The sequence below is a fragment of the Paenibacillus rhizoplanae genome (genome assembly GCF_042684125.1).
Lineage (GTDB): Bacteria > Bacillota > Bacilli > Paenibacillales > Paenibacillaceae > Paenibacillus_AQ > Paenibacillus_AQ rhizoplanae.
Genome location: NZ_JBHUKY010000033.1, coordinates 383,562 through 441,232 on the forward strand (window position 1 = coordinate 383,562; position 57,671 = coordinate 441,232).

47 protein-coding genes (2 of these 47 cut by a window edge) are annotated in these 57,671 nt (G+C 53.2%); 9 read left to right on the forward strand and 38 right to left on the reverse strand.

Features of this window, described 5'->3' with window-relative positions; genetic code table 11:
- The 5 genes from ACFSX3_RS20520 to ACFSX3_RS20540 all read right to left on the reverse strand — a co-directional run.
- A protein-coding gene (locus ACFSX3_RS20520) for a carbohydrate binding domain-containing protein (protein ID WP_209987619.1) crosses the window boundary here: on the reverse strand, positions 1 to 1,988 show its beginning. The gene continues 2,566 nt to the left of window position 1, outside the view; only the first 1,988 of its 4,554 coding nucleotides appear in the window; its start codon is at positions 1,986 to 1,988; its stop codon lies off the left edge, out of view.
- Between the two features lie 232 nt (positions 1,989 to 2,220).
- Positions 2,221 to 2,430: a hypothetical protein gene (locus ACFSX3_RS20525; RefSeq protein ID WP_036690502.1), complete on the reverse strand. Its 210-nt coding sequence runs from the start codon at positions 2,428 to 2,430 to the stop codon at positions 2,221 to 2,223.
- 14 nt (positions 2,431 to 2,444) lie between these two features.
- Positions 2,445 to 2,966, reverse strand: coding sequence for a PRC-barrel domain-containing protein (locus ACFSX3_RS20530; protein ID WP_209987616.1), 522 nt, complete (start codon positions 2,964 to 2,966; stop codon positions 2,445 to 2,447).
- 88 nt (positions 2,967 to 3,054) lie between these two features.
- Positions 3,055 to 4,206, reverse strand: coding sequence for a cysteine desulfurase family protein (locus ACFSX3_RS20535; protein WP_209987613.1), 1,152 nt, complete (start codon positions 4,204 to 4,206; stop codon positions 3,055 to 3,057).
- A 138-nt stretch (positions 4,207 to 4,344) separates the two neighbouring features.
- The gene (locus ACFSX3_RS20540) at positions 4,345 to 4,809 is read right to left on the reverse strand and encodes a DUF523 domain-containing protein (protein WP_209987610.1); all 465 of its coding nucleotides are present in this window, start codon (positions 4,807 to 4,809) and stop codon (positions 4,345 to 4,347) included.
- 101 nt (positions 4,810 to 4,910) lie between these two features.
- Between ACFSX3_RS20540 and ACFSX3_RS20545 the strand changes: the two genes are divergently transcribed.
- From ACFSX3_RS20545 to ACFSX3_RS20555, 3 genes are all read left to right on the forward strand, one after another.
- Complete coding sequence (locus ACFSX3_RS20545) at positions 4,911 to 5,609, forward strand: SOS response-associated peptidase (RefSeq protein ID WP_209987608.1); 699 nt, start codon at positions 4,911 to 4,913, stop codon at positions 5,607 to 5,609.
- A gap of 161 nt (positions 5,610 to 5,770) precedes the next feature.
- Positions 5,771 to 7,537 (forward strand): alpha-glycosidase, encoded by a 1,767-nt coding sequence (locus tag ACFSX3_RS20550; RefSeq protein ID WP_209988475.1) that lies wholly within the window; start codon positions 5,771 to 5,773, stop codon positions 7,535 to 7,537.
- A gap of 191 nt (positions 7,538 to 7,728) precedes the next feature.
- Complete coding sequence (locus tag ACFSX3_RS20555; protein ID WP_209987606.1) at positions 7,729 to 8,133, forward strand: GNAT family N-acetyltransferase; 405 nt, start codon at positions 7,729 to 7,731, stop codon at positions 8,131 to 8,133.
- Between the two features lie 8 nt (positions 8,134 to 8,141).
- Here ACFSX3_RS20555 and ACFSX3_RS20560 read toward each other — a convergent pair whose 3' ends face one another.
- From ACFSX3_RS20560 to ACFSX3_RS20570, 3 genes are read right to left on the reverse strand one after another with little or no spacing between them, the layout of a single operon-like run.
- Positions 8,142 to 8,621 carry a hypothetical protein gene (locus ACFSX3_RS20560; protein WP_209987604.1) on the reverse strand — a complete coding sequence of 160 codons (480 nt, stop codon included), beginning with the start codon at positions 8,619 to 8,621 and terminating at the stop codon, positions 8,142 to 8,144.
- Positions 8,618 to 9,877: a DNA polymerase IV gene (locus ACFSX3_RS20565; RefSeq protein WP_209987601.1), complete on the reverse strand. Its 1,260-nt coding sequence runs from the start codon at positions 9,875 to 9,877 to the stop codon at positions 8,618 to 8,620. Before ACFSX3_RS20565 ends, ACFSX3_RS20560 begins: the two co-directional genes overlap by 4 nt.
- Positions 9,870 to 10,067 (reverse strand): hypothetical protein, encoded by a 198-nt coding sequence (locus tag ACFSX3_RS20570; protein ID WP_209987598.1) that lies wholly within the window; start codon positions 10,065 to 10,067, stop codon positions 9,870 to 9,872. The genes ACFSX3_RS20565 and ACFSX3_RS20570 overlap by 8 nt, the downstream gene beginning before the upstream one ends.
- A gap of 260 nt (positions 10,068 to 10,327) precedes the next feature.
- Here ACFSX3_RS20570 and ACFSX3_RS20575 point away from each other — a divergent pair, with 260 nt between their 5' ends.
- Positions 10,328 to 10,672 (forward strand): DUF3221 domain-containing protein, encoded by a 345-nt coding sequence (locus tag ACFSX3_RS20575; protein WP_209987595.1) that lies wholly within the window; start codon positions 10,328 to 10,330, stop codon positions 10,670 to 10,672.
- Between the two features lie 103 nt (positions 10,673 to 10,775).
- Here ACFSX3_RS20575 and ACFSX3_RS20580 read toward each other — a convergent pair whose 3' ends face one another.
- Positions 10,776 to 11,066: a hypothetical protein gene (locus ACFSX3_RS20580; protein ID WP_209987592.1), complete on the reverse strand. Its 291-nt coding sequence runs from the start codon at positions 11,064 to 11,066 to the stop codon at positions 10,776 to 10,778.
- Positions 11,067 to 11,240: 174 nt separating this feature from the next.
- On the opposite strand from ACFSX3_RS20580, the gene ACFSX3_RS20585 reads away from it, so the two are divergent.
- Positions 11,241 to 12,242, forward strand: a complete 1,002-nt coding sequence (locus ACFSX3_RS20585; RefSeq protein ID WP_209987589.1) for a VanZ family protein — start codon at positions 11,241 to 11,243, stop codon at positions 12,240 to 12,242.
- 147 nt (positions 12,243 to 12,389) lie between these two features.
- Here ACFSX3_RS20585 and ACFSX3_RS20590 read toward each other — a convergent pair whose 3' ends face one another.
- From ACFSX3_RS20590 to cymR, 8 genes are all read right to left on the reverse strand, one after another.
- Positions 12,390 to 12,878, reverse strand: coding sequence for a DUF4358 domain-containing protein (locus ACFSX3_RS20590; protein WP_379313205.1), 489 nt, complete (start codon positions 12,876 to 12,878; stop codon positions 12,390 to 12,392).
- Between the two features lie 22 nt (positions 12,879 to 12,900).
- Entirely contained in the window at positions 12,901 to 14,049 is a 1,149-nt protein-coding gene (locus ACFSX3_RS20595) for a DHHW family protein (protein ID WP_379255483.1), read from the reverse strand.
- Positions 14,050 to 14,064: 15 nt separating this feature from the next.
- Positions 14,065 to 15,471, reverse strand: coding sequence for an MBOAT family O-acyltransferase (locus ACFSX3_RS20600; protein WP_209987586.1), 1,407 nt, complete (start codon positions 15,469 to 15,471; stop codon positions 14,065 to 14,067).
- Positions 15,472 to 15,506: 35 nt separating this feature from the next.
- Complete coding sequence (locus tag ACFSX3_RS20605) at positions 15,507 to 16,193, reverse strand: GDSL-type esterase/lipase family protein (RefSeq protein ID WP_209987584.1); 687 nt, start codon at positions 16,191 to 16,193, stop codon at positions 15,507 to 15,509.
- A gap of 141 nt (positions 16,194 to 16,334) precedes the next feature.
- Complete coding sequence (locus ACFSX3_RS20610; RefSeq protein WP_209987581.1) at positions 16,335 to 18,152, reverse strand: sensor histidine kinase; 1,818 nt, start codon at positions 18,150 to 18,152, stop codon at positions 16,335 to 16,337.
- The gene (locus ACFSX3_RS20615; RefSeq protein WP_209987578.1) at positions 18,149 to 18,826 is read right to left on the reverse strand and encodes a response regulator transcription factor; all 678 of its coding nucleotides are present in this window, start codon (positions 18,824 to 18,826) and stop codon (positions 18,149 to 18,151) included. Before ACFSX3_RS20615 ends, ACFSX3_RS20610 begins: the two co-directional genes overlap by 4 nt.
- A 375-nt stretch (positions 18,827 to 19,201) precedes the next feature.
- Complete coding sequence (locus tag ACFSX3_RS20620; RefSeq protein ID WP_209988467.1) at positions 19,202 to 19,318, reverse strand: helix-turn-helix domain-containing protein; 117 nt, start codon at positions 19,316 to 19,318, stop codon at positions 19,202 to 19,204.
- Positions 19,319 to 19,853: 535 nt separating this feature from the next.
- Complete coding sequence (cymR, locus tag ACFSX3_RS20625; RefSeq protein WP_036690517.1) at positions 19,854 to 20,273, reverse strand: cysteine metabolism transcriptional regulator CymR; 420 nt, start codon at positions 20,271 to 20,273, stop codon at positions 19,854 to 19,856.
- A 276-nt stretch (positions 20,274 to 20,549) separates the two neighbouring features.
- On the opposite strand from cymR, the gene mnmA reads away from it, so the two are divergent.
- Positions 20,550 to 21,671 carry a tRNA 2-thiouridine(34) synthase MnmA gene (mnmA, locus tag ACFSX3_RS20630; protein WP_209987575.1) on the forward strand — a complete coding sequence of 374 codons (1,122 nt, stop codon included), beginning with the start codon at positions 20,550 to 20,552 and terminating at the stop codon, positions 21,669 to 21,671.
- Positions 21,672 to 22,256: 585 nt separating this feature from the next.
- Here the strand turns inward: mnmA and ACFSX3_RS20635 are convergent.
- The 4 genes from ACFSX3_RS20635 to ACFSX3_RS20650 all read right to left on the reverse strand — a co-directional run bounded on the left by ACFSX3_RS20635 (position 22,257) and on the right by ACFSX3_RS20650 (position 30,090).
- On the reverse strand, positions 22,257 to 25,151 hold the full coding sequence (locus tag ACFSX3_RS20635; RefSeq protein WP_379258628.1) for a glycoside hydrolase family 48 protein: 2,895 nt from the start codon (positions 25,149 to 25,151) through the stop codon (positions 22,257 to 22,259).
- A 36-nt stretch (positions 25,152 to 25,187) separates the two neighbouring features.
- Positions 25,188 to 27,926 (reverse strand): glycoside hydrolase family 9 protein, encoded by a 2,739-nt coding sequence (locus ACFSX3_RS20640; RefSeq protein WP_209987570.1) that lies wholly within the window; start codon positions 27,924 to 27,926, stop codon positions 25,188 to 25,190.
- 359 nt (positions 27,927 to 28,285) lie between these two features.
- Positions 28,286 to 29,590, reverse strand: coding sequence for a replication-associated recombination protein A (locus ACFSX3_RS20645; RefSeq protein ID WP_209987567.1), 1,305 nt, complete (start codon positions 29,588 to 29,590; stop codon positions 28,286 to 28,288).
- A 209-nt stretch (positions 29,591 to 29,799) separates the two neighbouring features.
- The gene (locus tag ACFSX3_RS20650; protein ID WP_209987564.1) at positions 29,800 to 30,090 is read right to left on the reverse strand and encodes a CD3324 family protein; all 291 of its coding nucleotides are present in this window, start codon (positions 30,088 to 30,090) and stop codon (positions 29,800 to 29,802) included.
- Between the two features lie 612 nt (positions 30,091 to 30,702).
- Between ACFSX3_RS20650 and ACFSX3_RS20655 the strand changes: the two genes are divergently transcribed.
- On the forward strand, positions 30,703 to 32,718 hold the full coding sequence (locus tag ACFSX3_RS20655; protein ID WP_209987561.1) for a methyl-accepting chemotaxis protein: 2,016 nt from the start codon (positions 30,703 to 30,705) through the stop codon (positions 32,716 to 32,718).
- Between the two features lie 1,209 nt (positions 32,719 to 33,927).
- Here ACFSX3_RS20655 and ACFSX3_RS20660 read toward each other — a convergent pair.
- The 10 genes from ACFSX3_RS20660 to ACFSX3_RS20705 form a co-directional block, all read right to left on the reverse strand.
- Positions 33,928 to 36,138 (reverse strand): HelD family protein, encoded by a 2,211-nt coding sequence (locus ACFSX3_RS20660; RefSeq protein WP_209994236.1) that lies wholly within the window; start codon positions 36,136 to 36,138, stop codon positions 33,928 to 33,930.
- A 203-nt stretch (positions 36,139 to 36,341) separates the two neighbouring features.
- Entirely contained in the window at positions 36,342 to 37,643 is a 1,302-nt protein-coding gene (locus ACFSX3_RS20665; protein WP_209994235.1) for an NCS2 family permease, read from the reverse strand.
- 188 nt (positions 37,644 to 37,831) lie between these two features.
- Positions 37,832 to 38,590, reverse strand: a complete 759-nt coding sequence (locus ACFSX3_RS20670; RefSeq protein WP_209994234.1) for a tRNA threonylcarbamoyladenosine dehydratase — start codon at positions 38,588 to 38,590, stop codon at positions 37,832 to 37,834.
- A 19-nt stretch (positions 38,591 to 38,609) separates the two neighbouring features.
- Positions 38,610 to 40,388 (reverse strand): aspartate--tRNA ligase, encoded by a 1,779-nt coding sequence (gene aspS, locus ACFSX3_RS20675; protein WP_209994233.1) that lies wholly within the window; start codon positions 40,386 to 40,388, stop codon positions 38,610 to 38,612.
- Between the two features lie 50 nt (positions 40,389 to 40,438).
- Positions 40,439 to 41,698, reverse strand: coding sequence for a histidine--tRNA ligase (hisS, locus tag ACFSX3_RS20680; RefSeq protein WP_209994232.1), 1,260 nt, complete (start codon positions 41,696 to 41,698; stop codon positions 40,439 to 40,441).
- 934 nt (positions 41,699 to 42,632) lie between these two features.
- Positions 42,633 to 43,094 carry a hypothetical protein gene (locus ACFSX3_RS20685; protein WP_209994231.1) on the reverse strand — a complete coding sequence of 154 codons (462 nt, stop codon included), beginning with the start codon at positions 43,092 to 43,094 and terminating at the stop codon, positions 42,633 to 42,635.
- 50 nt (positions 43,095 to 43,144) lie between these two features.
- Complete coding sequence (locus tag ACFSX3_RS20690; RefSeq protein ID WP_209994230.1) at positions 43,145 to 43,651, reverse strand: type 1 glutamine amidotransferase domain-containing protein; 507 nt, start codon at positions 43,649 to 43,651, stop codon at positions 43,145 to 43,147.
- A gap of 193 nt (positions 43,652 to 43,844) precedes the next feature.
- On the reverse strand, positions 43,845 to 44,000 hold the full coding sequence (locus ACFSX3_RS20695; protein ID WP_209994229.1) for a hypothetical protein: 156 nt from the start codon (positions 43,998 to 44,000) through the stop codon (positions 43,845 to 43,847).
- A 162-nt stretch (positions 44,001 to 44,162) separates the two neighbouring features.
- Positions 44,163 to 44,606 (reverse strand): D-aminoacyl-tRNA deacylase, encoded by a 444-nt coding sequence (gene dtd / locus ACFSX3_RS20700; RefSeq protein WP_036690534.1) that lies wholly within the window; start codon positions 44,604 to 44,606, stop codon positions 44,163 to 44,165.
- Positions 44,607 to 44,634: 28 nt separating this feature from the next.
- Positions 44,635 to 46,815, reverse strand: a complete 2,181-nt coding sequence (locus ACFSX3_RS20705; RefSeq protein ID WP_209994228.1) for a RelA/SpoT family protein — start codon at positions 46,813 to 46,815, stop codon at positions 44,635 to 44,637.
- A gap of 317 nt (positions 46,816 to 47,132) precedes the next feature.
- On the opposite strand from ACFSX3_RS20705, the gene uraA reads away from it, so the two are divergent.
- The gene (gene uraA, locus ACFSX3_RS20710) at positions 47,133 to 48,443 is read left to right on the forward strand and encodes a uracil permease (protein ID WP_209994227.1); all 1,311 of its coding nucleotides are present in this window, start codon (positions 47,133 to 47,135) and stop codon (positions 48,441 to 48,443) included.
- Between the two features lie 96 nt (positions 48,444 to 48,539).
- On the opposite strand, the gene ACFSX3_RS20715 is transcribed toward uraA, so the two are convergent.
- From ACFSX3_RS20715 to ACFSX3_RS20740, 6 genes are all read right to left on the reverse strand, one after another.
- Complete coding sequence (locus ACFSX3_RS20715) at positions 48,540 to 49,058, reverse strand: adenine phosphoribosyltransferase (RefSeq protein WP_209994239.1); 519 nt, start codon at positions 49,056 to 49,058, stop codon at positions 48,540 to 48,542.
- Between the two features lie 82 nt (positions 49,059 to 49,140).
- Positions 49,141 to 51,543 carry a single-stranded-DNA-specific exonuclease RecJ gene (recJ, locus tag ACFSX3_RS20720; RefSeq protein ID WP_209994226.1) on the reverse strand — a complete coding sequence of 801 codons (2,403 nt, stop codon included), beginning with the start codon at positions 51,541 to 51,543 and terminating at the stop codon, positions 49,141 to 49,143.
- A 29-nt stretch (positions 51,544 to 51,572) separates the two neighbouring features.
- On the reverse strand, positions 51,573 to 52,538 hold the full coding sequence (locus tag ACFSX3_RS20725; protein ID WP_209994225.1) for a cation diffusion facilitator family transporter: 966 nt from the start codon (positions 52,536 to 52,538) through the stop codon (positions 51,573 to 51,575).
- Between the two features lie 129 nt (positions 52,539 to 52,667).
- The gene (secF, locus tag ACFSX3_RS20730) at positions 52,668 to 53,567 is read right to left on the reverse strand and encodes a protein translocase subunit SecF (RefSeq protein WP_209994224.1); all 900 of its coding nucleotides are present in this window, start codon (positions 53,565 to 53,567) and stop codon (positions 52,668 to 52,670) included.
- Positions 53,557 to 54,810, reverse strand: a complete 1,254-nt coding sequence (gene secD, locus ACFSX3_RS20735) for a protein translocase subunit SecD (protein WP_209994223.1) — start codon at positions 54,808 to 54,810, stop codon at positions 53,557 to 53,559. Before secD ends, secF begins: the two co-directional genes overlap by 11 nt.
- A gap of 232 nt (positions 54,811 to 55,042) precedes the next feature.
- Complete coding sequence (locus ACFSX3_RS20740) at positions 55,043 to 55,294, reverse strand: post-transcriptional regulator (RefSeq protein ID WP_036690543.1); 252 nt, start codon at positions 55,292 to 55,294, stop codon at positions 55,043 to 55,045.
- A 214-nt stretch (positions 55,295 to 55,508) separates the two neighbouring features.
- Here ACFSX3_RS20740 and spoVB point away from each other — a divergent pair, with 214 nt between their 5' ends.
- Positions 55,509 to 57,110, forward strand: a complete 1,602-nt coding sequence (gene spoVB, locus ACFSX3_RS20745; protein WP_209994222.1) for a stage V sporulation protein B — start codon at positions 55,509 to 55,511, stop codon at positions 57,108 to 57,110.
- On the opposite strand, the gene ACFSX3_RS20750 is transcribed toward spoVB, so the two are convergent.
- Positions 57,107 to 57,671, reverse strand: the 3' portion of a protein-coding gene (locus ACFSX3_RS20750; protein ID WP_209994238.1) for a YetF domain-containing protein. It continues 245 nt past the right edge of the window; only the last 565 of its 810 coding nucleotides appear in the window; the start codon falls outside the window, past its right edge — the gene reads right to left on this strand; its stop codon occupies positions 57,107 to 57,109. The genes spoVB and ACFSX3_RS20750 overlap by 4 nt on opposite strands.

The following is a 57,671-nucleotide window of genomic DNA, read 5'->3' on the forward strand; positions in this document are numbered from 1 at the left end:
GGGTACGTATAGTAATCCGGCTGGCCTTTGGCCATCGTTCCCCAGTCACTCGTCTCAAAATACATTTTATCGTCCACATAATACCGGATCAGGCCCGGAAGCCATTCCAGTGTGAAGTCGTGATAATCATCAGCGAAGGTCTGACCTTCGGGCAATACATAGGTTTTGGTCTGGCTAGTTTGCGGAATGTCATAGTGAATCGAGCCATGGACCGTTCTTGGATACAGATCTGCCCCAGGCTTGCCGGCAACTGGTCCCGTCAATTCCATAATGTCCATCTCGCCGCTTCCCGGCCAAGGTCCATACTGCGTCTCATCATCGGTTGGCATCATCCAGATGGCTGGCCACATGCCCTGTTGAACCGGCAGCTTGGCCCGTACGGTGAATTTGCCGTAGGTCCAGTCGCCCTTCATCTTGGAGGTCAGCTTGCCTGAAGTATAATTCTTCCCCCCGTAAGTCTGCTTCCGGGCTTCCAGCTCCAGTACGCTCTGCCCGCTCTCTGTGGCAAGCGAAGCATTGTCCGGGTGATAATATTCCAGCTCGTTATTGTACACCGTGCCGGTATCCTGCACATTCCATTTCGCCGCATCAATGGTCTGGCCGTCGAATTCGTCATTCCAGACCAGCTCCCACGGATTGTTCTGGGTTGGCGGAGTCGGGGTCGGCGTTGGGGTTGGTGTGGCAGCAGGCGTTGCGGTTGGCACCGGTGTCGCAGGTGAAGGTGTTGGCGAGGGTGTGTCACCACCGCCTGCATTCCCGCCGCCGCCCGCTTGGGCTGGGGCAGTAGTAGCCTTGGCACTTGCCTGCGCTGTAGCTCCTGTGCCGGACAAGTCCCGGAGCGTCTCGCCGGTCTTGAGCGCCTGGCCGTTCAGCAGCACACGGTCCGCCTGGTTCTCAAGCCGGCCGATCTGCCCCCGGCTCACGATCTCTGATCCGGCAGCGCCTGCGCCGATGACCACAGCCTCTGCACGGGAGCCCGCTCCGATCTCCACCTTCGCCGGCTTAAGCAATTCGATCCGGGCTGCGGTGCTGCCATCCTCCAGTACCATTCGTACCAGGGTGGTAAGCTTGTTCAGCTTGATCTGCCCCAGGGTGGATTGGCGGAACACCACCGAGTGGCCGCCTCCTCCTGAGATATGGGTCGTTCCCTGTACCTTGATGCCCGAGAAGGCAACTTCCCCTTCCCCTGCTCCGGCCGTCACGTAGAGATTGCCGCTGACGGTTCCGCCTTCGAGCTGCACATTCGCCCGGTTGACAATCACATTGCCGGACACCGCTCCAAGCTTCTGGCTTCCCTCGCCGGAGCTGATCCACCCGACCATCCGGCTCAGCAGCTCGGCCAGCTCGGCCCGGGTCATCTGCGCCTGCGGATTCAGCTTGCCGTCTGCATCGCCGCGCAGGTAACCGGCGCCAAGCATCGCACTTACGGCTTCCCGGGCGTAGCCGCTGACCGCCGCCGCATCAGACTGTGCAGCCAGCGCACCCTGAGAGCCCGCCTCCAGCGTGAACGCCCGGCTCAGCATAGTCACGGCTTCCTGGCGGGTAACAGCCTCTCCCGGCTGGAACCGGCCGTCCGCGTAGCCTTGAACAACACCTGCGGCATTCACGCGGCTGACATCCTTGCCATACCAGGAAGAAGCGCTTACATCACTGAATACAGCACTGCCTGAATCCGTGTAACGGAACACGCGGCTGATGATGGCGGCCATCTCTGCCCGTGAGACCGCTTGTCCCGGTCTGAATTGTCCTGCCTCGTCCCCCTGCAGAATTCCTGCGGCTGACAGCCTGTTCACTGCGGCCGAAGCCCAGTGCTGCTTCATATCGGCGAACCCTGCCGCCCGGGCAGCCTCTGCCCGGCCTGTACTTGCAGACAGCCTGTCTGCGTCTTTTCCGCTATCTGCCTGTGCTATTCCTGTAGTTCCCGGAAGCTGAATCCCTGACAGCAGCAATCCGGCAATCAGAAGCTTGGATATTCCTTTGCGGTACATCTGAACACTCCCCCTCGTGTAGAACCTTGTTGAATTCTGGACTCGCGCCAGTCGATTTCAGTATAGGGTCCGCATCCCGGAGACGACATACCAATTCCTTAGCCCGTATAACAAAGATGCAACTTTCGTAGTGACGGCAAAAAACCCAAATACCGGGCGGCTTCAAAAGCCACCCGGTATTTGGGCACGGCGAATCTATGTAACTGTTAGCCGGTTATGAATCAGGCAATGCTCAAGAGGAGGCGTGGATTTGCGGGAAATCCTGTGCAACCTCTTCACCCGAGAACAGATCGTCAAGCGAGCTGAGCGTGCCATCCTCTTCAACCTGATAAACCGACATTTTCTCGCCGTTGACCGTAAGTTCGATGAAACAGCCCCAGCAATAGAACTGGTGGGAGCCGATCTTGCCGATATCCTTGGAGTTGCAGTTTGGACACTTCATATAATACATTCCACCTATCCGTTAACAATATTAATGGCTTTTTGGAGCCGTTCTTCACTCATCGCGGGAACCAGTACCGATTCCTCTCCGATAGACATTCCTTCAGAACAAGGCAGCCATTTGCGGCCTTCGATCAAATCAGTTACAAGCCCGTCACTGATTTCCAGCGCTACTATTGTATTTCCCAACTTATGGTCAAAATAAACATCCGATATTCGCCCAAGCACCGTTCCCGATGCTGTAAGCACCTGCCTGTCCTTCAAATTGTTCTTTCCCAAGAGGAAAGTGTAGGATATATGGTCAGCATCGACCTTAATAATCGACTCTTTATTGCGGATCATGACAGCATCCTCGCCATAAGCGACAATATTATCCCATGCCACAACTTTCACAAGCCTTCCAAAAAAAGATTTGCTTTCCAGTTCAATACCCGTAATATTCCAGTTTGAATCCAGTCCGATATCGATTATTTCACCGACTTCAGTACCTTCTTCAACTTCGTATACAGTGAGGCCAATCATATCTTGAAGTTTCATGGTATCCAAAGTCCCCTCACCTTAAGTATTGCTTACGGATTCCCATGGGCAAGGGACCTCTTAAACGGCTGTCAGGTTACAAGGACGCCTAGTCTCTATTACGCAGCCGGTTCAGAACGGTTCCAACTTTCTGGGCGACAACCTGCATTTCTTCAATAGTATTACCCAAACCTGTACTAAAGCGAATCGCTGAGTTCAAAAGTTCTTCCGGAAGCTTCATTGCCCGGAGGACATGCGAGATTTCCAGAGATCCTGATGTACAGGCTGAGCCGCTGGCCGCCGCAATCCGTTCCATGTCCAGGTTCATCAGCAGCACATCTGTCCTGGCTCCGGGAAAGCTGATATTCAGAATTCCAGGCACCGTATGCTGTTCATTTCCGTTGACGACATATCTCTCTGCTCCGACCTGCTTGTCCAGCTCCTCCAGCAGCGTGCTGCGGAGCTCCAGAGCCCGCTCGTGATGACCCGGCAGCCCTTGCACAACCAGTTCAACGGCTCTGGCGAACCCTGCGGTATGAGCCAGACTCTCCGTGCCCGCCCGCCGGCCGCGCTCCTGAAGTCCGCCATGCTGTCTTGGCGTAAGCGGCGCCCCCCGCCGGACGTACAAGCCTCCAATCCCCTGCGGACCTCCGATCTTGTGGGCTGAGAAGCTCATATAGTCGACCGGCAGGTCGCGGAGCACCAGGGGCAATGTTCCCAGAGCTTGTACAGCATCTACATGCACAAGCACACCCCGTTCGGCCGCTAATCTGCCAATCTCTTCTATAGGCTGTACAGTTCCCACTTCATTATTCACATACATTATGCTAATCAGTACTGTATCCTCGCGCAGAGCCGATTCCACATCCTCCAGAGAGACACGTCCGGTAGAATCAACAGGAAGATAGGTGACCTCGAAGCCCTGCCCCGCAAGCTCCGCGCAGGTATGCAGCACTGCATGATGCTCGACCGCTGTAGTAATGATATGTCTACCCTTGGAAGCAGAAGCATAGGCTGCGCCGAACAGAGCGAGATTATCGCTCTCCGTGCCTCCGCTTGTGAAGACCCACTCCTCAGGGGAACAGCCCAAAAAGCCCGCGATTCTATCGCGCGCCCCATTTATAATTCTCTTGGCAGACCGTCCGAACTGGTGCACACTGGACGCATTGCCGTACTCGTTCAACAGCATATGATACATAACCGCTGCCACCTCCGGATGAACCGGTGTTGAAGCGGCGTGGTCCAAATAGATGGGTTTCATAACGAAATTCTCCGCTTCTTGGAATTCAGGATTTGCTTGCAGAACTACTTAGATTATACTGCTGAACAGCTTGTTTTACCACCTGTTAATAAACACAATATTGTAACATTTGTCCATGCTCAGCGCCCCGGATCAGCCCTATAATTCCGGCAAACGCGCAGCAAGCTCCTCCTCGGAGATCACTTCAATACCATGCAGCCGTAAAAGAGCTGTGGTCACCCCTTCTCCGGGGATTTTCCCGCCTGCAAATTCTCCGTTATAGATCCAGGAGCTGCCGCAGGAAGGGCTGTTCTCCTTAAGGACAACAAGCGTGGCAGCTAAGCTGTGTGCCTGCTCCAGCGCGGCATACGCGCCCTCTATATACATTGCTGTTACATCATTCCCTGCTCTGTCAACCACCCGGGCCCGCCCCTCCAGCACATCCCTGCCGTTGCCGCCTATAATCTCTGCCGGTTCTCTCGGGGTAGAGAAGCCGCCCAGCAGCTCGGGACATACAGCAACCGCCTGCCGGCTGTCCAGCAATTGCCTGATGCCCTGCTCCAGACAATCGGTTCCGTTATATCTGACCTTCATTCCTGCCAGGCAAGAGCTTACGATAATCAATGCCGCCGTCTCCCTTCGCAATCTTCCGTCTCATCTTATATAATGCTAAGGCAAGCTGTTCGGTCTGTAAACCATTAACTATCCAGGGAGGGATGAACCAAATGTGCGGAAGATATACGATCACCGTAACGCTGGAGGAGCTGATCGCCAAGTATTTCATCCGGGAGCACCCGCTCATCCAATATGCACCGAAGTATAACGCGGCTCCGATGCAGCATATTACCGCGGTCATTCATGACGGCACACAGAATAAGCTCGGCGAACTCCGCTGGGGACTGCTCCCTTCCTGGTCCAAGGAAGACAAGAACGCTGCCAAGCTAATCAATGCCCGCAGTGAGACCCTGCTGGAGAAGGCTTCGTTCAAAGGACTGGTGGCCTCCCGCCGCTGTGTGATTCCCGCAGACGGCTTCTATGACTGGAAAATCCAGGAAGGCGGCAAGCAGCCGATGCGGATTACGATGCGGGACGGGAAGTTGTTCTCTATGGCTGCTCTGTACGATATCTGGACCGCTCCGGACGGAGGAAGAATCTCCACCTGCACGATCATTACCACCGCCCCGAACCGTCTCATGAAAGACATCCATGACCGGATGCCGGTCATTCTGGATGCGGACGGGGAAGCGCAGTGGCTGGAGCGCAGCAACCGGAATATTCCCGCCCTGCTGAAGCTGCTGCGGCCTTACGATGCGGAGCAAATGCTGGCCTATCCCGTCTCCGCAGCCGTGGGCGATGTCAGGAGTGACTACCCTGAGCTGATCCGCAGAGCCGGGCCGGAGCCGGTGCAGGGCACCCTATTTTGACTACGGCCCTGAAAGTAATATCTGCTGTTTGAAACCTCCGGTCCAAGGGTATTAACTAAGGCTCATACCTCATAATATCCATCTACAATACGTATCACAGGAGGAATTTAAATATGGCTCTCAGCAGACAAGCAGCGTCCCAACCCTCATCCGGCTCCTCCATCGCGCTTGAATGTCTCTATCATTCTTCGCAGGGGAGATGGGCATATGCCTATAACAAGGACACCTTCCACTTAAGAATCCGCAGCAAAAAAAATAATGTAGACCGGGTATTCGCGCTGACCGGCGATAAATACGACTGGGAGCAGCATCATCAGGAGCTGAGTATGCGCAAGGTGGCTACTGACAGCTTCTTCGATTACTGGGAAGCAGAGATCTTCCCCGAGTTCAAACGTTTCTCCTATGGCTTCCGGCTGGAAACCGATCAGGAAACGGTATGGATGCTCGAATCCGGCTTCTTTACAGACGGGCTGCCTGCGCCTGCCGGAGGCTACTACGAAATGCCTTACCTCCATGAGGTTGACCTGCTCCAGGTTCCCGAATGGGCGAAATCTGCGGTCTTCTATCAGATCATGCCCGACCGGTTCGCTAACGGAGATCCGGCGAATGACCCCGAAGGGACGCTCGAATGGGGGGCACCGCCCACCTACGACAGCTATTTTGGCGGTGACCTGCAAGGGATGATTGATCATCTGGATTATATTGTGGAGCTTGGCGTAACGGCGCTGTATCTGACCCCGATCTTCCAGGCTCCCAGCAACCATAAATATGACACTGTTGACTACGGAACGGTCGATGCAAACTTCGGGGATCTCGATAAACTCAAGCAACTGGTGGACCTGGCTCATTCCAAAGGGCTTAAGGTGGTCCTCGATGCCGTCTTCAATCATACAAGCTCCGAGTTCGCACCGTTCAAGGATGTGCTGGAGCATGGAGCGGACTCCAAATATGCAGGCTGGTTCCATATCCATGATTATCCCGTTCAGGTGGTGGACGGCAGGGCCAACTATGATACCTTCGGCTTCTTCAGCGGAATGCCCAAGCTCAACACTGCCAACCCGGAAGCCAGGGATTATCTGCTGGATATCACCAAGTTCTGGCTCAAGGAGGTACACATCGACGGCTGGCGGCTGGATGTCGCTAATGAGGTGGACCATGTGTTCTGGCGGGATTTCCGCAAAGCGGTCAAGGAGATTAACCCGGAAGCGTTCATCATCGGTGAGGTGTGGAGCGACTCCCTCAGCTGGCTGCAGGGCGATCAGTTCGATTCGGTGATGAACTACCCCTTCTCTGACCGGCTGCTGAAGTTCTTCGGAGCGGACAACGACATGGATACGCACACCTTCGCCGCGCAGATCTACGGGTTGCTGATGCGGTACCCCCGGCAGGCGAATGAAGTGCTGTTCAATCTCCTGGCGAGCCATGATACCCCGAGAGTGCTCACCCGGCTGGGCGGGGACAAGCGGCGGCTGAAGCTGGCCATCACCTTCCTCTTCACGTTCACTGGTACGCCGTGTATTTTCTATGGAGATGAGATCGGAATGACCGGCGGAGATGACCCGGACTGCCGCAAATGCATGATCTGGGAAGAGGACCGGCAGGACCGGGAGCTGCTGCGCTTTTATCAGAGCCTCATTGCCCTGCGCAAGGAGCACGAGGTGCTGCGCACCGGCCAGTTCCGCTTCCTGCTGAGTGATCCGGGCAGCGGGGGCCTGGTGTATGAACGCTGGAATGAGCACACCCGCTTCACGGTCTGGATGAATAATTCCGCTGAACCGCTGACGCTGACGCAATCACTGAGCGGCGGAGCTTGGCAGGATGCCTTGAGCGGCGAGCCTGTGGAGCAGGATGGGCAGAAAATCCGCATGACGCTGGAGCCGCTGGAATACCGGATTCTGTATAGCGGACAAGCTGGCGGCGAAGCCTGATTACCTGCGCACCCGCACAATGTATGCTGTTTTTGGCATACATTCGGGCCAATCAAAGACAAAGACAAGCCCCGGGAAGGGGCTTGTTTGTTTATAGCTGTTTGTTACACCGAACCGGGTTACCAGTAGTGATATACTTTTGTAAAAACAATCGTTCTTCACACACTATTCAATGACAGGAGAGCCGCCGCATGAACATTAGAACCGCAACCGAAGCCGATTATGATTACCTCGCAAGCCGTGACCGCCATATCCTGAACTCACTTCTTCTCTCGAAAATAAACCAGCAGGAGATTTACATTCTGAGCGAGGACGGGCTGGACATTGGCTGGCTGCGTTACGGCTATTTCTGGGACCAGATCCCTTTTATGAATCTGCTGTGGATTGATGAGCCTTATCGCGGATCAGGATTCGGCAGACAGGCGGTGCAGCATTGGGAACAGGCGATGCAGGCCATGGGCCATAAGCAGGTCATGACCTCCTCAATGGCCAATGAAGAGGCCCAGCATTTCTACCGGAAACTGGGCTACCGCGACTCGGGCTGCCTGCTGCCGGACAATGAGCCGCTGGAGATTTTCTTCACCAAAGCGCTGTAGCTGATACACTAACTGCTCAAATGCTGGTTCTTCAGACCGGCTCCCAGCTCCGCTGTATACCTGGTCAGCCGCAGGCTGATCTCGGTGCGCATCACATCCCGGGTAAGTCCGAAGCGTTCCTGATAGCCCCGGCAAAAGATTTTGTAATACACCAGGAACTCCTCCTGCTCATCGGCCAGCACCCGGATATTATGCTGCTTCAGCTCCTTCTGCAGCTGGTAGGTATCCTGCATAATACGCTGCTGAATCGCCTGGCCGGCGATCATGAAAGCCCGCTTAAGGATGCTGCTCGACAGCTCAAGCTCCTTGAGGCTTTTGCTCACCATCGTATCCAGGTAAGGAAGCAGAATGAGGTCACGCACCATCGTCCGCTCCTCTACCGTAATCATTTTCCTGCCCTCTGTCCCCTGCTTCTGTTCATACTGCTGGACATGCTCTGTCATTAACATTTTGGATTTCCACCGCTCATTTCCGTCTAGCTTGCTCATTTATAGTGCCCCCCAATCTGCTGCGCCCGTTCCAGAGCAACCCCAGACTCCAGCAAAGAAGACGCGCGGATCAGCGCCCCGCTTCCGTACCGGTTCTTGATCTGATCAATAGCCCGTTCTCTGTTACTGCTCCGCATCCGGTCGTCGAACAAGGTCAGCTGCATCACGCTGTCATCCGTCAGCTGGGATATAGAGATAGTCAACCGGCTTATCGGCAGGCCGCTCCAATGATCCACGAATAGCCGGTAGGCTGCCGCTGCCACCTCATGGGTTAACGACGAAGGCTCCGGCAGTGTCGTCTGCCGGCTGTAGGCATTCGAGCTGTTGCCGTCTGTCTCTACTACCGCAACGGACACCACCGCTCCCATGTACCGGTACTTCCGCGCCCGCCGGCAGACCTCGATCACCAGCTCCAGCAGCACCACCTCTATCTCCGGCAGGCGGGTATACAGATTCCAGCGCAGCGCCTTCCCGTGGCCGACAGACTTCATCTCCTGGCGTATCCCGGTCACCACCGGGCTGGGATCGATACCGCGTGCGGTCTGCCAATAATATTCCGCTTGAATATCGCTCTGCTTGCCCAGAGTGGTGCGCATTCTCCGCTTCAGCTCGCCCAGCTCCATCCGGGCAATATCTCCAATAGTCGTAATGCCCATACGGTAGAAATTCTTGGTCATCCGGCCCGCCACCATGAACATTTCATGCACCGGACGCGGCCATAGCTCGGTCTCCAGATTATCGTAATCCAGCCGGAAGATTCCGCCCGCCTTCTTCTTGGCGAAGTTATTGGCCATTTTGGCGAGGATTTTGGACGGGCCGATGCCCACCCGGGTCCACACTCCGGTAGATAACAGAACATGCTGCTGGATCGAGTGAATCATCTCCGGCAAATCTCCTCCGAACACGCGCAGAGAGCCGGTCACATCCAGGAACTGCTCGTCGATGCTGAACGCCTCCACCAGATCGGTATACCCCTGGTAGATCTCTGAGATCAGCAGCGAGACCTGAATATACGTCCCCATCCGCGGCCGGATAACCACGAGATCCCGGCATTTCGTCAGGGCTTCCCCCACGCGTGATGCGGTAGTTACGCCATAGGATTTCGCAAGCGGGCAAGCGGCCAGGACAATCCCGTTCATCCGCGACGGATCACCCACAGCAACAGGCTGATCCGCATACTCGGGATGGGCGGCCTTCTCCACGCTGGCATAGAAAGACTGGCAGTCAGAGAGCAGAATGATCCGGTCCTTAGGCATACCTCCGCCCCCGTACCGGATGCCACGACAGGATGTTCGCGGTCAGGAATACGCGGGGCTGGCCGGTGCTCAGACAGGTAGCGCGAATCCGGCCGTCCCGAATCCCGCGCACCTCAATTTTCCGCTGAGTAATCCGGCCTGCCTTGTCCAGGTATATCATTTCTATAGTTTGGCCGATGCTCATCTTCATGATTGATCGCCTCCGGGCTCAAGTAGGAACATTTGTTTGTATTATAACCAGGATTAAGATTTTTAAGCAATGGTAAAATAGAACAGGTGTTCTCTTCAAGATAGGGTATGCTGATGCGGGGATAGTTAGAACCGGGAAGGAACATTTAGAGATAAAGAAAAGCTGGAACAAACAGGAATTTCACCGCATTCCCTAGCTGGAACTGAAACCCAAAAGGAGGTAATATTGAATAATGTCATCCCCTTCAAAGGAGAACGTCCATGCTTCTAAAAGCGAGTCTCCAATGGACTCTCATTTTCGTTTTTTTGTTAGGCCTGGCCGCCTGTAGCAAGGGGGATAATGTTTTTAAAGGGAAGGTACACACAGTAGATGTAGAGAATACAAGGATCTTGGTAATCGCTCAGTTGAAAGAAGAAGACTTGAGTAAGAGTTACAAGGAAGTTCTAGAAACTAATATGTATTCTCAAGCCATTTGGGTAAATAAAGTTTCACCTTCTAAATATAAAAAAGGTGAAGAGATTGAAGTGTTCTATCAAACAAGTGATGATTCCTTTCCGGCACAAGTTACCGCCAACAAAATTGTAAATTCAAAAATTGAGCAGTGAAGCCCCCAAGTAAGGGGCCCCAGCCGGCTTATTTGATTCCTTTGGTCACGCCGAAAGAAAGAGACATTCATTGTTAGAATGTCTCTTTTGGTTTTTTTCTTTTTTACCCAGTCGAAACGCCGGAGAAAGTCACTGGTCCTGTAATGCTGGCAGTATTGAGCAGAATATTGGTGCTGTTATTGGCTACGCCCAAAGAATAGGCATGATAACCTGCCGGAACATTTAAATCCAAATATGAAATCGTAACCGGCTGTATTGCGAGTATGGCGAGTCCGCTTGCTCCTGCGTTAAAAATCGGCTGGTTATCCCGGTATAACGTAAAAACTACATTCGGGATGCCAAGTGTAGTCTGAAAACCAATGGTTGCATTGAGCAATACATCCCCATTTGCCACGGTAGCTATTCCAAACTCGGCTAATATCAAATTTTGGGCCGGTGAGAGAATTGGAATGGACAGGGAAAGCTGAACGCAAAGCCACGCCTTGCTTGGACCGGTGAGGAGAGCTTATACTTCCTATGTCCCCCTGCAAGGGACACTACAATAACCGATAAAGAGAGGTCACACATCATGTTTCAAGGCAAAAAGAGCACCGCCGTCTGGATCGGCCTCTGGCTGTACATAGTCCTCACCTTATTTTTCTTGTTTGTCGGCTTCAACCGTTCATCGGCTCTGCCGGAGACGGGCCCCCGGTATCGCCTGGCCTTTGACGGAATTCCGTTGCAGTTTCCGGGCGACGGTTATTCGAATATTTGGGTCTTTAACCTAGGCAACTATCTGGCCTTCGTACCGTTCGGCCTCGTAATCCCGCTGTTGGTCCGCTGCCGCTTCCTGCCGTTCCTCTTGGTCTTCTTAGCAGCCATTACAGGAATTGAGCTGATTCAGATGGTAACGGGTTTGGGTTCGTTTGATATTAACGATATCGTCATTAATACGCTCGGCGTGACTGTCGGCTACGGCGCCCAGCGGCTGATCCGCCGCGACCGGACAACGCCAAGAGGGCTACTCAAGCTCCTGTCGTCAGGCGCTATCTTGACGTTAATCGTCTACTCCGCCGTGAGCGGTATCAATTATTATCTGGATCATGGCCGCGGGGAGATCCGAGCGCTGGACCAGCTCCCTATTGAGCAGGGTGAAATACGGTGGGAAGAAACGCTCAGCAGCTTCACTGTAGCGCAGGAGCAGATCAAACCGGCGATCAATCTCTATAGCCCTGATCATCCGGGACTCCACGAGTTCTCACTGCGCCTGGATGGACAGTATAAGGAGTTATCCGGGAATTTTGGCGTCCCTAACGATGCTATACCTGCTAAGGGCAGCGGCACCAGCAGCGTCATGATCAGCGCCGACGGAGAAGAGCTTTACTCCCTGGATGTGAATATCGCACCGGGCGAGAATCAGCCCCTGTCTTTTCAGGTGCCGCTTGAAGGCAAGCAAGAGCTGACCCTTACAGTCAAAACCGATGCTGCCGACCCTCGAACCCATGCGGTATTGTGGGACCTTACGCTCGTAGAGGCCAATGCCGGACAAAAGCTGGCAGCGCAGCTTCACCGGCTGCTGGGCGGGGAATAAAATAAATAGGCCCGCTAGCCGAATTGTTCCTGCAGATAGTTATCGGGTATACAAAGGGGCTCGTGAAACGTCTGGTTTGGAAACTTATGCGTGACCCTTCCAAGCCGTGGATGGCCCGAGGGGGTCTTTTTCGCCTTGGGTATGGGATTATTTAAGAGCTTCGCTAAACGCACTTTCGATTTGTTCGGCATCCTTGGAGACCGTAAACAAAATATATCGGCCCTTGACCTTTAATACATGCTTTTCGACGAGGTAAAATTGCTCGGGACGGTAGTCCTTCAGCTTGACCTCTTGAGCCCCGATTCTTTTCATGATTTTTTCCTTAACGCTTTCCGCTTGATGCTCTTGTTTCACTTGGATCACAGCCAGTTCCTCCGCTTCCACGTTCGATTCTGCCGTATACAGCACAAAATCCTGAACCTCATCTGCATCGAGATGGTATAGCTTCTTAAGCCTGTTCATATCCCATTTTTCCATATTTTCCATAGAAGCCGCTTGCTTGATGTGCTCCTCAATGGTATGGACGGGAACGTCTTTGGCGCCTTCCTTCTTACTGGAGCATCCGATCAGAATGCCACATAAGATCATGACGGCAGACAGGACAACCAGGTACTTCATTTTCTGTCCAGCAAGCATCGTTACTGACCTCCTATTTGCATTATTCTACAGAATCTGCTAATGATTTAATGGATGGATCTTCAAAAAATGTCGTCATATTATACAAAATCAACAGGTCGCGGATTTGCCGGTCTTCCGTAAGTTTCAGTACATCCCCCTCATAATATCTGAGGTCTATCACATCAATTTCGCTAAAATGCGTGGTTAAAAAAGGGATCAGGCTGTTTGCATACGAATCCTTAACAATAAGCAGCCTTCTTCCATCTGGATTGCCGGTTGTTATGCGGATCAAGCCATGATTCCCATTAAAAAATACAGTGTATTTATCCTTCTTGGTTAGATTTTCCATGACGTACATCGAATCCGCACGTTGCTGTTCGTCGACATAATCCACGGAAATGTTCCCCGGTGTTTTTGGATCATATAGCTCAATGGAATCCGGCTGTACGTGCCGAAACCCGCTTTTCGAATACAAAGATCCATAGAACTGACTGGTGACTTGATGAATGTTGAAATCAGCTTCGTGCTTGGGTGTAAACCCCATTGGCGCGCCCAGCTCCCGGTAGGCAAGGAAAGCGCCTTGGGTCGTCCAGTGATGGTCTGTTTTGTAATAGACCGGTTGCTCCTTGTTCGCCTCCAGCACAGGGGAAACATCGATCCATCGAATGTCTCCGAGAGGAGAATCCTTTATCTTGTCCCAATAGACCTTCTCATCCCCACCGGAAGCATAAGGCGGCAATTTATCTTCAAGCACGGCAGCGGCCGTCGGCACGAGCAACATATATTTGCGTAGCCCAGGCGTTGCCTGATCAAATGCTTGAACGGCTTTCATCTTGTCTGCCAAATCTCCTTTTTCGGGAGGAGAAAATTTTTGAATCAGGTACCCGTCCTTGCCGATGTACACCCCGTTGCTCTCTTTTTTCCCCAATCCCTGGTCCGCATCGGATTTCAGTCCAATCCAAAAGTCCCTCTCCATAAACTGATCCGCTATATACGCTTCAAATTCTGAAGTAAACTTGCCTGATCCTAAGGTTTGAAGCGAGAATGCCGGGAGCTGCTGCAGCATCCGGTTCTCTGATTCGGACAATACTTTACCCGGGGTCAGAGAGTTGATAACCAATACCGCTCCGGTAAACATCAACAGTAGAATGGCGAGTGCGCGATAATAGACCTGATCGTACTGCTTCAAATAAAATCACCTCTATTAAAAACGAAAGTATAAGAATGGATTGTACGTTGCATTGACCAGATAGGCTGTTGAGGCCACTATGAAGATGAAGTAGACGGCGAAAGCGGCAAGCGTGCCGGATCGGGCAAACCTGGTTCTGATGTATGTCAGTGCTTGACGGGGATACGGCGTGGCACAAACCGCCAAGAGCAGCAGCAGCAGGGCGTTCGTCGACAGATCATAGAGCGACCGGTTGTCCACGAACCCATGTGCTCCAGCGCCAAACATCGTTCCGATAAATGTCATGGCTGCGGGCAAATGTTCAAATTCGAAAAATACCCAGCCGATGATCACGACAATCAGGGTGTAGACATGGCTTACAAAGGCTGGAAAGCGCTGAAGCTGTTTCAAGAGAAACCACTTTTCGATAGTGACAAAAAGACCGAAATATAAGCCCCAAATGATAAAATTCCAGCTCGCTCCATGCCACAATCCGGTTATAAACCATACAACTGCCAAGTTTCTCAGCTGCTTCAGCTTCCCTACCCGGTTCCCGCCGAGCGGGATGTAGATATACTCACGGAACCAGGCACCGAGCGAAATATGCCATCTCCGCCAAAATTCCGTAACGCTTCTGGAAATATAAGGATAGTCAAAGTTCTTCATAAATTCGAACCCGAACATTCTGCCCAGACCACGTGCCATATCCGAATACCCGCTAAAATCGAAATAGATTTGAAACGTGAAGGCGATTATGCCGAGCCATGCAGAAAGTACCGATAGTTCTCCCGCAGGCACCCCTTTGACACTTGTCCACAGCAAACCGATATTGTTGGCAAGCAATACTTTTTTCGCAAGTCCTCTGATAAACAGTTCCGCCCCTTCGCCAAAACGGTCCAACGTTACTTGGCGGTTAACCAGCTGCCCCGCAATATCTTCGTATTTCACGATCGGCCCCGCTACAAGCTGCGGGAACATCGTCACGTAGGCGCCGAAGGAGATCAGGTTCTTCTGAACACTCACTTTCCCCCGATAAACGTCGATTACGTAAGACATCGTCTGAAACGTGTAGAAGGATATTCCCACCGGAAGTGGAAGATCTGCTGCCTGCAAGTGCAGGTTGAACAACGAATTGATAGTGTCGTAGACGAAACCCGCGTATTTAAAGAAGCCAAGAATCCCCAGGCTCCCAATCATGGACAGGATCAATACTCCCTGTGCAATCACCTTACGATGCCTGTAATTATCGATCAGGATCCCGTTCACATAGTCGAATACCGTCGAGAAGATCATGAGGACAATGTAGACGGGCTCGCCCCATGCATAGAAGATCAGGCTTGCGGCGAGCAGAATAGCATTTCTAATCCTCATGGGCGAGATATAGTAGATCAGCAGGGTGACCGGCAGAAAGAGGAATAAAAATATAAGGCTGCTAAAGACCAATCCCCGTCACCTCCCGATCTTCACCTGGCCGCATGTTATTTCACCCGGTCTTTCAGCAACTCGAGCATACGTGTGTAAAATTCTGGTTTAAAATGAATGCCGTCCGAACTATACAAATGGGGGCTATCCGCAAATATGGAGGATAAATCGGCAAATCCGACCTGCTTCTTGTCCGCCAGCTCTTTTAATCCTTGGTTGTAATCGTTGATATTTTTGTAGCGTGGTTCCACTTGTTCAGCTTCCGGCGTAACCGGAGTAACCGGTAAAACCGTTACGGATGCCTTCGGAAGCTTCTCCTTGATGCTGTCGATCAATTGGGCGTAGAAATCCAGTGAATACTGCTTGGGGTTATCGGTAATTTGCGGCGGCAATAGAATATCGTCGGAGCCCAGCATGATCAATACATGCTGCGGATTCCGCTCTGCCAGCTTATCGACATCTCCACTCATCAGAGATAGCTCGGTAGTCTTTCCGGCACCTGCCACTACATTGAACTCGTCCAAAATATCATGGTAAGATAGTGCCTCTGTAATCGAATCTCCCAGAAATACGCTGTTCTTAAATATCGTTTTATAGGAAGTTTGGTTTGACTTCTCTAAGGGAGCTGCTTCATTAGCTTGTGGCTGAGACGTCGCGTTTTGCGGATGTTGCCCATTCCCGCATGCTGCCAAGGTGAGTGTGGTGCTGCCTATAACTAGCGTTGATATGATTTTTTTAAACATGAACATCGTCCTCTCTTCATCTAAAATTAAGTAAAGAATAACAGGGAGAGATGCAGAACAAGTGCAGAGGAAATCAACGTCATATCAAAAAATGACAAAAGAAAAAGCGCAGAACCAAGGTCTGCACTTTCTTCCGTATTCCTACGCTTTTTTATTCAATTGAAAATAAAACATCACTCCATCGGAGGTATTGTTAACGCCGTAAGCCGCGCCGTGCATCTCCAAAATTTTTTGGGAGATGGCAAGACCCAGCCCCGTCCCGCCGGTCGACCGGTGGCGGGAGGTTTCCCCGCGGTAGAAACGGTCCCATATTTTCCCGAGCTGCTCGTCCGGGATATGGGCACCTTTATTTTCGATACAAATTTGAACGGTGTCCCTCTCTTCCGAAGTGGTTACGAGTATAGATTCATGCTCCGGCGTATACGAAATCGCGTTGGTAAGGAAATTGACGATGACCTGCTCTATACGACGCTCGTTCCCCTCGACTAGGGCAGGTATAAGCGAAGTGCTGAGAAGCAGCCGCTTGGCTTCAAAGTCCGGCGTTAATTTAGTGCATACCCGCTCGATAAGCGTATCAATATAGAATGAACCGACGTCCATTTTATACGTACCGGATTCATATTTTGCCAATTCCAGCATATCCCCGATCAGCACATTCATCCGGCTGACTTCGTCTTCCATCGCCGCAAAATAATGATCCCGCTTATGGCTTGCCACCCCGTCCTTCAAAATGGCAAGGCAGCTCTGAATGACGCTTAACGGAGTCTTCAGCTCATGGGATACGCCGGATATAAATTCTTTTCGCGTATGCTCCAGCTGCTTTTCCTTCTCAATGTCCTGTTCAAGCTGCAGGATATGGGAATGCAGGCGCTCGGAGAGCTCGTTAATATTGCTCGACAAGTCTCCGATTTCATCCTTCGTTGTGATGGGGATTTTCTCCGAGAAATCGAGGTTTGCCATTTGCCGGGTGGTACGGTTGATACGCAGCAACGGCCGGGCGATTTGACGGGAGTAATAAAACGATGCTAGTAGCGCGAGCAGCAAGGTCGCAATAATGATGTACACGTAGTAGTCTTTAATGATTCCTACGGCTTCATTAACAGGCTGCAGCGACGTCATCGCGAACAGGTAGGTGGGATTTCCATCTCGATCTTGGGTCCGGTCCACGAAAATTTTGTAGTTCACGTGATTTTCTTCAACATCTACGATCTGTTGTGCGTTCGTGACATCCTTAAAGTCGCCGTACAATAGATCCGCTTGGAAAGCCTTGATGCGGTCCAGAAACAAGTGATTGGTGTAACGCGAGACCCCCGCCCCTTCCGGTACCCGAACTTTTGTAATGGTTCCTTTGACCAGAAAGGTGGAATATTGCTCACGATATTGGACCGCGCTCAATCGGCCCAGTACCTCGTACTCCTTGCTCACCATCTGGTGATTCTCCAGCCGGCTTTCGTCTCTCAGATTGGAACTGTTCCTTCCCATCCGCTGAATCACTGGCTGGTTGTTCATGATCAAACCTTCCATTGCGATCATTCCCCCTTCTTCAATCCAGGGAGTGAGGAACGTTTGATTGCTGCTGAAGTCCTCTACGTTGATGAAACTGTATAGGGGTACGGTTATCGTTGTGTCAGAAAGTGCAGATTCTTCCGAACGGTCCAGCTTAATTTCCATGAAGAAATCGCCTGCATACTTTAAACTTCCGCGGGTGTCCAACGCCGTGATCCAGGTGTTATGCTTTTGGAAAAAGTCTTGCTCCAGCTTGGCCATCTCCTGCGTGTTCGAGGCATGATTCAGGTAGTCTTGTTCATAAGCCTGAAGCGCCGCGTTAACGTCCTCCACTTTTTGATGAACATAAAACTGTTTGAAAAATACGGTTTGCAAGGTGAAAATAACGGCGATCAGGAACAGGCACAACCCCGCTGTCAACAGGAACAGTTTTAGAACAATTCCCTTTTTCATAGCTCGTCCTCAAATTTATAGCCTGAACGCACAACCGTAACAATCTGTTTGGCATGCTTCCCCAGCTTGGAACGCAAATTGCGGATATGGCTGTTGACCGTACGATCATCGCCCGCGAAATCATATCCCCAAATTTTCGTAATCAGTTGCTCTCTGCTGATGATGATCCCTTTGTTTTTCAATAGATAGGCCAATATTTCGAATTCCGTATGCGTTAGACCGGAGCTTGTACCGTCAATAGAAACGGTTCGGGATGGAAAATGGATCGAAATGCCTCCGCTGGACAAGGTGTCGCCTTCATTCTCGCGGATATGCCTGCTCTCCAGCAGCCGCTTTGCCCGTGCCAACAGGATTGAAGGGCTATAAGGCTTGGTTACGTAGTCGTCAGCGCCAAGCTCGAACCCAAGCAACGTATCGTCCTCATCAGAACGGGCCGTCAATAGGATGATCGGCACATTCGACGTCTTGCGGATGCGCCTGCACACGGACCATCCATCTAATTCAGGCAACATGATGTCCAGTAAAATCAAGTCCACCTCATGTTCTTGAAATAACGAGACCGCTTGTTTCCCATCGACAGCTTCAATCACGCGATAACCCTCTTCAAGCAGATAATCTTTCATGATTTCACGTAAAATAGTTTCATCTTCTACAATCAGTATTGTTCTTGACATGTAATAACCTCACCTTTTTTTGTAGAACCAGGAACGCACAGCTCATAGAATTGCCAAGGTACACCGTTAAGTTTACCCTATGCAGATAAAGATCATATGCAGATGAACAGCAGATTGAGTGAATAACCTGACTACATAATACTTAGGTAGACTATATAATAATTCAGCCCTGCCAACTAGGATAGTTAGCGTGTAGGGTTGTCTGAGATCCGGAACAGCATCATTGTCTATATCTACAGGAAGCTAAGAGAAATGAGTTGAAACCTTACAGGGATTGGGTTTATCTCATTTTAGATCGAGTTACAGCTAAAAGGGAAAACATACATCTACAAAGCATTTTACGGTAACAAAACACAGCAAAAGAGCCGTCCGGGATTACTCCTGTGGCGGCTCTTTTTCATAAATCAGTATTCCCTCTATCCCGCATTCAAAATAATCACAGAGTTTGGCCAGTAAATCGCTTGGATAGTGCCTCAGCTCATCATTGTACATTTTTCGAATTGTTTCAAATCGATTAAGCGTGTTGATTTCCAAAAAAAAGGGACAAAAAAGGCCGCCATTTCGGGTAATGGTAAGTACGACCAAACCAAACCGAATCACCCTCTGGGTGAAGGTTGCTGGTGCCTTCTCTCACCGGTCGCTTGTGAGGAGCAGTATTGTTGCACTTTTTGAAGGATTCCTCTAAAAATGTTACGGACTACGCTATATTGTTGCATTATTTGCACAAATTTCAGTGTTTAGAGCAAGTTAGCGCTGGATTTGTTGCATTTCGTGCAGAATTTCAGCATAGACCGCTTCTACGGGGCAGTATTGTTGCAATTCTTGCAGGATTTCTCTACAATGTTACAGGCTGCGGAGCCTGAGGTCCATCCCTCTTCGAAGCAGCACCGATTGTATTCGGTTTTCATATACATTCCATCTGCTCCTCAACCTTATCCACAACAAAAGAAAATCATAATTTCCTCGAAAACAATAAAAAACAAGTCTCTCTAAATTTCTAGAGCAGACTTGTCAAAAGCTACATCAATTATATATAGAACATGTAATTGTCCGCCTGGCTCTCTTCCTTGAAGTTGATCAGGTCGGACAAGGTGGTGGAGTCCAGGACGTCGGCGATGCTGTCGCGGATGCGCAGCCAGAGGTCGCGCTTGGCCGGGTCGTCTTCTTCAGTGAAGTCTACCGGAGAGATCGGGCCTTCCAGGACGCGGATGATGTCTCCGGCGGTAATGGTGCTGGTCTCGCGGGCCAGTATATAACCGCCGTAGGCTCCGCGGATGCTCTTCACCAGGCCTGCATTGCGCAGCGGGGCGATGAGCTGCTCGAGGTAATGCTCGGACAGTCCGTTTTTCTCGGCGATGCTCTTAAGTGAGGTAGGCCCTTCGCCGAATTTCAGGGCAAGCTCCATCATAATGGTTAATCCGTAACGTCCTTTGGTTGATATTTTCAAAGGGGCACCTCTTTCGGTTTAGTTGCATATCAATGTATTCCGATGTTTGCTCTCAGCTTATGTTATCATATCTATGGACACATTTGGAACAGCAAACGGCAATAATTCGCGATTTTGTTCGCCACTGGTGGACAAATTGTCAATTTCGGGCCGTTTTTCGCTATATTTTGTAGCCTACGTGTCCTCGTTTGGGGTAGACAGGTATGTTATAATACACAATGAGCCGGGTGTTCAGTGAGAACGCCGGTATTTTGTGTACAGAAAATGGTGATCACGATGACAAAAGCTAATCAGGATATCCGGGTCGTCGTCGGGATGTCGGGCGGAGTGGATTCCTCCGTTACAGCGCTGCTGCTGAAGCAGCAAGGATATGACGTCATCGGCATCTTCATGAAGAATTGGGATGATACCGACGAGTTCGGCGTATGTACGGCCGAGACCGACGCCGAGGATGTGCGCCGCGTCTGCGAGCAGATCGATATTCCTTACTATACCGTTAATTTCGAGAAGGAATACTTTGATAAAGTCTTTTCCTATTTCCTCGAAGAATATAAGGCCGGCCGGACACCGAACCCGGATGTGATGTGTAACCGCGAGATCAAGTTCGGCGAATTCCTCAATAAGGCGCTGCAGCTTGGCGCAGATTATGTCGCTACGGGGCACTACGCCCGGGTCGTAGAAGAAGACGGCCTGTTCAAGCTGCTGCGCGGCGTGGACAATAACAAGGACCAGACATATTTCCTCAATGCGCTGAACCAGTACCAGCTCTCGAAGGCCATGTTCCCGATCGGGCATCTGCCGAAGCCGGAGGTACGCCGAATTGCCGAGGAAGCCGGACTCTATACCGCGAAGAAAAAAGACAGCACCGGCGTCTGCTTCATCGGAGAACGCAATTTCCGCGAATTCCTCAGCCAATACCTGCCTGCCCAGTCAGGCAATATGGTCGATGTCGCTACGGGCGAAGTGAAGGGCCGCCATGACGGCCTCATGTACTACACGCTGGGCCAGCGCCAGGGGCTTGGTATCGGCGGCTCGGGTACAGGTGAACCCTGGTTCGTGGCGGAGAAGGATCTGGCAAGCAATACCCTGTATGTGGTGCAAGGCGAGAAGCACATCAGCCTGTACTCGACCAGCCTTATAGCCTCAGGCGTGAACTGGATCGATACGGATACCCTTGGCGATACGCCGCTGAAATGTACGGCCAAGTTCCGCTACCGCCAGCCGGATCAGGGGGTTACACTGACGAAGCAGGCCGATGGAACCGTCCATGTGGCCTTTGATGTTCAGCAGAAGGCGATTACGCCCGGACAAGCCGTCGTCTTCTACCTGGGCGAGACCTGCCTTGGCGGCGGAACCATCGAGACTGCCGACAAAGTCGCGCCGCTGGCGCAGGTGTAACTACAGTCCTTCCAGGCAGCTGCCCTAATCAGGAAAAATACCCTAACGGGTGAACAGCGCTCTAGTGCTCAGCCCAATGTATTCGGTTTTTCGCCTATATTTAGCTCACGCACCTTCGCTCAATCTATTGTGTTCGGTTTTTCGATTACATTGGACCCACGCAACTCCGTAGCGCCGAATGTGGTCGGTTTTTCGATTACATTTGGCCTACGCGGCGCTCCCAGTCCCATTGTGGTCGGTTTTTCGATTACATTTGGCCTATGCAGCGCTCCCAGTCCCATTGTGGTCGGTTTTTCGATTACATTTGGCCTATGCGGCGCTCCCAGTCCCATTGTGGTCGGTTTTTCGATTACATTCGGCCTACGCGGCGCACCCTGTCCCATTGTGTTCGGTTTTTCGATTACATTTGGCCTACGCGGCGCTCCCTGTCCCATTGTATTCGGTTTTTCGCGTACATGCTTCTTAGTACATTCAAAAAAGAACCTTCAACTCCACACGCTGTGGTTTTGAAGGTTCTTTTGGCTGAAATTATACGGGGCAATGCTCAGGTTGATTTACCTGGCTTTGAGGCAACAGGCTTCAGCCCTATTGCGGCTGAACGCCCCAGACCCGTACACCGTTCAGATACAGCGGCACCCGGTTCCAATCTGTGAACGACGTTTTGGTTGCATCATAGGAGTAATCGTCAGCCTCATTGTAATTGCTCCAGTCAGTCTTGTTAATGCGCAGTTGAATCTCGCCGGTATTCGCACCTGCTGCCAGACTGCCGGCGCCGGCACTGAAGGAAATCTCCAGATAGTGGTCTGCGCCTGTAACTGCAGACTCAAGCTTCACGAAGCTGCCCAGCACATTGCTGCCGCCGAGGGCAGCATAATCGACATTGAACTGCTGTGCCCGCTCGCCGTCAATCGTGTAATAATACCGGACCTTAACCTTGCTGAGGTCGACCGCCGTGGTCCCGTTATTGACAATCCGCAGCTGCGGACGGAACTGCGCGTCTGTGGCGTTCGTATCCGTTGTACGGTATTGAACGACCAGATCCCCTACGGCAGGCGTAGCGGTTGGTGCGACTGTCGGTGTAGCGGTTGGCACGGTTGTCGGTGTAGCCGTTGGTGCGACTGTCGGTGTAGCGGTTGGCACAGTTGTCGGTGTAGCCGTCGGTGCGACTGTCGGTGTGGCGGTTGGCACGGTTGTCGGTGTTGCTGTCGGAGTAGCCGTTGGCGTAGTTGTAGGAGTAGCTGTCGGTATAGGGCCACTGCCGTTATTAATTAGCCGGTCATATTCGGCATAGGCTGTAGCCATATCCACCTGTGACCAGAAGCGGTGATAAGTGAACTCAGGTGCGCCATTGTCCCAGGTCTTGGTGGTTTTATTGTAGGAGGTATTGTATTTGCCTTCGAGATAACTCCACTTGGGATCATTTTTGATATCCGGGAGAATATCGGTGTAGCTCGCATACACTCCATTGCCGCCCTTAGCCGGGTCAGATGGAACTGTCGCGTTCCCCGGAATGGTATTGCCCTGGCCGAAGGTACCGCTCCAGCCTGCCGGGAAATAGACCTCTTTGGTGAAGAACCGGAAATAATCGGCACGCTTCTCCAGAGTGGTAATTCCAAGTCCGTCATTGTAGCCCCAGGCGGTATCCAGCATGGACTTAGCCAGTTGCGAAGCCGTTCCGCCGAGCGTAGTATAGTTGCCATGCTCTGCTTTGTTTCCTGCGGCGAAGAACGTGAGTGCTTTAACATAACTGCCCAGTACGCCCGTATCCTGGCCCGGGTCTTTGGTCACTGCCTTCAGGCTGCTATTACCGTTAAAAGAGCTGAAGCTACTCCAGGTATCCGGCTGGCCGTGCCACTCCACATTACCCGGAATCCAGAATTCGCCGGGTGCGGATACGGTGGCCACCTGCGGGTTGGCTCCGCCCAGAATCCGGTTGCCTTGCTGGTCCAGATAGTAGCCGGCGGCATCCGTTACCGGACGGCTGCCCGCAAAAGCATAATCCGTAGACCAGTCAATCCAGTTCTCGATAACCCGTTTGGCCATTTTGAAATTAGCCGAGGTGGTATCCCCGCTGGAAGCCAGGATATAATACAGCTCTGCTACGCGCTCCATGCTCCAGGACTGCATCCCGAACCAGTTGTTGGATGGCGGGTCCTGATAGACAGGAGCCTCGTCGTAAAGCATGCCGTAGAACGTGCTGGCCCCGGCGGGATAAGCGCTGTAAGAACCGCCGTAGCTGTTGGTTGCGCCGCCTGCAATAGCTCCTTCAGAGGATTGCAGCCAGTTGTAGAATTCCAGTTGACGGGTCAGCGATTTGCCCCAATCCGTTCCGGCTGTTGCGGATGACGGAATCAGTCCTCCTGCTGCGGTGGACAGCGCATAGGCTGCAACCACATTCTGGTACCCTTGGTGGGCATGGCTGGCGCCGATTCTCCAGGCCCAGTCTCCGCCTGCTCCCAGACCGCCGCCCCAGGAGGTATACCAGGCCATCAGGTACTGGTTGGAATCTTTACCGGTTCCCGGCTGAGGTGAACCGCCCGCAGCACTGCCGACCTTCTGGAAGTACTTATCGTACATGCCGTAACGGAGGAAGTCGCCCATTTTCTTGGCTTTGTTCAGATAGACCGTATTGGTATAGCCAAGATCCTTGGCCCAGTACATGGCCTGCACAGCGCGTGCATCGGCGTCTGTAGCATTCGTGTAACGCCACTGCGCGGAAGGCGCACTATTTTCCTTGGTGAACAGGCTCATGAAGCCTTCATTCGGCTTGCCGAAGGTCTTGTTATCCTGTGAAGGATGGGAGACCGCCTCCCACACCGATTCCTGCACGCCGCGCTGGAAGGTGTTCACATAGCTGGCGGTATGCGTAGGATTCAGCAAGTTGCCGAAGCCATACCAGTTGTCCACATCTACCAGCCAGTGCATCAGATAGGTCTGGTTATTGCCGTAGGTGGACTTCAGCTCTGCATCGAGCGGGTCCTTACCCGGAGTGTACTTGCCGTTCAGTGCGCTTGGATACTGATCCGGCTGAGGAAGCTCTGAGGCGTAGGTGGCCGGGCTGTTCGGGTTGTAGCTGCTCATGGTCGGCTGCTCCTGCACGCCGTCGCCTTCATTAATCGGAATGATGTATTTCTCCATGTTGTCCCAGGCCGATTCGAGCTTGCTCCAGTCCCCGGTATTATGGCCGTACAGCACTTCAAGCCACATCCAGTAGCTATAGGCCTCGGAGGTAGTCATATGCCCATAGTTGGGCGCCTCGCTGAGCAGGGTCTCTACCGCATGATACGGGATGCCTTCAGCCGAGAAATACCCGCTGGCCGGGTCCTTCAGCTGGTCATACAATTGCAGGAATCTGGTCTTTTCCACCGATGCCGCCTTGGCGGTTCCCGGGCTGAAGTTTAAGATTCCGCCGGTGAGGGAAAGGGTCAGAACGGCAGTCATGACTATGGAGGCCGGTTTCTTGAATGAACTTAGCTTCATTTTCATCATTTCGGCATACTTCCTCTCTGGTATGGTTTAGGGTTCGAGGCCCCAGACAAGTGTTCCTGCACGGTACAGAGTGACTTTGTTCCAATCCGCGAAGGTCTGCTGGGTTCCGCCATAGGAATAGTCATTACTCTCATTGTAGGCCGTCCAATCCGCCTTGTTGAAGCGTACCTGAAGCTCCCCGCTGTCTGCTCCTGGCGCCAGGCTTCCCGCTCCTGCCGCAAAAGAAATCTCCAGATAAGAGTCGGCCAGAGTAACAGGTGCACTAAGCTTCCCGAAGCTTCCGTTCAGGTTCCCGCTGCCGACAGCAGCATAGTCACAGTGGAATTCCTGCGGCTTGTCCCCGTCAACAGTGTAATAGTAACGCAGCTTCAGACCGCTCAGCGAAATGGCTTCTGTGCCTGTATTAACAATCCGGAACTGGCTGCGGATCTGTGAATCGCCAGGACTTGTGTCATTGGTACGGTACTGCACGCGTAAGGCTCCTGTCGTTGGCGTGGTGTCCTCGCGCGGACGGGCCGTAGCCTGTACAGACGCTGTACTCTCACCTACGCTGTTCGAAGCGGTTACCACATAATAATAGTCCACTCCGTTCGTCAGTCCGCTGTCGCTGTAGACTGCTGAAGTAGCCGTACCCACTGTAGTGTACGGTCCGCCGCTCACCAGCGAGCGCTTGACTGTATACTTGGATGCACCGCTGACCGTATTCCAGCTCAAGGCCACGCTGGCATTGCCAGGCACAGCCTGAAGGCCGGCCGGACGTCCCGGAACCTGCGGTTCACCTGGCATTCCGCCGCCGGAAGGCAGCTCCCCGTATACTTTGACGCCTGCATCGTATACCGGGATATACGGGTTCTTCGTTCCCGAGGAAGCATTCGCAGCCACTCCCTTGAAGGAGAAGTCATTGCTGTTGTCCCAGAACGTTGTGTTCAGCGGCGCTGCAATCCGGAACTGAACCTCCTTGAGGTAAGCAGACTGTCCACCCGGATAGATCGGGGTGCCGGAGAAATCTACTTTGGTGTAATAGATATGGTTCGCTTCATCATAAGGCAGCAGCTGTGAGACAGTGGCTCCCTGGTTATAGCCTCCGGCCTTAACAGTGATATCGCCGGGACCATATCCCGCCGCAACAGCTTCGCTGATGTCCAGATAGTAATTGAAGGACAACTGGCTGCTCGAGCGGGCAGGCCATGCTGAACGGTTATTGAGAACCGCGCGGATCTCCACAAAATTGCTGCCGCTCGCATTCACGGAAGTTTCCGTGAACATCTCATCCTCACGCGTTTCGGCCGGCGGGAAGTTCGCAAGCGGGCTCTGCCCCTGTCCGTGAAGCATCATCATCCGGGCCAGAGAGCCGGTAAAGGCTGAATTGTAATCGGTTGCAACTTCATTAGAGACATAATCGCTGATCGTATCGGTGTAAGCATCGGTCTTGGAGGGTCCGCCAACGAGTGCGCCGTAGAGCACATGCCGGTGGTTGGCCGGAGTGGTCTGGCTGTCGCTCCAGGAGCCGTGTGAGGTGCGGTGGTGAGGATGCTCAGGTGCATTCGCGCCGAAGCCGATCACATAGCTGCTATTGCGCGGATTATCGCCCAGCATATAGTTAATCTGGCGCTCTGCGAAGGCCTGGGCGGTATTTTTTTTCACCGGATCAGTAACCCAGTCTGCATAGACAAAAGCCAGAAAAGCATGGTTGGCTGCGTAACGCAGCGCCCCCCATTGATCCAGATGGGCCAGCCCGCCTGGAGTATACGCTACCCGGTCAGAGGTGCCGTTCACCCCGGTCGTCCAGAACTGCATATTGCGTTCCGTGGACTGGATGAACTTGGGATCATTCGTAATGCGGGACAGCAGGAGCTGCGCACCGTAATGCTTGTCATCCCAGGATTGGGTCCATTGATAACCCCAGTCTCCGGCTTGATTCGTGCCCCACAGATTGCTGGCGGCGACAGCCTTGTTCAGATAACTCTGCTCGCCGGTCGCCATATACAGCCAGACGCCGCCCCAGCTTAATTCATCGGCATAGCTGCTCCAGGAATTGTAATACTGCTTGGCGTCAGTGATGGTATCGGAGTAAACCCCCCGGTACGTATCGGCAAAATTGTATAATTGCTTGGCATGCAGCAGGAGCTTGTCCGCATAAGCGGCATCTGAATCCCTGAAAATAATGGAAGCCGAGGCAAGGGCGGCGGCAGTCTCCGCAGCCAGATCCGAGCCGGGATGTGCAGCATCAATCTTGTAGGCCGGGCGCGCCATAGGCATGACCTCCGCCGGTCCCCACCAGTTATGGTCTGCCGTACCGTTACCTACCTGTCCCCATAGCTCATTCGGCGCAGTATGCGCTTTCACAAAATAGTCTGTGGCCCAGCGGATATTGTCCAGAATCTCATCAAGCTGCCCGGACTGCACGTAACCATCCTTGTATTCATAGACCGACCATGCCAGCATGGTCGCAGTATACGCCATTGGAAATCCGAATTTGACATGATCTCCTGCGTCATACCAGCCTCCCGTCAGATCATGGCCGACATCGGCACCATCCTGCAGCCCCGAGTCACCTCTCCATTCCACGCGGTTGTTCGCCGGCAGCTCACCCGAACGCTGGGCCTCATAGAAATAGATCGATTTTTGCAGTGCCTCTGCATAATTGACTCCGGCGGTTGCGGCTTCGGTGACAGACGGGCGAACAGCCGTCCCTGTAACAATCGTGCAGGCTAACATCAGGCTTAGCGATGCGATACAGCCGGTCTTCCGTTTACTTTGACTCATCCTTACTCATCTCCCTTCGATTGCTTACTTGTTCAGTCCGTCAGGACTCAGGCACGCACAAATACCTCCCCAGTGTCCATAATTAGACATAGTATTTGGGCACGTTCCATTTACCACCTCCATATTACAAATTAAGGTAAATTCCCCCTACCTACACATATACCACATACAGTAAATTAATTCTATATATTTACATTATATTTTTCTGAGAATACCGGTTTTTTTGTAAAAATATTTCCATTTCCATCATATTTACAGCGTCAAAAAGAGCAGCCGCCTCCAGTTATGGAGAATGACTGCTCTCTATTTGTAAAATGTACAGTTGGCTGGAGCAGACAGAGCGAACTTTCATTGAAGCCCTACTGCCCGCGCCGCAGCTGCTGGTTATGGCGGATCTTGGCCTCGTTGCCCTGCTCGGTAGCCTGATAGAAGACCTTGCGGGAGATTGCCTTCGGCAGATAGTCCTGCTTCACATAGTGGCCAGGGAAATTATGCGGGTACTGGTAGCCCTCATGCCCCAGCTGGGCCGCACCTTTGTAATGGGTATCCCGCAAATGCAGCGGCACCTCGGCCGACTTCAGATCCTCCAGACTGTTCATGACGTTGGCGATAGCGGTCACTACCCCGTCTGATTTCGGACTCTCTACGGCGAATAGAATCGCCTGAGCGATATTCAGCTTCGCCTCCGGCCAGCCGTTATTACGGTAGGCATCCAGCGCACTAACTGCCTGGACCATCGCCTGCGGGTTCGCCAGACCGATATCCTCACTGCTGGCCGCGATCAGACGACGGATGAAGGTCATCGGGTCCATGCCAAGCTTCTCCACCGCGTAGAGAAACCAGAACAGGGCGGCGTCACTGGAGCCGCGGATGCTTTTGTGAAAAGCAGACAGCACATCGTACTGCGTCGATTCGTCCGCTTTGACAATCGGGCGGCGGATCGACTCCTCCGCTACCTCCAGCGTAATATGCACGCTGCCGTCACGCTCAGGGGCCGTAGTCATCGCCGCCAGCTCCAGAGCATTCAAGGCACGGCGGATATCGCCGTTCGCCATGGCGGCGATATGCAGCAGCGCGTCTTCATCTGCCTTCAGATCCATGAAGCCTAGCCCCCGCTGATCGTCAGCAAGCGCCCGCTTCATCGCGATCAGGCTATGCCCGCTGGTCAGGGACTCCAGCTGGAATAAGGTCGAGCGGCTCATCAAGGCCCCGTTCACATAGTGGAACGGATTCTCCGTTGTCGCACCGATGAAGGTAATCGTGCCCTTCTCCACGGCCGGCAGCAGCGCATCCTGGCGGGAGCTGTTGAAGCGGTGTACCTCATCCAGGAACAGAATCGTCTTCGAGCCGTACAGCGCCTTATTGCTCTGTGCGCGTTCAATGACCTCCCGCACATCCTTAACCGAAGCCTCCACCGCATTCAGCCGCACGAATTCACCTTGGGTGTGATGCGATATGATATGGGCCAGAGTGGTTTTGCCGCAGCCCGGAGGCCCGTACAGCAGGATAGAAGAGACCTGGTCCGCTTCAATCGCTCTGCGCAGCAGCTTGCCCTTGCCTACAATATGCTCCTGTCCGATATATTCATCCAGATTGCCGGGCCGCATCCGGTCTGCAAGCAGCCGTCCGCTCCCCTGGTCTTCACCCTGCGAGAATAAATCCATCCCTACACTTCCTTGCTATCATCTAAGATTTCGATAGAATACATACACTTCTCCTATCATACCATACCTGTGCTGGACGCAAGTGGAAATGGCTTTGCCGTCCTTTTAGGGGGGGGGAATTCTTTTATTTTTAAAAAGAGCATGACCCCGCCGCCACCGGCGGGAGCCATGCTCTTTGTTCTATAATTAGAACTCATATAAGTTCTAAACTAGCGGTTCATCGCCAGCCGCATTTGCCGCATTTTTGAAATGATCTTGCGGATGCTTTCTTCGGATAAGTGATATCTCTTCTGTAGCTCGTTCACCGAGCAGCCGCTGCTGTGACTACAGAAGATCTCTTCGTTGCGGGCAGCAATCTCTTGCCGGGAGCCGCTGTTCTCGCCCCATCTTACCCGTTCTTCCGCTTTCTTCGGGATGTATAACAGCTCACCCTGTATGTAACCCTGCAGCTCTTCGAGCAGCCCCGGGGGGAGCACATCCTTTCCATTGACGTAACTCACGTTCAATTTCCTCCTTCAACAGGTGTGTTCCGTTCAGTCCGATCACTGTGCTGTTCTGAATAATCATTCCACCTGCCTCCTTTCTTCTCCTCAAATTTGGTAAATCACCTAAATTCATTATATTAAACCCTGCGGTTATCGTCTACATTCATTATGGATCAGCGATCTGTCAGTAATTGGTCAGTGTCATTCTATATATTGTAGTAGCCGGAATTACATATCCGCTCGTGTTCGCTCGTTATACATAAGGAGGCCTCGCGGCCTCCCCCTAAACAGGTCTCCGTCTTAGACGGAAACCACCTCGTATTCTGAAAACATAATCTTCAGCCTCCTTCCAGAAGTAATCTTGCCCGGCCGGACACTTATTATTAAGCCACAGGCCACCCCGGGTTACAAGTTCAAGAATAGTTATAATCGTTCTCCACCTGAAGGCTGGCACGCGCACTCCTTTGGGAAGAGGAAGAATTCCAGAAGAATTAGAGTTAATTTTTTTGACGAAATACTAATTATTTAGTCGATCTCTGTCGAAATATATATTAAAATATCTATTTACTTCGAGATATGGAAATAAATTTTAACTACCATCCATTCAGAAATTCAGGAGGAACTACCATGCCAACACCGAAAAAACCCCTTAAGCGCCTATTCCGTATCACGAAGCTCAGAACTGAACTGATGCTGCTTATCATTACAGCTATTGTGCTGCCCTCACTGGCTCTGGTGGCCATATCGACACAAACCTCAGAATCGGCTCTGCGCTCCAAAATGGAAGACACCACACGCTCAAGCATCCACCTCCTGGATAAAACACTGTCGCAGCTGATCCTGCTGGAGAGCGCCGGGGTGAATGAGCTGGCATACGAGATGAGCAGCGCCGGGCTTACGAACAATTCTCCGCAGCTGCGCAAGCTGATTGACAGCTTCAAGCTGGAGCACCCTGAGGTAGATATCGTGGCGATAGGCAACGAGGATGGAAAATACATGTTCGCGCCGGATTCCAAGCTGGACAATTATGATCCCCGCATACGCGACTGGTACATAGATGCACTTAAGACCCCGGAGAAAACATCGGTGATCGATCCCATTTTCTCCAAAGTAACGAACAGCTACATTCTGCCGATCTCCAAGGCTTTTCCGGATGGTAAGGGCGTGGTTACGATCAGCATCAGCATGAAGGAGCTTATGGAGCTGGCGAAGAATGTCAGTCTGGGCGATAGCGGATATGTCTTCATCCTGGACGGCAATAACAAGACGATCTACCACCCTGCCATGGAGGTTGCTTCGGAAGCCACAGGCGCAATGACAGCAGGAATCAAGCAAGGTCCGGCAGGTAAAATCTCCTACAAAGATGCTGCAGCCGATACACAAATGGACGGATATTACATTACCAATGAGCTGACCGGCTTCACCTTGGCCGGAGTGCTTCCGGAGAGTGAATATACGAAGGCGGTCTACCCGATTCTGTACAAGTCAGCTATCGTTCTCGTGGTTGCGCTGCTGCTTGCCGCAGTGATTACCTTCCTAATTATCCGCCGGATTACCGGGCCGGTAGAACGCCTGAATCGTTCGGCCAAGCGGGTAAGCGAAGGGTATCTGGATGAATTCGTCCAGACCAGCCGCAGGGATGAGATCGGTCAGCTTGCCGGCAATTATAATGAAATGGTCTCTTCGCTGCGCACGATGGTGCAGGAGGTTGCCGAGACCTCCGGCCAGCTCGCCGCTGCCAGTGAACAGCTCACAGCCAGCACGGCCGAGAACAGCAAGGCGGTCGAGTATGTGACGGAGCTGGTGGAGGAATCTACCCGGGGCGTGGAGACTCAGGCCTATGCTTCTGCTGAAGTCGCTACAACGATGGAGGAGATGTCCACCGGTATCCAGAAAATCGCTTCCGCTTCAGAGGCGATTGTGAGCGCCGCTATACTTACGGAAACGGATGTCTCCACCGGCAGCTCCAGAATGCAGCAGGTCGGGGAACAAATGAAGACGATACGAGAATCGGTGCAGCAGTCCGGCACCCTGATCGCTGAGCTTAACGGCTTAAGCGCCAGAGTGGCCGAGACCAGCACGGCGATCTCCGCCATTGCCAAGCAGACCAATCTCCTGTCGCTGAATGCCGGCATCGAGGCGGCCCGGGCCGGAGAACACGGCCGCGGCTTCGCCGTGGTTGCCGGTGAAGTGCGCAAGCTATCGGAGGCCACGAATAGCAGTGCCGGGCAGATTCAGGAGACCATCTCCGAGATGGTGGGTCTGATCGCCAGCGCTTATGATGTGATGAAGCATAAGGTGGCAGAGGATGTGGAGCAGGGCATGGCGCTTACTTTGGAGGCGAGCGAAGCCTTCCAGCAGATCGAGCAGTCCACCCGGCAGGTCGGTGAGCAGATTCATGAGGTCTCGGCCATTACGGAGCAAATGTCGGCCAGCAGCTCCGAAGTAGCCGCCTCCGTCCAGGAGATGGCCACCATCGCCCGGGCCGCGCTCGACTCCTTCCAGAGTGTAACCGCAGCTACCGAGGAGCAGCTTGCTTCGATGGAGGAGATCACCTCCTCCTCTGCGGCGCTCTCCGGCATGGCTGCGGATATGCAGGGACAGGTGGAGCGGTTCCACTTCGAGCCGAAGGGCAAGGCTTAAGCCCAAGGGGAAGGATATGTGGTAGATAGTATCCGGCTGATGCTTCTGAGGACGATTGGTTAGCTTAGGGAGACGGCTTGGGGACGGACGATTGGTTAGCTTAGAGAGGCGGCTTAGGGACGGACGATTAGTTAGCTTAGAGAGACGGCTTGGGGACGGACGATTGGTTAGCTTAGGGAGACGGCTTAGGGACGGACGATTAGTTAGCTTAGAGAGACGGCTTAGGGACGGACGATTAGTTAGCTTAGAGAGACGGCTTAGGGACGGACGATTGGTTAGCTTAGAGAGGCGGCTTGGGGACGGACAATTGGTTAGCTTAGGGAGGCGGCTTGGGGACGGACGATTGGTTAGCTTAGGGAGGCGCTTGGGGGACACTCCGCTGTTTAAGCGGCAGAATCCACTCAATCTTAATCCATGATGGAAGAACTTATGCGACCCGTGAATTCTTTAAGCAACCTCCCCATTCGTCATTCAACATTCGCCTACCTCTGTCGGCATCTGGCGTAATAAGGTTCACTAGTGCTCCTCATTGGCTCATTTGGATAGCGTCCAGTAAATTCAGGTGCACTAGTGCTTCATTTCCTCATCTGGCCCGTATCCGGTGAATTCAGGTGCACTAGTGCTCCTCATTGGCTCAATTATGCCGCGTCCGCTGAATTCAGGTGCACTAGTGCTCTTCATTTCCTCATCTGGCCCGCATCCGGTAAATTCAGGTGCACTAGTGCTCTTCATTTCCTCATCTGGCCCGTATCCGGTGAATTCAGGTGCACTAGTGCTCCTTATTTGCCCATTTAGCCTGCGCCCAGTGAATTCAGGTGCACTAGTGCTCCTCATTGGCTCAATTATGCCGCGTCCGCTGAATTCAGGTGCACTAGTGCTCTTCATTTCCTCATCTGGCCCGCATCCGGTGAATTCAGGTGCACTAGTGTTCCTTATTTGCCCATTTGGGCTGCGTCCAGTAAATTCAGGTGCACTTATCCCTTTGATCTCACCGTCTAGCCTGATCTCGGCTGAATCAGAGGGATTTTTCCCTCCAATCTCACCAGCTAGCCTGGTTTCACCATGTAGTCTAGTTCACCAGCAAGCCTACTCTCACCATGTAGACCATCTAATCGACCTCGGTGTACCAAAGAAACCTCTCCTGTGAAATGGCAGATTCCATTTCACCAAAGAGAGGTTTCTTTTCGTTTTTTAAGATTGCACTACGCCTTAGTTCCCTTCAAGCTCCGGCCAGCCGGAGACGGTCTCCTCTGCGTTCAGTTGAACGTAAGGCGGCAATTCGCCGCCCCGCAGCAGCCATAGCTCATGCAGGGCACGTGTGCAGCCCACATACATCAGCTTCGCATCCCAGGCCGCCGCTCCATAATGGGCGCTGTCTGCGTCTGCTAGAATGACGGCATCGAACTCCAGTCCCTTGGACAAGTAGACGGGGAGAATCGACAAGCCGCCGCGATATTCCGTGATGCTGCCGTCAATCAGATGAAGATTCTCGAACTGCGTGGCGAGCTCAGCGTACAGTAGAGAGGCTTCCCGCAGGCTGCGGGTCAATACCGCCACCGTGCGGTATTCGCGCCCGGAGAGCTGCGCCAGCGCGCTCTTGACCGCGCTGAGCCGCTGGTCCGCCGATGCAGCCGCCGCCGCTCCCGGCAGCACATCCGCCTCATAGGAGATCAGCCGCACAGGATTCCCGCTGCGGAAGACCGGAACGGCCAGCAGCTCGCTTCCGACGCCTGTGGACAGAATGCCGTTAGCGAACTCAATAATTTCCATCGTTGAGCGGTAGCTTCGGGTAAGTGCATGGTATGCAGTGTGTTCTTCGGCGAACAGCGTCTGCATCTCTCTCCAGGCATGCACTCCCTTGTAGGCGTGAATGCCTTGCGACAGGTCACCCAGAATGGTGAAGGAATGCCCCTTCACATACAGATCCAGTACGGCAATCTGGAACGGGGAGAAATCCTGCGCTTCATCGATCACGATATGGTCAAAGCGCACAGTACCTTCGTTACCGTTCAGAAGATAATGGATATAGAGCAGCGGAGGAAGATCCTCCTCGCGCAGAATCCCCTTCTTCAGCTCTTTGACGGTCTCCTTCAGCACGGATGGCGGAATCTCCTCCGGTGCCGCCGCCGGCCAGTCCTCCGGCACTTTCGCCGCCCGGAAGATCTGCTTATAGATGGCGAGCGGCTCGTATTTCGGCCACTTGGCGCTGTAGGCCTTCTCTCGGGCCGCGCCCTTCTTCTTGCGCTCCTTCAGCGCAGCCGCTGAAGGGCTCTTCTTCAGCTCCATCTCGATCCAGCGGTGAAGCCGCGCCATGACGCGCTCCTTGCGCTTAGCTGGCGGATACGGCGCATATTCCTCATCGTGCCAGCGCAGAATCACCTGGCGGCTCAGCACCGCCCCGTCCCAAGGGCTGAAATCGCCCTCCGGCACAGCGCTGGTCTCCAGCAGCTTGACGCTGGATTCAATGACGCTCATCAGCACCGTCGAGCCTTTGAAGCGCCCGGGGGTCTCCTCCGTGATGACCGGCATCGCTCCCGCCGTCTCGAACCAGCGGCTCATGACCTCCGAAGCATCCTGCTCCGGCAAGTCCACATCCAGCACCTCGGCCGCCCAGTCCGGGAACGTGCTCTGGGCAATGTTCCCCACGCCCAGCTCCGGCAGCACATCTGAAATATAGTCCAGGAACATGCGGTTGGGGGCAAAAATTATCATTTTCTCCGCCGAGACCTGCTCCTTGTATTGATACAATAAGAACGCCAGCCGGTGCAGCGCAACGGTGGTCTTACCGCTGCCCGCGACCCCCTGGATGATCAGCGCCGTGTTCTTGGCCGCCCGGATAATCTTGTCCTGCTCCTCCTGGATCGTGGAGACGATGTCCCGCAGCCGGTTATCCTTGTTCTCCCCCAGCCGGTAGACCAGGAATTCATCCGATACCGCCGGCGCGTCGCTGTCACGGTTATACGTGTCTGCCACCCGTTCCAGGATCTGCTTGCGGATCACAACGTTGCGCTTGAGATAGACCAGCCCTTCGATCAGCCCCTCTGGTGCTTCATACGAGGCTGCTTCCGTTCCTCCGGTAAAAGAATAAAACAGGCTCGCCACCGGTGCCCGCCAGTCAATGACAAGCGGACGGTCGCTTACCTGCTCGCGGTCTACGCCGATTTTGCCGATATAGAGTGCCTTACGTTCTTGCTCGTCATTGCCCTGAAAATCAAGCCGTCCGAAATAAGGCTCCTGCCTAAGCTTGGCAAGATCTTTGCGCCTCTGCTCCCTTGAATCCTCCAGCACTTGCTCCGTATAATCGTGTCCTGTGTAGACCGGAGTTCCGCGCAATCGTTCAAGGGTAGAGTCAATCTCTGTCAGCGCGTGGTTCAGCCTGTCTTCTTCCTCTTGATAGGCACTTTGAAAGTTGTCTTCCAATTTCAGTTACCTCCTAAAAGTTTTGCGGGCATTAGCTTCCTGAATCTCTCCGAGCAAAACTCGCTCCAGAAGCATGCACCTTAAGTGATGTGAGCTGTACATCATAACACAGCAGAGAGGGGAAAGCCATATTTTTCAAACTGCTGTCCACGTGGAGGACAAGCGGATGAGAGAAGCAGCGCTCCCCCCTCCCGCCTTTGCCGTTAGCCCATCAGCGCATGCAGCACGAAGTTCGCAATGAACAGTCCGGCAATGCCGTACAATGCCGGAGGAACCTCCTTGCCTTTGCCGGTAGCCAGCTTCACCAGCGGATAGGTGATGAAGCCAAACGCCATGCCGTCCACGATGCTATAAGTGAAGGGAATCATCACCATGACCAGGAACGCCGGGAACAGCTCCGTCATGTCGCTGAGATCCATCTCGCGCACACTCTGCACCATCAGCCCGCCGATTACGATCAGAATCGGTGCTATCGCGCTGTCCGGCACATAAGCCAGCAGCGGGATGAACAGGAAGGTCGCCCCGAACAACAGGCCGGTGACGAGTGAGGTTAAGCCGGAGCGTCCGCCTGCCGCAATTCCGGCGGTGGATTCGGCAGCGGCGACCACCGGGCTGCTGCCGAACAGACCTGCCGCGATGTTGGCGAGCGAGAGCGCCCGCAGACTGCTTTTGAAGCGTTCCGGGCGTCCTGCCATCAGCGTCTGGGAAGCGATCAGGCCGATATTCTCAAACACCACAATCAGCAGCAGCAGGAAAACGGCAATCCAGAAGACGAGGCTGACGAATCCGCTCCAGTCCATACTGGCGAACACGCTGCCGTAACCGCTGAACACATGCCCCGGCTCGGTATTCTTCGGCGCATGGGCGGCTCCCAGCAGATAGGCAAGCCCTGTGCCCACGAGCATACTGATCAGCAGACCGCCGCGCGTGCCGCGGATGAACAGTACCAGCGCCAGCAGCAGGGTCACCACCGAAGTAATGACGGCCGGATCACTGAAATGCCCGATGGCGACAAAGGTTGTGGCGTGGGCAATGACAATCCCGCTTTTTTGCAGGCCGATGAAGGTCAGGAACAGCCCGATGCCAACCGTTATCGCATGCTGCAGATTATGGGGAATCGCGTCGCTTAGGATACGGTAGAGAGAGGTGAAGGCCACAATGGCAAACAGCACACCCGTCACCACGACAACGGCAAGCGCCTCACGCCAGTCCAGCTTCATGGAATGCACAAGAGTATAGGTGAAAAAAGCATTGATCCCCATGCCCGGGACAACGATAATCGGTGTTTTGCCGCCAAAAGCCATCAGCAGGCAGCCTGTCACCGCTGTCAGCAGCGTGGCAACCATCCCGGCCCGCAGCGGCATGCCTGCATCTGCCAGGATCGCCGCGTTCACCATCACAATATATACCGAAGCGAAATACGACAGGATGCCGGCCGCCCATTCCTGCTTCCAGTTGTCGCCCGGTTCCATTCCCACACTATTCCGCCAAATATTCGATTTCATGTAACAACCTCCACTTAAGTTCATCTCATGTGATGTCAAGTATCTCCATCTAAAACCGTAAAATATCCCCACAAAGTGAGGGTTTGCTTCGATGTTTACTCAGGTACTTTGCGGGGGGCCCCAAAACATACCGTAATAAAAGGGCATATAGCCGGAAACCGGCTACACACCCTTTTACCTGATAGAATTCATTCAAATGTAATGCCGCCCGTTTCGAGCAAATCCCGTACCGTTACACTGACCATAATCAGGCCGACTACAGGAGGTACAAAAGAAGTACTGGCCGGAGGCTGCTTCGCCTTCCGCCGGTCCGGCGCATTCGCAGGCACAATCTGCTCCGTCACATCTTCGCGCGGCTTCATAGGCTTCTCGGTGGAGAAGACCACCTTCACGCCCTTCTTGATGCCTTCCTTGCGCAGTCTGGTGCGGATCACCCGGGCAATCGGGTCCATGGTGGTCTTAGAGATGTCGGCGACCTGAAAGCGGGTCGGGTCCATCTTGTTGGCCGCGCCCATGCTGGAGATCAGCGGGATCTTCCGGGCCAGACATTCCTTGATCAGGTGAATCTTGTAGATAATTGTATCCGAAGCGTCAATCACATAGTCCAGCTTGTATTTGAACAGCTCTTCATACGTCTCTTCGGTGTAGAACATATTCAGCGCAATCGCTTCGCATTCCGGGTTGATCAGCTTGATGCGGTCCACCATCAGATCAGTTTTGTTCTGGCCGATGGTCGTCGTGAGCGCATGAAGCTGGCGGTTGATGTTGGTGATATCCACCGAATCCTTATCAATCAGGATAATCCGGCCGATGCCGGTCCGGGCCAGCGCTTCCGCTGCCATAGCGCCAACTCCGCCGATCCCCAGCACAGCCACTGTGCTGTTCTTCATGATCGCCAGGCCTTCCGGCCCGATCGCCAGCTCTGTACGCGAGAACTGATTCAGCATGATGTCAGCCTCCTATGATTTATTTCTTTTCTTTCTCCGGTTTCGGTGCCAGCTTGATATGCAGCTGCTCCAGTTGTCCGGCATCCACAGGGGATGGGGCATCCATCAGCAGGTCCGTTGCACTTGCCGTCTTAGGGAAGGCAATGGTCTCACGCAGGTTCGTGCGGCCCGCCAGCAGCATAATCAGGCGGTCGAAGCCAAACGCGATGCCGCCATGCGGAGGCGTGCCGTATTCAAAGGCATCCATCAGGTAACCGAACTTCTCATAAGCCAATTCCTGCGTGAAGCCGAGCGCATCGAACATTTTCTCCTGAACGTCACGCTTGTAGATACGCTGGGAACCGCCGCCCACCTCGTAGCCGTTAAGTACGATGTCATAGGCCTGCGCACGGATCGCGCCGGGATCGGTATCGAAGAGATGCAGGTCTTCGTCCATCGGGCGTGTGAACGGATGATGCTCAGCCACATAACGCTTCTGGTCCTCATCGTAGCCGAGCAGCGGGAATTCCGTTACCCAAGCGAATTTGAACACACTGTCGTCGATCAGACCAAGCTGACGGCCAATCTTCAGACGCAAGGCGCCAAGCACATCGGCTACCACCTTCTTGGTATCAGCGGAGAAGAGCAGCAGGTCACCATCCTCGGCACCTGTGCGCTCCTTCACGGCAGCGATTTCTTCCTCGGAGAAGAATTTCACAATCGGTCCCTTGAACTCCCCGTCCTTGACTTGAATCCAGGCCAAGCCCTTGGCGCCATAACGAGCAGCATAAGGTCCGAGATCGTCAATCTCCTTACGGGTCCATGTGCCGCAGCCCTTGGCGTTCAGACATTTCACTTCTCCGCCCTTCTCGATCACGGAAGCGAATACCTTGACGCCGCTGGATGCCACGATATCATTCATCTCTACCAGCTCCAGGCCAAACCGCAGGTCCGGCTTGTCAGAACCATATTTGCCGATCGCTTCGGCATACGTCAACCGCTGGAATGGCAAAGCTACCTCAACCCCGATCGTCTCCTTCAGCAGACGCTGCATGAGCTTCTCCATCATCGACAGCAGCTCATCCTGCGGCATGAATGAGGTCTCAATATCGAACTGCGTGAATTCCGGCTGGCGGTCAGCGCGCAGGTCCTCATCGCGGAAGCAGCGGGCCATCTGGTAATAACGCTCAATGCCGCCGACCATCAGCAGCTGCTTGTAGATCTGCGGGGACTGCGGAAGCGCGAAGAATTCCCCTTCATGCACACGGCTTGGCACGAGATAGTCACGTGCGCCTTCCGGTGAGCTTTTGGTCAAGATCGGCGTTTCCACATCAATAAAGCCTTCGTTGTCCAGGAAATCACGGAAAATCTTCGCTGCCTTAGAACGGAGCAACAGCGTCTTGTGCATCTCTGGACGACGCAGATCCAGGTAACGGTATTTCATCCGCAGCGATTCATCCACTTCCACCCCGTCTTCGATGAAGAACGGAGGGGTCTTGGCGGCATTCAGCACTTCAATATCTGTAATCTGCACTTCAATCTCCCCGGTCGGCAGGTTGCGGTTCACGGTTTCATCATCCCGTTTAACCACCTTACCCGTTACGGCCAGCACGTATTCACTGCGGACCTTATCGGCAATCTGCAGCGCTTCTCCGGAATAGTCAGGGTTGAATACGATCTGTACAATCCCTGTGCGGTCGCGCAAATCAATGAATAGCACGCCTCCAAGATCACGGCGGGTCTGCACCCAACCGTTCAATGTTACTGTCTCACCGATGCTCGCTGTCGTTAATTGTCCACAGTTATGGCTTCTGGTCATCTTTTATCCTACCCCTTCATGTTTAAAATTACATATGCTCGCCTTTTCGCCTAATTCTGAATCAGCGCTTGCGCCAGCTCGTCCAGCTTCACAGTCCGCTGCTCGCCGGTCTCCATCGACTTCAGTGCGATGACGCCATTATTCAGCTCATCTTCGCCAAGAATCGCCGTATACCGGGCCGACATGCGGTCTGCCGACTTCATCTGTGCCTTCATCTTGCGTCCCAGGTAATCGCGCTCCGCAGAGAATCCAAGGCTGCGCAGACGGAACAGCTGCTTCGTGATTTCCAGATCTGCCGATTCGCCCAGTGCGACAAAATACACATCCAGCGGCTTCGCCGCTTCAAGCGTCACGCCCTGATTCTCCAGAATCAGCAGAATCCGCTCCAGGCCAATCCCGAACCCGATGCCCGGCTGATCCGGTCCGCCGATCTCTTCTACGAGACCGTTATACCGGCCGCCGCCGCCCACCGTGTCGATCGAGCCGATGCCTGCCGCTTTATACTCAAACGCTGTATGCGTGTAATAATCAAGGCCGCGTACCAGGCGGGGGTTAATGCTGTACTCCACACCCATCACATCCAAATGACCTTTAACCTTGGCAAAATGCTCCGTACACTCTTCATCCAGACTGTCTAGAATGGAAGGCGCTCCGCCGAACTTGTCCTGATCGACCTTGCAGTCCAGCACGCGCAGCGGGTTGCGTTCCATCCGCCGCTGGCAGTCACTGCACAGGCTCTCTCTCATCGGTCTCAGAAAATCCAGCAGCTTCTCGCGGTATGCTGCGCGGCTGGGTGCGTTGCCGACGGAATTCAGCTCCACCCGCACATCCTTCAGCCCCAGATCAATGTAGAACTGGTACCCGAGCGAGATGACTTCAGCATCAATCGCCGGGTCCACCGCGCCGAAGGCTTCGATGCCGAACTGATGAAACTGGCGGTATCTGCCGGCCTGCGGACGTTCATAACGGAACATCGGTCCGATATAATATAGCTTGCTGACATCCGGCTCCCCGTACAGCTTGTTCTGGACATAGGCGCGTACCACGCCTGCTGTCCCTTCGGGACGCAGCGCCAGATCGCGGTCGCCCTTGTCCTTGAAGGTATACATCTCACCTTCTACAATATCCGTTGTTTCACCGACTCCGCGCTCGAACAGCCCAGTGTGCTCGAACAGCGGGGTACGAATCTCCCGGTAATTGAAGCGGCGGCACAGCTCTCTTGCCTTGGCCTCCACTACCTGCCATTTCTCTACTGCACCCGGAAGTACATCCTGCGTACCTGTAGGTTTCTCGAATCTTTCTTTAGCCACAGTCTATCCCTCCTGAAAATAACCCCTAAAAACAGCAAAAAACCCCTCATCCCTGTTCAATTACAAACAGGGACGAGGGATTATCATAACCAATAATTCACCCGTGGTACCACCCACATTCCGGGCTTAGCAACTTGCTCTGCGTAAGCTCCGCTCTAAGCGGTTAACGCCCGCCTACGCGCAACCGGCTACTGACTGTAGGCATTCCTGCTGCCTGCGTTCGCCGTGCGTTCTCGGGGAGGTCATTCGTCCGTTCATCAACAGAATCCTTACAGCCGTGCGGATCAGCATGTGTCCTCCTTACCTGGACGACAGCCTTGATCTGCGGGATTCCTCTCTGGGGTTGTGGGTTACGGATTACTTGGTCCCGTCATCAAAACAATATAAACTTACCTATACTGTTAGATTCTACTGAACCACTGCGCTAAAGTCAAGGATTGAATAAAATAAGCTGCCACCAGCCGACGTTCCTTCAGCCAAGTGGACTGAGATTCCGCTATTGGGGCAAAAAATCCATAATCACGCGTTAACCGGACTCAGATTCCGTTATGCTACCAAATATGCCTCGTTAATCGCTCAAATTAACATAATAACTATGTTGCTTGTAATCCCCTAAAAACAAAAAAGTGACCTGCAGCCGATTGCTGCAGGTCCATCATCATATATTATAAAAAAGGGGGTCATGCTTCTATTATAAACACGCTATATTAAGGAATCATGAATGTAGTGTTACAGTTGCATTACAGAAAAGAAAGCGTTTCACCAATCCGTCCAAATCTCCGCTGTCATGCTCATCCATAGGTTACACCATCACTCTATTCCTGTCTACATCATCCTGCCGTCCTCCCTTTAGGCTGCATATAAAACAGCTCCAGCCTCTCCATAACGGAGGGCTGGAGCTGAAAGGATACCGGCGGCGATACCGCAGTCTTTTTTAATCAAAAATCTCCACATAAGCCTGCTTGCCGCGCAGAACCTCTACAACCTCGTTGTAATGATTCTCGGCTACCTTGAGATCCATGACATAGTGCAGGTGCTCCAGGTCACTGCTTGTCAGCTCTTCCCCTCTATGCACTTCGCCCTCCGTACGTACTTCATCGGCGCGTACTTCATCCGTACGTTTCAGATCATTATCTGTCACAACAGCCGGGACAATGGCCGCACCGGACCCCATACCCGTTGAACCTCCGGCAGCGTACACGCCCCCGGCACCTGTTGAAGCGGTATTAGTGGAGCCCAGCGGGATCAGAATGTTGCGCCGGTTATTTACTCCATTATCCAAAGGGTCCGTTAATGCTGATACCTCAATCCCCTCTACACCGTACGGAATCAAAGAAGTCTTAGCACCTTCCGCTGCATCTTCTGTACTGAAATAGGCCTGGATTCTTCTAGTCATTGTAAATCCCTCCCATAAAGTTATATTATGCCAAACGGGTTATGCATGTATTACAACACCTTAAGCAGCTCACGCACAAAAGCGGGCTCATCCTTGGGTGTGCGTGAAGTAATGTAATTGCCGTCTACGACGACCTCTTCATCCTTGAACTCCGCGCCGGCATTGATCAGATCATCCTTCAGCGGCGGGTAGGAGGTAAGCGTGCGGCCTTGCAGCAGTTCAGCGCTGATCAGAATCTGCGGGCCGTGGCAGATAGCGGCAATCGGCTTGCCTGCACGGTCAGCATCCTTCACGAATTGCAGAATATCCGGGTCAAGACGGAGATTCTCCGGCGAAGATCCGCCTGGAATGACTATTGCATCATACTCTGCGGCTGTGACCTCGCTGATTGCTTTATCGGCGGCATAGGATACGCTTCCTTGTTTGCCGAGCAGGGTCTCATTTTTCTTCAGACCGATGATTTCTGCCTGATGTCCTGCCTGTAGAACTTCTTCGTAAGGAACCTTCATTTCAGAATCTTCAAAGTCATTGGCGAGCAGAAAAGCTACTTTACTCATGAGATCCATATCTCCTCTCTAGGCTGCTGTCGTCTCGTCAATCTATTACCCTCATTCCCCCGCTTTATAACGAAGCCTAAGCAGTTCCCGTAAATTCTGTTCCGTCCCTAATGCCTCCGCGCCAAGTGGAAACGGCTTTGCCGTCCTTTAAGACGGTACCGTTTCAGCGAGAAATAGCCTACCTTCTCACCGGCTAGGTACGCGGCAAAAGACCGCGGCCTCTGCGCTGGAGCCCCTGCGGCTCCTTCGGGTCCCCGGCTTCCTTGGCTGTCGCTGAAGCTTCGGTCATCGACCCGGCCATATGGGCCTGAATCGTGTTCCACATCCATGCTTTTGGTGCTTGTCTCATTCTGTTTGCTCCCCGCACTTATGAATAATGGTGCATCATTCATAGTCTATCCAGCTAGGGCTGCTGCTATCCCGCTTGGCTAACTCGAAGCAAAAAGACCCCACCATGTGGAGTCCCGTGATGTATTTTTTACAGTTAAAGCTGCGTCTGCCGCATTAAGTCCTAACCCTTGCTGTCCAGCAACAGCGTAACCGGTCCCCAGTTGGTCAGGGCGACATCCATCATCGCTCCGAACACGCCGGTCTCTACCTGTAGCCCTCCGGCACGCAGCTCTTGGTTGAAGTAGTCGTAGAGCCGCTCAGCTTCAGCCGGAGCCGCGGCTGCCATGAAGTTGGGGCGTCTGCCCTTGCGGCAGTCCCCGTACAGCGTGAACTGGGAGACGGACAGGATGGCCCCGCCGGCCTCCGTCACACTATGGTTCATTTTACCGGCCGCATCCTCAAAAATCCGCAGTCCGGCAACCTTGTCCGCCAAATACTTGGCATCCTTCTCTGTATCCTCGTGGGTTACGCCGACCAGCAGCAGCAGGCCCTCTCCAATGGCTCCGGTTACTGCACCATCCACCGTCACACTGGAATTCTTGCAGCGCTGCACAACGACTCTCATCTCATCCTTCAGCTCCTTGCCTTAGCACCTACTGCATAATACGGTTAACGGTATACACATCCTTGACCCGCTTCACTTTGTCGACCACAGACTGCAGGTGATCGGTATTGCGGATCAGAATCGTCATATGGATCATCGCCATCTTGTTCTTGTCGGAGCGCCCGGTGACCGCTGAAATATTGGTCTTACTCTCCGATACCGCCTGCAGCACTTCATTCAGCAGCCCGTTGCGGTCGTGGCCGGTAATCTCAATATCGACGCTATAATTAGCCTCCATGCTGCCTTCCCACTCCACTTCAATCACGCGGGCTGCTTCCTCCCCGTCCATCTCGTTCGGAATGTTCGGACAATCCTCACGGTGTACCGATACGCCCCGTCCACGGGTCACATATCCGATGATATCGTCGCCCGGCACAGGATTACAACATCGTGCGAAGCGTACCAGCAGATTGTCGATCCCCTTGACACGGACCCCGTTGGTCGGCTGGTTGCGCTTCTCTCCGCTGGATTTGATCGCCTTCATCTCGGAGGTAAGCTCCAGATGGCCTGCGGCCTCCTCCTGGTCCTTACGCAGCTTCTCAGTCAGCTTGGAAGCGATCTGAGCAGCGGTAATCCCGCCGAAGCCGACCGCCGACAGCATATCCTCCACATCATTGAAGGCGAACTTCTTCGCAGCCTCGGACAATTTGTCCTCCGTCAGCCAGTCAGAGACCTCCACGTTCAGGCGCTTCAGCTCGCGTTCTATGGCCTCCCGGCCTTTCTCCACGTTCTCCTCGCGCTTCTCCTTCTTGAACCACTGCTTGATCTTGCTCCGCGCATGTGAGGACTGGGCAATCTTCAGCCAATCGCGGCTTGGACCGTACGAATTCTTCGAGGTCAGAATCTCCACGATATCCCCGGTCTTCAGCTTATGGTCAAGCGGAACAATACGCCCGTTCACCTTGGAGCCGATTGTCCGGTTCCCGACCTCGGTATGAATGCGGAACGCGAAATCCAGCGGCACCGAGCCGGCCGGCAGCTCCACTACCTCACCCTTAGGCGTGAATACGAAGACCAGATCGGAGAAAAAGTCCATTTTGAGCGATTCCACGAACTCTTCGGCATCCTTCGCTTCATGCTGCAGCTCCAGAATCTCGCGGAAGAACGGCATCCGGTTCTCGGGATTGACGTTGTTGCTGCTGCCCTCCTTATACGCCCAGTGGGCGGCGATCCCGAATTCGGCCGTGCGATGCATCTCCCAGGTGCGGATCTGGACCTCTGTCGGCTCTCCCCCCGGACCTACTACGGTTGTATGCAAAGACTGATACATGTTCGCCTTGGGCATAGCAATATAGTCCTTGAAACGGCCAGGCATCGGCTTCCAAAGCGTATGAATAATACCCAAAGTGGCATAACAATCCTTAATATTGTCGACGATAATGCGGATAGCCAGGAGATCATATATCTCGTTGAACTGTTTGTTCTTGGTGTTCATCTTGTTATAGACACTGTAGATGTGCTTCGGGCGTCCCGAGAGATCGCCTTCGATGCCCATTTCATCCAGCTTGGCGCGGATGCGGCCGATGACACTGTCAATGAACTGCTCGCGTTCTGCCCGTTTCTTGTGTACAAGATTGGCAATCCGGTAATACTGCTGCGGATTGAGGTAACGGAGCGCAATATCCTCCATCTCCCACTTGATCGCAGAGATCCCGAGCCGGTCCGCAATGGGACAAAAGATCTCCAGCGTCTCATAAGAAATCCGGCGCTGACTCTCTTCGGACTGGTATTTGAGCGTACGCATATTATGCAGACGGTCCGCCAGCTTAATCACGATCACCCGGATATCCTGGGCCATAGCGATGAACATCTTGCGGTAGTTCTCGTTCTGCTGCTCTTCCTTGGAGCGGAAGCGGATGCGTTCCAGCTTGGTCAGGCCGTCTACCAGCATCGCGCAGGTATCGCCGAATTGCGTGCGGATCTGCTCCAGAGACACCGTCGTATCTTCCACAACATCATGCAGCAGCGCAGCAATAATGGATATCACATCCATTTGCATATTGACGACAATATCTGCGACCGCCAGCGGATGCAGAATGTATGGCTCCCCCGATTTACGGACCTGCCCGTGATGAGCCTGATCGGCGAATTCATAAGCTTCACGGATGCGGAGAAGATCTTTTTCTTTTATATAGGCGCCAGCCTTTTCGGTTAATTGCTCTATGCCCATTCTCGTCGTATCCGTTTCCCTTCTATAATAAAATGAACCTGCAAGCATGCAGAATTTGCAGGTTCCATACGTTCCCGGCTGCATTACGCTCAGGTTAAAGTTGTCTATAATTATGACGCTTACGAGGGATTCCGTCAACACTTGCCATAGCGTGGCATTCCTGTCAGGTAAAGGGTCAAGAAAAGACAATTTTGTGGCACGGGTAAAAATGTTGTTGTAAAAACCCGCCGATCTATTTAATCTAGTAAAGGCGGTTTTTTATAAGAGAAGAATGGTCAAATCAAATCAAATTAGATCAGAAAGAGAAGTGAACTCCATTGCAACGCGAAATTCAAGTTAACGAAAGACTCCCCTGGGGCCCGGGCTTCCTCCTGAGTCTTCAGCATCTGTTCGCCATGTTCGGCAGCACCGTGCTTGTTCCCAACCTGTTCGGGGTAGATCCCGGCATGATCCTGCTGATGAACGGTATCGGCACCTTGCTCTACATACTGATCTGCCGCGGCAAAATCCCTGCCTATTTGGGTTCAAGCTTCGCCTTCATCTCTCCGGTCCTGCTTGTGCTGAAAGAACATGCCGGCGATCATGAGCGCGGATATTCGCTTGCACTGGGCGCTTTTATCGTGACTGGTGTTATATTCATTCTTGTGGCCTTAATTGTACGTTATGCCGGTACCGGCTGGATTGATATCGTCTTCCCTCCGGCAGTTATGGGAGCCATCGTAGCGACGATTGGACTGGAGCTAGTGCCTGTAGCCGCACGGATGGCCGGACTGATTGCTCCTGAGGGTGTAGCCAGCGCGGACTGGACGCCTGACGGCAAAGCCATTACCCTGTCGCTCGTCACGCTCGGTGTTACCGTACTCGGCTCCGTGCTGTTCCGCGGCTTCCCCAAAATCATTCATATCCTCATCGGTATCGTTACCGGTTACGTACTTGCTTATATATTGGGTCTGGTGAATACAAGCGCTATCTCTCAAGCAAGCTTCCTCTCCCATCCCACCATCATTACCCCATCCTTCGACTGGCAAGTGATCCTCACCATCATTCCTGTATCGCTTGTTGTCATTGTGGAGCATATCGGCCATCTGCTGGTCACCAGTAATATTGTCGGCAAGGACCTGACCAAAGATCCCGGACTGGACCGCTCGCTGATGGGTAACGGGATTTCTACGGTACTGTCAGGATTCATGGGTTCTACGCCTAATACCACTTATGGTGAAAATATTGGCGTTATGGCACTGACCAAGGTGTACTCGGTATATGTTATCGCCGGGGCTGCCGTCATCGCCATCGTGCTGTCGTTCTCCGGAACGTTCTCCTCAGTCATTGCCAACATTCCGCTGCCGGTTATGGGCGGTGTATCCCTGCTGCTGTTCGGTGTTATCGCGGCGTCGGGTCTACGTATCTTCGTCGAGCAAAAAGTCGATTTCTCCAAAGCCACCAACATGATTCTGGCTTCACTGGTACTGGTTGTAGGCATCAGCGGCATTTCGCTTAAGCTGGGCGGTGTAGAGCTGAAAGGGATGGCACTGGCGACTATTGTCGGAATGCTGCTCGCTTTGCTGTTCAAGATCATCGAAGTTCTCGGCTTGTCCAATGAACAGGAAGCTGACAAATCGGCACATTAAGTGACTCTCCTCTGTTAAAATATCAAAAAGCGGCCTGCTGTCTTCATTCGACAGCAGGCCGCTTTATATTTCCCGGGAAAAGTTACCCGGGGAGAATTAATCCTCGTAAGTCAACAAAGTCATGACTTCAACATTCGACAGCTTATCCCGTCCAGCCAGGGCTGTCAATTCAATCAGGAATGCAGCACCGACCACCTGGCCGCCAAGCTGCTCTACCAGGTTAACAGAAGTAGCAATCGTCCCGCCTGTAGCCAGCAGATCATCTGCAATCAGTACCTTCTGGCCCGGCTTGATCGCATCGGTATGCATAGCGAGAGTATCCTTGCCGTATTCCAGATCATAACCTACTTCGATTGTCTCATAAGGAAGCTTGCCGCTTTTGCGGATCGGCACGAAGCCTACACCCAGCGCATAAGCCAATGGAGCGCCCACTACAAAGCCGCGCGCCTCCGGTCCGGCAATGACGTCGATCTCCAGATGGGCCACCAGAGCTTTAAGCTCATCGATGGCTGCACGGTACGCAGCGCCGTCCTTCAGCAGCGTAGTAATATCTTTGAAGCTGATTCCAGCCTGGGGAAAATCCGGAATTACGCGAATATTGTTTTTGAAATCCAACATCATCATCTCCTAAAAGTAAGCGGGAAGCTTCCCCGCTGAAGTTACTCGAACCAAATGACCCGGGCAGCATGCGCAGCCGTTATGAGGCACCTAAACGATGCGACAGCATGAATTCCTGCAACTCACTGCGGCTGCCTTCCATGAAATACTGCTCCATCTCCGCTGTCTTGCCCAGTCTGACGAAATGCTCTGATGTGCTCAGACTCTTGGCGGCAGGCTGCGGGACAAAGGTGATTGTGCCGCCGCTGCGCTCAATGAAGTCAAGCTCATCGAATACATCCAGCATTCTGCTCACCATACGCACACCAAGCGCCGACTGGCGGCTGAGCCGCAGCAGCACTTCATGCTCAGGAGTTGGAGACGCAGCGATCGTGGCAATCCATTGATATAACGATTTGAAATGATCTCGCGTAGGAACCTGCAGCCGGTCACGCCCGTCGCGGATCGAATGCAGCAGGGCTATATTCTCCGTCTCGGGAAAAGCAGTGAACAGCGCTTCCAGCTGCTCCGGGGACTCCGGCATATCCAGCACACAGAGCAGCGACAGTCCCTCTTCGTCACGCGTACCCTCCGGCTGATGTACCGCCGAGATCCCGCCAGCCTCATCGTATACCCAGAGGGACATGCCCTTCAGATCACGCAGCGGCGTTGTCCAGCTGTTCTGGAAGACCGCTGCACTCTGGCCCAGTCTGCTGCCGCTATAGGTGCGGAGCAGCTCCTGAATATGTGCAGCCTGCTTGACGGCATCGGCTGCGCCCCGCAGATCGAACAGCTGCGCCTTCGGCACTGCAAGATCCTGCAGCATCAGCTGAGGCTTGCGCGAGCCGTTCCATTCATTGATGGACAGCTCTGCCAGTACATCCACGACTGTGCCGTCCGGAAGCAGCTCAGCCAAGGGACCTTTGCCAAAAGCCACAGCTTCAATCGTCAGCTTGTCCTGCTGGAGCACAAGCTTCAGGTGCTTGCCCTCCTGGCCCATCTTCCGTGTCTCCTTCACAACCGCACCGCGCAGAATGAATCTCGGCAGCGGATTGGCCATGCCGAACGGCGCCAGCCGCTCCAGCTCAAGCGCAGCCTGGAGGGTCAGATCCGCAATGGATACCTCACCGTCCGCAGCCGTAACAGCTACGAAGTCCTCCGGGGTCAGAATAGACGCAGCATAGCTATTTAGGGCCGCATCGAAGGCTTCCAGCTTGCCCTGCGGCAGACTCATCCCGGCAGCAGCCGGATGTCCTCCGAAGTGGTCCATCAGCCCGGCACATGAGGACAAGGCCGCATAGATATCGAGGCCCGGGATGGAGCGGGCAGAACCCTTGCACATCCCGGTCTCCGGATGAATGTCCAGAATAACGACCGGTCGGTAATACCGCTCCAGCAGCTTGGAGGCCACAATGCCGACTACGCCGACATTCCAGCCCTGGTCCGCCAGCACAATAATATCCGGCAGTCCGCTCCGGCTAATTCTCTCCTCCAGCTTGGCTGTGGCTTCGGTGACAATTCGCTCTACAACCAGCTGGCGTTCCTTGTTCAGCAGATCCAGCTCTCCGGCAAATTGTTCAGCCTCTGCCGCATCCTCCGTAGTCAGCAGTGTAACTGCCCGGCCTGCATGATCCAGCCTTCCGCTGGCATTAATGCGCGGAGCCATCCCGAAGGCGATATTCACCGCACTGACGGTGTTCATCGTAATCCCGCCCACCGAGAGCAGCGCCCGGATGCCCGGAAACGCCGAATTCCGCATGCTGCTGAGGCCTCTGCGCACCAGACTGCGGTTCTCGCCCAGCAGCGGCATCAGGTCCGCCACCGTACCGATGGCGGCAATCTCACACCATTCCTCCGGCACTTCGCTGCCCAGGAGCGCCTCAGCCAGCTTATAGGCCACCCCTACTCCGGCCAGACCCTTGAACGGATACGGGCAGTCCGGCAGCTTCGGGTTAATCAGAGCATACGCCTCAGGCAGCAGCTCCGGCGGCTCATGATGATCCGTGACAATAACATCAATACCCAGCTCAGTGGCATAGGCAATCTGATGATAGGCACTGATACCAGTATCCACCGTAATGACGAGAGATACACCCTGTTGGACCGCCCAGTCAAGCGCATGATTATGCAGTCCATAGCCTTCATTGGAGCGATGGGGAATATAAATGTCAAAGGAGGCCCCGAGATGACGCAACAGGTAGATCATCAGCGCCGTGCTGGATACCCCGTCTGCGTCATAATCACCGTACACCAGAATATGCTCTTCCTCTTGCAGTGCCTTTTGTATCCGCGGCACCGCTTCAGCCATTCCTTTGAGCAGGAATGGATCATGTCTATCTTCCGCTCCCCCATCCATAAATACCTGTGCCAGCTCAGCGGTATCCATGCCTCTTTGCACCAGCAGTGACGAAAGGAGCGGAGAAATAGAAAGGCTCCGGGCCAGTTCCGAAATACGCTCGGAATCGGCTGCCGGAGATTGCCATCTTGTTTTTGAATGAAGCAATACAGCTCACCTTTCTCTCACCTTGCAGACTACTGAAGCAGCGTGGGAATATCGTTGTCCACGAGCTCATGATTGCTTTTATAAGGATAACCCGGATCATACGGCACAACATCCATATGAACCTCACCAACATGAACGAACCGGTGCTGCAGCAGCTTCCGCGCACATTCCGAAATATCCTGAGCTTCCATCACGCTGATCCGCGGATTCACACTAATCTTAACATGCAGGTTGACATAATTGCCTTCCTCCAGCGCCCGGAGCTGCTCCACCTGGATGACTCCGTGTACCCGCTGAACCGTCTCAATGAAGCTGGCTGCTTCCTCGGAAGGAAGCTCCTGAATCTTCTTGCTGTATACAGAGGAAGCAATTAATGAATAGCCTTTGCGGAGAATCAGACATCCGGTCAGCAGAGCTGCGATTGGGTCCATGTAGAGCAGAGGATGCCAATTCAAGTATCCTCCTGTTATAGCCAGGGCAATCCCAATAAATACAGTTATAGACGTATACAGGCTGAACCGGTGGCTATCGGCATAAGCCGCATGACTGCCGTCGCCCTTTTTTTTGAAATAACGGTACTGGTATTGAAATACAGCCTCTTTGAACACAATGCACAGCAGGACAGCGGCAAGCGCTGACTCCTCCGGTGCCGACAGATGTCCCCTTGTCAAATCACGGATCGCCGAGAAAGCCACCTGCAGCCCGCCCATAATAATCAGCACAGAGAATAGAATAGCCGCCATCGGCTCCTTGCTTCCTTGCGCAGCCCGGCCGCGTTCTGCTGCGCCCGCAGCCTTGTTACTCTGCTTCAGGTTCCACGGAATCACCCCCGCCAGTCTGGCAGCGGCATCTGCTCCGGAATAGATTGCATCCCCCAACAATGCCTTGCTGCCTGACAGATAACCGATACTTCCCTTGGCTACAGCGAGTAGAACATCACTAAGGATTCCGGTCCAGGCAACGGATTGTTTCTGGAGTAATGGTTTGTCACTCATAACGAGGCCCTCCTTACCACTAGCAGGTAAACTCATGATGATGAAATCAAGTAATCAAGCAAGACATCCTGACCCGAAGATTCCGAAAAGCCGCGTCGCTACAGACGCGGCTTACAGAACAACCGGGTGTTAGACTTTGGCCGGGGCATTCACAGCCGGCTTCTGGCGCTTCTTCAGGAGCAGCCAGAGCGGACTTGCGATGAAGATGGATGAATAAGCTCCGAAGAGCAGACCGATAACCATGGCAAGTGAGAACATTCGAATCGACTCGCCGCCCATAATCAGCAGGAAGAATGCAGCAATAAATACAGTGAACGCTGTATACAGCGAACGCATAAGCGTCTGCGCCACACTCTTGTTGACCAGAATCTTCAGATCCTCATACGACTTCTGTTTGCCGAAGCGCAGGTTCTCGCGTATTCGGTCAAAGATAACGATGGTATCGTTAATCGAGTAACCGATAATGGTCAGCACCGCGACGATGAAGGTTATATCTACCTCCAGACGGAAGATCGAGAAGATCGCTACAACCATAAAGGCATCATGGAGCAGTGCTACAATAGATGCCAATGCAAAACGCCATTCAAAACGGATACTAACATAAATGATAATCCCGATACTGGCGAGCAGCACCGAATAGATCGCATTGCGGGCCAGTTCCTTGGCCATTTCGGTATCCACGGTGTTGATCTCAAAGGATGCCTTCTCATCAATCTTGTTGATTGACTTCTTAAGGGTCTCACTTTGTGCATCACTCAGCTCTTGATCATAGCGGATATTGACCCGCTTATCGCCGATCGTAATGGTTGGTTCATGCTCGATACCCGCACCCTTTAGGGCCGGCTGCAACTCAGCCAGTGTGACACTCCTCGAGAGTGCTACGTCCACATTGGACCCGGCCTTGAAGTCAACGCTGTAGTTCAGGCCGAAGGTTGCCAGAAAGACCAGACCCGCCACCGTAAGGGCAATCGAGAAGATATAGAAGAATTTACTTAAATGTACGAAATCAAGCTCTTTCTTAAAGCGCACTGATGTCACTCTCCTTTACCCCAAATTGCTTCGGCTTGTTGAGTGCGCCGGCTTTAACCAGCACTGTCAGCAGCCAGTGGGCAAAATAAAGGTTTGTTACGATACTAAGTACAATTTCCACGATCAGAATCAGTGCGAAGCCTTTGACCGCACCAGTACCGAAGGCGAACATGACAGCCGCTACGATAATCGTAGTGACATTCGCATCCATAACTGTACGGAAGGAGGTCTTGTTCCCTGCTTTGACGGAAGACATAATGCCTTTACCGCTGCGCATTTCTTCCCTGATCCGTTCATTAGTAATGATATTGGCATCGACGGCCATCCCTATACCCAGAATGAACGCGGCAATACCGGGAAGGGTCAATGTAAAGTCAGCCAAAACAAATACCAGAATCAGCAGCCACGTATGCAGGATCAGCGCGAAGCTGGCCAGTACGCCCGGAAGACGGTACATAAGCAGCATGAAGAGCAGAATAATCACTGAACCGATAATACCGGCTCTGACGGTCTCATCCAAGGATTGCTTGCCGAGGGTTGCCCCTACGCTCTGGGAATACTTCTCTGTCAGCTTAAGCGGCAACGCACCGAGGTTTATCGTATCGGCAATCTCACGGGCTTCATCCAGTGTATATCCCCCGGAGATCGAAGCTTTACCATCGGTCAGGACAGCTCGTACCGTTGGGGGTGCAGATAACAGGTTCTCATCCAGATAGATGGCAAGTTCCTTACCCAGCAGACGCTCGGTAATCTCTGCGAATTTCTTCTTGTCTTTGATAGAGATGCTGATTTCGGGACGGTTCAGTTGATCGCGCTGTACCTCTGCCGCACCTTCAACAAAGTCACTGCCTACCAGCTCAATCTTACTGAATACCCCGGCAGCATCCCCTTCCTTGGCACTGCGGAAGGTCAGAACTGCGGGTTCTTTCATTTTCTTGCGGACCTCTGCTTCGTCGGTAACACCTGCGATCTTCAGACGGATGCGGTCCGTACCTTCGGTGGTCACCTCAGGCTCGCTGGTTCCGAGTGCATTCGCCCGCTTCTCCAGGCTCTCTGCAGTCTTCTGCAGCGATGCGCGGGTCAGAGTTCCTCCCGTATCCATTGGCTCTGCGTGGTACAGAATTTCGAATCCGCCCTTAAGGTCAAGACCCAGACGGACTCTGTCCAGCAGCCCGGGAGTTGTAAATACCATGACGCCGGTTAGAACGACCACGGTAATGATAAAGCTCAACATTCTCTTCATGCTCTAGCTAGTTCCCCTTTCATTACATCAATATTCCTATTATAGCTACGTGCGAAATGACCGTCAATTCAGAAGGAATGACGGTGCCGGATTCACACAAAGAAACGGCAGGTTCTGCTGCAAAGCGAGGATACCTCCGTTTGATAGGACAAGTCTGAACACTCATTCCTTACTTTACTGCTTCCAGTACCCGTTTGCAAAAGAAAATCGTTCCTTTTGACAAATACTTCTCTTAATTCAATCCCCGATAGGCCGCCAGGGTCAGATAAGTCATATAACTGCCTGACTTGAGCGAATAGATGTCATTGACCAGCCGATGCAGGGGAGGTCTTCCCTCCTTGGCATAATTGCGGCTGATGCAATCCCAAATATCCTTACCGGTCACATATTCATAGCCGAGGAGCCGGAATTCCTCCGCTTTGCTGATGCACATGGCTTCGATATCTTCACTAAGCTCGTCATATCTCCATTGTTCCGATTCCACGTGCAGGCACCTCCAAAGATTCCTCAATTACGTATGCTCAGTGCTACGTATTCGACCTTGCGTTCACACTTTCCTGCTTTCAGTCAAAAAACTTGTCTATGGAATGCTTGTCATGGAGTAGGCCTGTACTGGCATATCCTTATACAAGCCTGGCTTGATATTAACGATAATTCACCTGCAGTTTCATCTCATATGTAGGAAGAAGGAGTGCCCTGTGAGGAAACAGACCTTTATACAAGGAACGATCATCCTGCTGTTCGCCGGTATCATTAACCGGATGCTTGGCTTCATTCCCCGGATTGCCCTGCCCCGGATTATCGGCGCTGAGGGGGTAGGTCTGTATCAGCTCGGATACCCGTTTTTCATTGTGCTCATTACGGTAATTACGGGCGGAATCCCGCTGGCGATTGCCAAGCTGGTCGCGGAAGCCGAAGGGGAGAACCGCCCGGAGCAGTCGCGCAAAATCCTGCAAACCGGCCTTGCCCTCAGCCTGTCGCTGGGCATTGTGTTCACCTTCGTGGCCCTGTTCAGCGCCTCCTGGGTCGCAAGCGTTCTTCTGACGGACCAGCGAGTCTATTATACGTTCGTCAGCATGACCCCCATGATCGCCATCGTCGCCGTCTCCTCCATCTACCGGGGGTACTTTCAGGGCAAGCAAAATATGATTCCCTCGGCGTTCTCTTCCGTGCTGGAGTCAATCATCCGGATCTTCTTCATGCTGTGGTTCTCCTGGCTGCTGCTGCCGAAGGGCATCGCCTTTGCGGCTGCGGGTGCGATGCTGGGTGTGACTGTGGGAGAGATCGCCGGAATGCTGGCCCTGCTGGGGCAATATTATTTTAACGACAAAAAAGACAGGTCTGAACTCCCGCCTTCCGTGGATACTACTATTCAGGATACACAGGGCAGTGACGGACGCGAGCCCGCGCAGACGACCACACCTGTCCTTAAACGCCTGATCGGCATTTCTGTGCCGGTAACCGCCGGACGCCTGATCGGCTCATTCTCTTACCTTCTGGAATCGATTATTACCGTACGCAGCCTCGCGCTTGCCGGAATCGCGGCTGCAGCCGCAACCGCACAATATGGTTCCTTGCAGGGAATGGTGATTCCGCTGCTGCTGCTGCCGGGTGTGCTCAGCTCCTCGCTGGCCGCTTCCCTCGTCCCCTCCTTATCCGAGGCCGCCGCCCGCAACGATCTGCCCACGATTCATAAAAGAATGCACCAAGCCCTGCGGCTCGCCATGGTCACCGGTGCCCCGTTTGCTGCCGTTATGTATATTCTTGCCGTACCGTTGTGTTCGTTAATGTACGGCAATGCAGCGGATACGGCACCTATGCTAAGGATGATGGCCCCGTTCGCTGTGTTTCTCTACGTCCAGGCTCCGCTTCAGGCTGCGCTTCAGGCTATGGACCGGCCGGGCAAGGCACTGATCAATACACTGATAGGAGCCATAGTCAAAATCCTGCTGATTCTCCTGCTGGCCTCCCGGCCCGAATACGGAATCCTGGGCGCCATCATCGCCATTATGGTCAACAGCTTACTTGTCACGCTTCTGCACGGCTACAGTGTAGTCAAGCTGACCGCCATGTCCTTGCGCTGGTCGGACCCGCTCAAAATCCTGGCCGCTACGGTCATCATGGCCGCCGGGATGTCGTATGTCTATACATCTGTTCCGATCTCCCCGTCGCAGTGGATACAATTCCTGGCAGCTGCTGCCTGCGGAATGGCCATCTATCTGAGCATCTGCCTGTTATCCGGGTTGATTTCCAGGCGAGATCTGGAGCGCGTCCCCTTTTTCAGACGCTGGCGCAGTTAAGTCAGCTTGTCCTTATTGGGTTTAATTGGGGCAATATAGAGCTCCCCCTTGTGATCAACCGAGCACAGGAAGACATCCCGGAAATCAGAGACACCCTTCTGCCGGATTTGGGTTCTAAGCCAGAACCGGTTCTTGCCGATCATCTCCAGATTGCCGTCCTGCACCTTCCCGTCCATAATCAGCGGAATCGGCAGTCCTTCATAACGGATCTTATGCTTCGGCAGCTTCACGGAAGCAGAGTCGCCGCCGGATAATGCGGAATCATCTGAATCCTGCTGGCTATCGCCGTTCTTCTCCTTCCGCTCTGCACCGGAGCTGCTGTTGCCCGACTGATTGGATGAAGTGACATTCTGGTTCTTCTCAATCACCGTTAACTGCCCGCTTGTCTCCAATATGGCGAACTCCACATCTGCCGGACTGACAATATTCTGCCCGCGCAGCTGCAGCAGCAGATCATCAATATTATACCGCTGCCTGCGCATCTCGCCCCGGTGAATCTTCCCGTCCGAGATCAGGATGCTGGGTCTTCCGTCCACCAGCAGCCGCAGCTTCCGGCTCTTC

Bases quoted from the DNA above. Each gene is read 5' to 3' on its own strand.
- ACFSX3_RS20695 (WP_209994229.1), bottom strand. From the start codon at position 44,000: ATGAGACAAGCACCAAAAGCATGGATGTGGAACACGATTCAGGCCCAT.
- ACFSX3_RS20640 (WP_209987570.1), bottom strand. From the start codon at position 27,926: ATGAGTCAAAGTAAACGGAAGACCGGCTGTATCGCATCGCTAAGCCTG.
- ACFSX3_RS20655 (WP_209987561.1), top strand. From the start codon at position 30,703: ATGCCAACACCGAAAAAACCCCTTAAGCGCCTATTCCGTATCACGAAG.
- secD (WP_209994223.1), bottom strand. From the start codon at position 54,810: ATGAAGAGAATGTTGAGCTTTATCATTACCGTGGTCGTTCTAACCGGC.
- ACFSX3_RS20530 (WP_209987616.1), bottom strand. From the start codon at position 2,966: ATGAAACTTCAAGATATGATTGGCCTCACTGTATACGAAGTTGAAGAA.
- ACFSX3_RS20620 (WP_209988467.1), bottom strand. From the start codon at position 19,318: ATGTACAATGATGAGCTGAGGCACTATCCAAGCGATTTACTGGCCAAA.
- ACFSX3_RS20615 (WP_209987578.1), bottom strand. From the start codon at position 18,826: ATGTCAAGAACAATACTGATTGTAGAAGATGAAACTATTTTACGTGAA.
- ACFSX3_RS20545 (WP_209987608.1), top strand. From the start codon at position 4,911: ATGTGCGGAAGATATACGATCACCGTAACGCTGGAGGAGCTGATCGCC.
- aspS (WP_209994233.1), bottom strand. From the start codon at position 40,388: ATGACCAGAAGCCATAACTGTGGACAATTAACGACAGCGAGCATCGGT.
- ACFSX3_RS20565 (WP_209987601.1), bottom strand. From the start codon at position 9,877: ATGCCTAAGGACCGGATCATTCTGCTCTCTGACTGCCAGTCTTTCTAT.
- ACFSX3_RS20585 (WP_209987589.1), top strand. From the start codon at position 11,241: ATGTTTCAAGGCAAAAAGAGCACCGCCGTCTGGATCGGCCTCTGGCTG.
- ACFSX3_RS20670 (WP_209994234.1), bottom strand. From the start codon at position 38,590: ATGCTGAATCAGTTCTCGCGTACAGAGCTGGCGATCGGGCCGGAAGGC.
- ACFSX3_RS20705 (WP_209994228.1), bottom strand. From the start codon at position 46,815: ATGGGCATAGAGCAATTAACCGAAAAGGCTGGCGCCTATATAAAAGAA.
- ACFSX3_RS20635 (WP_379258628.1), bottom strand. From the start codon at position 25,151: ATGAAGCTAAGTTCATTCAAGAAACCGGCCTCCATAGTCATGACTGCC.
- ACFSX3_RS20605 (WP_209987584.1), bottom strand. From the start codon at position 16,193: ATGTTTAAAAAAATCATATCAACGCTAGTTATAGGCAGCACCACACTC.
- ACFSX3_RS20555 (WP_209987606.1), top strand. From the start codon at position 7,729: ATGAACATTAGAACCGCAACCGAAGCCGATTATGATTACCTCGCAAGC.
- ACFSX3_RS20560 (WP_209987604.1), bottom strand. From the start codon at position 8,621: ATGAGCAAGCTAGACGGAAATGAGCGGTGGAAATCCAAAATGTTAATG.
- ACFSX3_RS20665 (WP_209994235.1), bottom strand. From the start codon at position 37,643: ATGAAATCGAATATTTGGCGGAATAGTGTGGGAATGGAACCGGGCGAC.
- mnmA (WP_209987575.1), top strand. From the start codon at position 20,550: ATGACAAAAGCTAATCAGGATATCCGGGTCGTCGTCGGGATGTCGGGC.
- ACFSX3_RS20690 (WP_209994230.1), bottom strand. From the start codon at position 43,651: ATGAGTAAAGTAGCTTTTCTGCTCGCCAATGACTTTGAAGATTCTGAA.
- ACFSX3_RS20685 (WP_209994231.1), bottom strand. From the start codon at position 43,094: ATGACTAGAAGAATCCAGGCCTATTTCAGTACAGAAGATGCAGCGGAA.
- ACFSX3_RS20575 (WP_209987595.1), top strand. From the start codon at position 10,328: ATGCTTCTAAAAGCGAGTCTCCAATGGACTCTCATTTTCGTTTTTTTG.
- dtd (WP_036690534.1), bottom strand. From the start codon at position 44,606: ATGAGAGTCGTTGTGCAGCGCTGCAAGAATTCCAGTGTGACGGTGGAT.
- ACFSX3_RS20725 (WP_209994225.1), bottom strand. From the start codon at position 52,538: ATGAGTGACAAACCATTACTCCAGAAACAATCCGTTGCCTGGACCGGA.
- ACFSX3_RS20570 (WP_209987598.1), bottom strand. From the start codon at position 10,067: ATGAAGATGAGCATCGGCCAAACTATAGAAATGATATACCTGGACAAG.
- ACFSX3_RS20535 (WP_209987613.1), bottom strand. From the start codon at position 4,206: ATGAAACCCATCTATTTGGACCACGCCGCTTCAACACCGGTTCATCCG.
- ACFSX3_RS20645 (WP_209987567.1), bottom strand. From the start codon at position 29,590: ATGGATTTATTCTCGCAGGGTGAAGACCAGGGGAGCGGACGGCTGCTT.
- ACFSX3_RS20590 (WP_379313205.1), bottom strand. From the start codon at position 12,878: ATGCTTGCTGGACAGAAAATGAAGTACCTGGTTGTCCTGTCTGCCGTC.
- ACFSX3_RS20610 (WP_209987581.1), bottom strand. From the start codon at position 18,152: ATGAAAAAGGGAATTGTTCTAAAACTGTTCCTGTTGACAGCGGGGTTG.
- ACFSX3_RS20525 (WP_036690502.1), bottom strand. From the start codon at position 2,430: ATGAAGTGTCCAAACTGCAACTCCAAGGATATCGGCAAGATCGGCTCC.